General features: G+C 30.1%; 50 protein-coding genes and 1 riboswitch (2 of these 51 only partly in view). Of the genes, 22 read left to right on the forward strand and 28 right to left on the reverse strand.

The window, feature by feature from the left end:
- The 8 genes from ACIJYG_RS04775 to ACIJYG_RS04810 form a co-directional block, all read left to right on the forward strand.
- Nucleotides 1–24 carry the 3' end of a replicative DNA helicase gene (locus ACIJYG_RS04775; protein ID WP_435095712.1) on the forward strand. 1,395 nt of this gene lie to the left of the window's left edge, so 24 of the gene's 1,419 nt are visible here — the last part of the coding sequence; the start codon falls outside the window, past its left edge; it ends in the stop codon at nucleotides 22–24.
- Between the two features lie 20 nt (nucleotides 25–44).
- Nucleotides 45–2,435 carry an efflux RND transporter permease subunit gene (locus ACIJYG_RS04780; RefSeq protein ID WP_435095715.1) on the forward strand — a complete coding sequence of 797 codons (2,391 nt, stop codon included), beginning with the start codon at nucleotides 45–47 and terminating at the stop codon, nucleotides 2,433–2,435.
- A 6-nt stretch (nucleotides 2,436–2,441) separates the two neighbouring features.
- On the forward strand, nucleotides 2,442–2,987 hold the full coding sequence (locus ACIJYG_RS04785; protein WP_435095718.1) for a CvpA family protein: 546 nt from the start codon (nucleotides 2,442–2,444) through the stop codon (nucleotides 2,985–2,987).
- Nucleotides 2,941–4,422 carry an amidophosphoribosyltransferase gene (gene purF, locus ACIJYG_RS04790; protein ID WP_435095721.1) on the forward strand — a complete coding sequence of 494 codons (1,482 nt, stop codon included), beginning with the start codon at nucleotides 2,941–2,943 and terminating at the stop codon, nucleotides 4,420–4,422. Before ACIJYG_RS04785 ends, purF begins: the two co-directional genes overlap by 47 nt.
- 65 nt (nucleotides 4,423–4,487) lie before the next feature.
- A complete protein-coding gene (locus ACIJYG_RS04795) occupies nucleotides 4,488–5,783 on the forward strand; it encodes a glutamate--cysteine ligase (protein ID WP_435095724.1) in 1,296 nt (431 codons plus the stop codon).
- The gene (gene gshB / locus ACIJYG_RS04800) at nucleotides 5,773–6,699 is read left to right on the forward strand and encodes a glutathione synthase (protein WP_435095727.1); all 927 of its coding nucleotides are present in this window, start codon (nucleotides 5,773–5,775) and stop codon (nucleotides 6,697–6,699) included. The genes ACIJYG_RS04795 and gshB overlap by 11 nt, the downstream gene beginning before the upstream one ends.
- Entirely contained in the window at nucleotides 6,696–7,556 is an 861-nt protein-coding gene (locus ACIJYG_RS04805; RefSeq protein ID WP_435095730.1) for a DMT family transporter, read from the forward strand. The genes gshB and ACIJYG_RS04805 overlap by 4 nt, the downstream gene beginning before the upstream one ends.
- 57 nt (nucleotides 7,557–7,613) lie before the next feature.
- Complete coding sequence (locus ACIJYG_RS04810) at nucleotides 7,614–8,930, forward strand: MFS transporter (RefSeq protein WP_435095733.1); 1,317 nt, start codon at nucleotides 7,614–7,616, stop codon at nucleotides 8,928–8,930.
- A gap of 8 nt (nucleotides 8,931–8,938) precedes the next feature.
- Here ACIJYG_RS04810 and ACIJYG_RS04815 read toward each other — a convergent pair whose 3' ends face one another.
- Both ACIJYG_RS04815 and ACIJYG_RS04820 read right to left on the reverse strand, forming a co-directional pair.
- The gene (locus ACIJYG_RS04815) at nucleotides 8,939–9,310 is read right to left on the reverse strand and encodes a TlpA family protein disulfide reductase (RefSeq protein WP_435095736.1); all 372 of its coding nucleotides are present in this window, start codon (nucleotides 9,308–9,310) and stop codon (nucleotides 8,939–8,941) included.
- A gap of 66 nt (nucleotides 9,311–9,376) precedes the next feature.
- Complete coding sequence (locus tag ACIJYG_RS04820; protein ID WP_435095739.1) at nucleotides 9,377–10,396, reverse strand: D-2-hydroxyacid dehydrogenase; 1,020 nt, start codon at nucleotides 10,394–10,396, stop codon at nucleotides 9,377–9,379.
- Between the two features lie 72 nt (nucleotides 10,397–10,468).
- Here ACIJYG_RS04820 and ACIJYG_RS04825 point away from each other — a divergent pair, with 72 nt between their 5' ends.
- A complete protein-coding gene (locus tag ACIJYG_RS04825; RefSeq protein WP_435095742.1) occupies nucleotides 10,469–10,954 on the forward strand; it encodes a YajQ family cyclic di-GMP-binding protein in 486 nt (161 codons plus the stop codon).
- Between the two features lie 10 nt (nucleotides 10,955–10,964).
- On the forward strand, nucleotides 10,965–11,897 hold the full coding sequence (locus ACIJYG_RS04830; RefSeq protein WP_435095745.1) for an SHOCT domain-containing protein: 933 nt from the start codon (nucleotides 10,965–10,967) through the stop codon (nucleotides 11,895–11,897).
- A gap of 218 nt (nucleotides 11,898–12,115) precedes the next feature.
- Here the strand turns inward: ACIJYG_RS04830 and ACIJYG_RS04835 are convergent, their stop codons facing one another.
- From ACIJYG_RS04835 to ACIJYG_RS04855, 5 genes are all read right to left on the reverse strand, one after another.
- On the reverse strand, nucleotides 12,116–12,412 hold the full coding sequence (locus ACIJYG_RS04835) for a DUF3303 domain-containing protein (protein WP_415295683.1): 297 nt from the start codon (nucleotides 12,410–12,412) through the stop codon (nucleotides 12,116–12,118).
- A gap of 386 nt (nucleotides 12,413–12,798) precedes the next feature.
- Entirely contained in the window at nucleotides 12,799–16,272 is a 3,474-nt protein-coding gene (locus ACIJYG_RS04840) for a DEAD/DEAH box helicase family protein (protein ID WP_435095748.1), read from the reverse strand.
- A 379-nt stretch (nucleotides 16,273–16,651) separates the two neighbouring features.
- Nucleotides 16,652–17,575 (reverse strand): NADP-dependent oxidoreductase, encoded by a 924-nt coding sequence (locus ACIJYG_RS04845; RefSeq protein WP_435095751.1) that lies wholly within the window; start codon nucleotides 17,573–17,575, stop codon nucleotides 16,652–16,654.
- A 536-nt stretch (nucleotides 17,576–18,111) separates the two neighbouring features.
- Complete coding sequence (locus ACIJYG_RS04850) at nucleotides 18,112–18,606, reverse strand: hypothetical protein (protein WP_435095754.1); 495 nt, start codon at nucleotides 18,604–18,606, stop codon at nucleotides 18,112–18,114.
- A gap of 2 nt (nucleotides 18,607–18,608) precedes the next feature.
- Entirely contained in the window at nucleotides 18,609–19,835 is a 1,227-nt protein-coding gene (locus tag ACIJYG_RS04855; protein ID WP_435095757.1) for an MFS transporter, read from the reverse strand.
- 68 nt (nucleotides 19,836–19,903) lie between these two features.
- On the opposite strand from ACIJYG_RS04855, the gene ACIJYG_RS04860 reads away from it, so the two are divergent.
- Together ACIJYG_RS04860 and ACIJYG_RS04865 are read left to right on the forward strand one after the other, a co-directional pair.
- Nucleotides 19,904–26,473: an Ig-like domain-containing protein gene (locus tag ACIJYG_RS04860; protein ID WP_435095760.1), complete on the forward strand. Its 6,570-nt coding sequence runs from the start codon at nucleotides 19,904–19,906 to the stop codon at nucleotides 26,471–26,473.
- 236 nt (nucleotides 26,474–26,709) lie between these two features.
- Complete coding sequence (locus ACIJYG_RS04865) at nucleotides 26,710–26,937, forward strand: hypothetical protein (RefSeq protein ID WP_435095763.1); 228 nt, start codon at nucleotides 26,710–26,712, stop codon at nucleotides 26,935–26,937.
- Here the strand turns inward: ACIJYG_RS04865 and ACIJYG_RS04870 are convergent.
- The 6 genes from ACIJYG_RS04870 to mobA are packed head-to-tail and all read right to left on the reverse strand — an operon-like array spanning nucleotide 26,930 to nucleotide 33,125.
- On the reverse strand, nucleotides 26,930–27,982 hold the full coding sequence (locus ACIJYG_RS04870; RefSeq protein WP_435095766.1) for a threonine aldolase family protein: 1,053 nt from the start codon (nucleotides 27,980–27,982) through the stop codon (nucleotides 26,930–26,932). The genes ACIJYG_RS04865 and ACIJYG_RS04870 overlap by 8 nt on opposite strands.
- 1 nt (nucleotide 27,983) lies before the next feature.
- Nucleotides 27,984–29,099, reverse strand: coding sequence for a serine/threonine protein kinase (locus ACIJYG_RS04875; protein ID WP_435095769.1), 1,116 nt, complete (start codon nucleotides 29,097–29,099; stop codon nucleotides 27,984–27,986).
- Nucleotides 29,100–29,104: 5 nt separating this feature from the next.
- Nucleotides 29,105–30,322 carry an aminopeptidase P family protein gene (locus ACIJYG_RS04880; protein WP_435095772.1) on the reverse strand — a complete coding sequence of 406 codons (1,218 nt, stop codon included), beginning with the start codon at nucleotides 30,320–30,322 and terminating at the stop codon, nucleotides 29,105–29,107.
- Nucleotides 30,323–31,228 (reverse strand): DMT family transporter, encoded by a 906-nt coding sequence (locus ACIJYG_RS04885; protein WP_435087688.1) that lies wholly within the window; start codon nucleotides 31,226–31,228, stop codon nucleotides 30,323–30,325.
- A gap of 51 nt (nucleotides 31,229–31,279) precedes the next feature.
- Nucleotides 31,280–32,524 carry a molybdopterin molybdotransferase MoeA gene (locus ACIJYG_RS04890; RefSeq protein ID WP_435087690.1) on the reverse strand — a complete coding sequence of 415 codons (1,245 nt, stop codon included), beginning with the start codon at nucleotides 32,522–32,524 and terminating at the stop codon, nucleotides 31,280–31,282.
- Nucleotides 32,517–33,125: a molybdenum cofactor guanylyltransferase gene (mobA, locus tag ACIJYG_RS04895; RefSeq protein ID WP_435095775.1), complete on the reverse strand. Its 609-nt coding sequence runs from the start codon at nucleotides 33,123–33,125 to the stop codon at nucleotides 32,517–32,519. The genes ACIJYG_RS04890 and mobA overlap by 8 nt, the downstream gene beginning before the upstream one ends.
- Nucleotides 33,126–33,168: 43 nt before the next feature.
- Between mobA and ACIJYG_RS04900 the strand changes: the two genes are divergently transcribed.
- The 6 genes from ACIJYG_RS04900 to ACIJYG_RS04925 are packed head-to-tail and all read left to right on the forward strand — an operon-like array spanning nucleotide 33,169 to nucleotide 40,774.
- Entirely contained in the window at nucleotides 33,169–33,567 is a 399-nt protein-coding gene (locus ACIJYG_RS04900) for an iron-sulfur cluster assembly scaffold protein (protein WP_435087693.1), read from the forward strand.
- Complete coding sequence (locus ACIJYG_RS04905) at nucleotides 33,568–34,044, forward strand: HPP family protein (RefSeq protein WP_435087694.1); 477 nt, start codon at nucleotides 33,568–33,570, stop codon at nucleotides 34,042–34,044. It begins immediately after the preceding gene.
- A gap of 3 nt (nucleotides 34,045–34,047) precedes the next feature.
- A complete protein-coding gene (gene fdhD / locus ACIJYG_RS04910; RefSeq protein WP_435095778.1) occupies nucleotides 34,048–34,887 on the forward strand; it encodes a formate dehydrogenase accessory sulfurtransferase FdhD in 840 nt (279 codons plus the stop codon).
- Between the two features lie 15 nt (nucleotides 34,888–34,902).
- Complete coding sequence (locus tag ACIJYG_RS04915; protein WP_435095781.1) at nucleotides 34,903–36,558, forward strand: NADH-ubiquinone oxidoreductase-F iron-sulfur binding region domain-containing protein; 1,656 nt, start codon at nucleotides 34,903–34,905, stop codon at nucleotides 36,556–36,558.
- Nucleotides 36,558–39,326 (forward strand): formate dehydrogenase subunit alpha, encoded by a 2,769-nt coding sequence (fdhF, locus tag ACIJYG_RS04920; RefSeq protein ID WP_435095784.1) that lies wholly within the window; start codon nucleotides 36,558–36,560, stop codon nucleotides 39,324–39,326. The genes ACIJYG_RS04915 and fdhF overlap by 1 nt, the downstream gene beginning before the upstream one ends.
- Before the next feature lie 5 nt (nucleotides 39,327–39,331).
- The gene (locus tag ACIJYG_RS04925; protein ID WP_435095787.1) at nucleotides 39,332–40,774 is read left to right on the forward strand and encodes a protein adenylyltransferase SelO; all 1,443 of its coding nucleotides are present in this window, start codon (nucleotides 39,332–39,334) and stop codon (nucleotides 40,772–40,774) included.
- Between the two features lies 1 nt (nucleotide 40,775).
- Here the strand turns inward: ACIJYG_RS04925 and ACIJYG_RS04930 are convergent, their stop codons facing one another.
- Nucleotides 40,776–41,879, reverse strand: coding sequence for an NAD(P)/FAD-dependent oxidoreductase (locus tag ACIJYG_RS04930; protein ID WP_435095790.1), 1,104 nt, complete (start codon nucleotides 41,877–41,879; stop codon nucleotides 40,776–40,778).
- 2 nt (nucleotides 41,880–41,881) lie between these two features.
- A complete protein-coding gene (locus ACIJYG_RS04935; protein ID WP_435087702.1) occupies nucleotides 41,882–42,349 on the reverse strand; it encodes a TspO/MBR family protein in 468 nt (155 codons plus the stop codon).
- Between the two features lie 21 nt (nucleotides 42,350–42,370).
- On the opposite strand from ACIJYG_RS04935, the gene ACIJYG_RS04940 reads away from it, so the two are divergent.
- Complete coding sequence (locus ACIJYG_RS04940) at nucleotides 42,371–43,132, forward strand: SDR family NAD(P)-dependent oxidoreductase (protein ID WP_435095793.1); 762 nt, start codon at nucleotides 42,371–42,373, stop codon at nucleotides 43,130–43,132.
- On the opposite strand, the gene ACIJYG_RS04945 is transcribed toward ACIJYG_RS04940, so the two are convergent.
- From ACIJYG_RS04945 to ACIJYG_RS04990, 10 genes are all read right to left on the reverse strand, one after another.
- Nucleotides 43,129–43,677 (reverse strand): DUF3833 domain-containing protein, encoded by a 549-nt coding sequence (locus tag ACIJYG_RS04945; RefSeq protein WP_435087706.1) that lies wholly within the window; start codon nucleotides 43,675–43,677, stop codon nucleotides 43,129–43,131. The two genes, ACIJYG_RS04940 and ACIJYG_RS04945, sit on opposite strands and share 4 nt — an antisense overlap.
- An 18-nt stretch (nucleotides 43,678–43,695) precedes the next feature.
- Nucleotides 43,696–44,874 (reverse strand): class I SAM-dependent methyltransferase, encoded by a 1,179-nt coding sequence (locus ACIJYG_RS04950; protein WP_435095796.1) that lies wholly within the window; start codon nucleotides 44,872–44,874, stop codon nucleotides 43,696–43,698.
- Nucleotides 44,874–45,638 (reverse strand): DUF1365 domain-containing protein, encoded by a 765-nt coding sequence (locus tag ACIJYG_RS04955; RefSeq protein WP_435087709.1) that lies wholly within the window; start codon nucleotides 45,636–45,638, stop codon nucleotides 44,874–44,876. The genes ACIJYG_RS04950 and ACIJYG_RS04955 overlap by 1 nt, the downstream gene beginning before the upstream one ends.
- Nucleotides 45,631–46,878 (reverse strand): NAD(P)/FAD-dependent oxidoreductase, encoded by a 1,248-nt coding sequence (locus ACIJYG_RS04960; RefSeq protein ID WP_435095799.1) that lies wholly within the window; start codon nucleotides 46,876–46,878, stop codon nucleotides 45,631–45,633. Before ACIJYG_RS04960 ends, ACIJYG_RS04955 begins: the two co-directional genes overlap by 8 nt.
- Before the next feature lie 9 nt (nucleotides 46,879–46,887).
- Entirely contained in the window at nucleotides 46,888–49,746 is a 2,859-nt protein-coding gene (gene gcvP, locus ACIJYG_RS04965; RefSeq protein ID WP_435095802.1) for an aminomethyl-transferring glycine dehydrogenase, read from the reverse strand.
- Nucleotides 49,747–50,127: a glycine cleavage system protein GcvH gene (gcvH, locus tag ACIJYG_RS04970; protein WP_435087714.1), complete on the reverse strand. Its 381-nt coding sequence runs from the start codon at nucleotides 50,125–50,127 to the stop codon at nucleotides 49,747–49,749.
- Nucleotides 50,124–51,230, reverse strand: a complete 1,107-nt coding sequence (gcvT, locus tag ACIJYG_RS04975; RefSeq protein ID WP_435095805.1) for a glycine cleavage system aminomethyltransferase GcvT — start codon at nucleotides 51,228–51,230, stop codon at nucleotides 50,124–50,126. Before gcvT ends, gcvH begins: the two co-directional genes overlap by 4 nt.
- 77 nt (nucleotides 51,231–51,307) lie before the next feature.
- Nucleotides 51,308–51,397, reverse strand: a riboswitch (glycine riboswitch).
- 23 nt (nucleotides 51,398–51,420) lie between these two features.
- The gene (locus tag ACIJYG_RS04980; protein ID WP_435095808.1) at nucleotides 51,421–52,299 is read right to left on the reverse strand and encodes a DMT family transporter; all 879 of its coding nucleotides are present in this window, start codon (nucleotides 52,297–52,299) and stop codon (nucleotides 51,421–51,423) included.
- On the reverse strand, nucleotides 52,299–53,243 hold the full coding sequence (locus ACIJYG_RS04985) for a biotin-dependent carboxyltransferase family protein (RefSeq protein ID WP_435095811.1): 945 nt from the start codon (nucleotides 53,241–53,243) through the stop codon (nucleotides 52,299–52,301). The genes ACIJYG_RS04980 and ACIJYG_RS04985 overlap by 1 nt, the downstream gene beginning before the upstream one ends.
- Complete coding sequence (locus ACIJYG_RS04990; RefSeq protein ID WP_435095814.1) at nucleotides 53,236–53,910, reverse strand: 5-oxoprolinase subunit B family protein; 675 nt, start codon at nucleotides 53,908–53,910, stop codon at nucleotides 53,236–53,238. The genes ACIJYG_RS04985 and ACIJYG_RS04990 overlap by 8 nt, the downstream gene beginning before the upstream one ends.
- Nucleotides 53,911–53,938: 28 nt before the next feature.
- Here ACIJYG_RS04990 and ACIJYG_RS04995 point away from each other — a divergent pair, with 28 nt between their 5' ends.
- From ACIJYG_RS04995 to ACIJYG_RS05005, 3 genes are read left to right on the forward strand one after another with little or no spacing between them, the layout of a single operon-like run.
- Nucleotides 53,939–54,712 (forward strand): 5-oxoprolinase subunit PxpA, encoded by a 774-nt coding sequence (locus tag ACIJYG_RS04995; protein WP_435095817.1) that lies wholly within the window; start codon nucleotides 53,939–53,941, stop codon nucleotides 54,710–54,712.
- Nucleotides 54,712–55,200, forward strand: coding sequence for a tetratricopeptide repeat protein (locus tag ACIJYG_RS05000; RefSeq protein WP_435095820.1), 489 nt, complete (start codon nucleotides 54,712–54,714; stop codon nucleotides 55,198–55,200). The genes ACIJYG_RS04995 and ACIJYG_RS05000 overlap by 1 nt, the downstream gene beginning before the upstream one ends.
- Nucleotides 55,201–55,205: 5 nt before the next feature.
- Entirely contained in the window at nucleotides 55,206–55,991 is a 786-nt protein-coding gene (locus tag ACIJYG_RS05005; RefSeq protein ID WP_435095823.1) for a putative hydro-lyase, read from the forward strand.
- Here ACIJYG_RS05005 and ACIJYG_RS05010 read toward each other — a convergent pair whose 3' ends face one another.
- The 3 genes in view from ACIJYG_RS05010 to ACIJYG_RS05020 are tightly spaced (each overlapping or abutting the next) and all read right to left on the reverse strand, a layout consistent with a single transcriptional unit that may run on beyond the window.
- The gene (locus ACIJYG_RS05010; RefSeq protein ID WP_435095826.1) at nucleotides 55,992–56,699 is read right to left on the reverse strand and encodes an ABC transporter ATP-binding protein; all 708 of its coding nucleotides are present in this window, start codon (nucleotides 56,697–56,699) and stop codon (nucleotides 55,992–55,994) included.
- A complete protein-coding gene (locus ACIJYG_RS05015) occupies nucleotides 56,689–57,411 on the reverse strand; it encodes an ABC transporter ATP-binding protein (RefSeq protein ID WP_435087727.1) in 723 nt (240 codons plus the stop codon). The genes ACIJYG_RS05010 and ACIJYG_RS05015 overlap by 11 nt, the downstream gene beginning before the upstream one ends.
- Nucleotides 57,408–57,671 carry the 3' portion of a branched-chain amino acid ABC transporter permease gene (locus tag ACIJYG_RS05020; protein ID WP_435095829.1) on the reverse strand. Its footprint extends 750 nt past the window's final position, so only the last 264 of its 1,014 coding nucleotides appear in the window; its start codon lies beyond the right edge, outside the window — the gene reads right to left on this strand; the stop codon is at nucleotides 57,408–57,410. The genes ACIJYG_RS05015 and ACIJYG_RS05020 overlap by 4 nt, the downstream gene beginning before the upstream one ends.

The following is a 57,671-nucleotide window of genomic DNA, read 5'->3' on the forward strand; positions in this document are numbered from 1 at the left end:
TTTAAAGATACTCAAATTAATTAAATTCCAATATAAAAGAGCTAATGTTTGCTCAATTGTATCATAATAGAGTTCTGAAAAACCCAAAATCAGTATTTATTATACTTATTATTGCAATATTAAGCTTTGGGTATTATTCCAAAGATTTCAGATTAGATGCATCTTCTGAAACACTATTGTTAGAGGGTGATCCTGATTTAACCTATCTTCAAGAAGTAACTGAAAGATATGGTTCAAAAAAATTTTTAATTCTTACTTATACTCCAAATGAAGGAATGGTAACTGACAGCTCAATTAATAATCTTTTAAGTTTAAAATATAAAATTCAAAGTCTTAATTGGGTTCATAGCGTCATCACTCTTTTAGATATACCTCTTTTAAGTAATTCAGACTCTCCTCTACAAGAAAGACTTCAAAGTTTTAAAACATTAAAAGATGAGGGAGTAGATAAAAATCGTGGGTTTAAAGAAATTTTAAACAGTCCTGTGTTTAGAAATTATGTTATTAGTGAAGATGGTAATACGAGCGGTATTATAGTTAACATCAAAGAAAATAAAAAATTAGAAAATATTAAAGATTTATCAAAAGACGAAGTAGAAATTTACAAGGATAAGATTAAAAAACAAAATCATGAAAATATATTAGAGATTAGACAAGTTATTCAAAGTTATGGAGATGTAGGTAAGATTTATCTTGGAGGAATTCCAATGATAGCTGATGACATGATGACTTTCATTAAAAGTGATATTGTAGTTTTTGGTATAGGAGTTCTTTTATTTATTATTACAACTTTATGGTTTGTCTTTAGACAGTTAATTTGGATTATTGTTCCAATTTGTAGTTGCTTATTCTCAGTTGTAATTATGATGGGCTTACTAGGAATTCTAGGTTGGAAGGTAACAGTTATTTCTTCTAACTTTATTGCATTAATGCTTATTTTAACAATGGCGATGAATATTCATATGAGTACTCGCTTTCTTCAGCTAAAAAAAGATTACCCTGCTAAAAATAATTTAGAAATTATATCTCTTACAACAAATAAAATGTTTTGGCCTATTTTGTATACAGTCTTTACCACTGTCTTTGCCTTTTTATCTCTTATCTTTAGTGGAATTAAACCAATTATTGATTTTGGGTGGATGATGACTTTTGGATTAATCACATCATTTATTATTACCTTCACCCTTCTTCCAACTCTTTTAAATTTTACACCAACAAAAAATACAACTCTTAAAAAAGAACAAGATTCAAAAATTACAAATTATTTAGGTCTTCTTTCAATAAATAATAAAAATACAATTTTTGGATTAACTGGAATTATTATTATTTTGAGCATAATTGGAATTAGCAAGCTCGAAGTAGAGAATAGCTTTATTAATTACTTTAATAAAAATACTGAAATTTATAAGGGAATGAAACTTATAGACGAAGAATTAGGTGGTACTACTCCACTTGAGGTAATTCTAAAATTTCCTGTAGTTAAAAATAAAGATTTATCGACTGAAGATGATGAGTTTGAAGATTGGGATGATGAAGAGGATAAGAATGATGAAAAATATTGGTTTACTAAAGATAAAGTTGATAAAATAGCATCAGTTCACAATTATCTAGATAGCCTACCAGAAGTTGGAAAAGTTTTATCTTTTTCATCTATCATTGATGTTGCAACACAACTGAACAACAACAAGCCTCTTGGTACTTTGGAAATGGGCGTTTTGTATTCTAAAATTCCAGAAAGTATAAAAACAGAAATTATTGATCCCTATTTATCTATTGAAAACAATGAAGCTAGAATAAGTTTAAGAATAATTGACTCCCAAAAAGACTTAAGAAGAAATGATTTAATAAATAAAATAAATTTTGATCTTAAAGATAAAATAGGATTAGAGGAAAGTGAATTTAAATTAGCTGGAGTTTTAATTTTATTTAATAATTTATTACAAAGTTTATTTAAATCACAAATTCTTACTTTAGGGTTGGTAATGATTGGAATTTTTTCAATGTTCGTAATTTTATTTAGAAATATTAAATTGTCTTTAATTGGAGTAGTTCCTAATTTTATTGCAGCATTTTTTATTTTAGGAATTATTGGTCTTCTTGGCATCCCATTAGATATGATGACCATTACTATAGCGGCAATAACTATCGGCATAGCTGTAGACAATAGTATTCACTATATTTATAGATTTAAAGAAGAATTTGATAAGATTAAAGATTACAATAAAACTTTAAAAAGATGTCATTCAACAGTTGGTATTGCAATATTGAATACATCCATCACTATTGTTTTTGGTTTTTCAATTTTAGTTTTATCAAAATTTATTCCTACAATTTATTTTGGTGTGTTTACAGGACTTGCAATGTTACTTGCAATGATCTCTGTTTTAACTTTGTTACCCGCTTTGATCTTAACTATTAAACCTTTTGGAAGATAGTTGGTAATGATTGATAGTTTAAAAGATTTTTATAATTTAATATCTGTAATTGATCTAATCTACATAATTATTACCTTCTTATCACTTGTTACTTGTTACAAAAAAGGATTTGTCTTAAGTATTTTATCAATGGCTAAATGGTTACTTGCCTACATCATTACTCTAATTTTATTTCCAAGAATAAAACCATACATTGAGGATATTATTGATAACGAGTATGTCTTAGATGTTGGGTTGGGAATTGCTATTTTTATATTGGTTATTTTTTTAGTATTACTTGTGAATAAAGGAATTAGTAAAGCAGTAAGTTACACTGGTATCGGAGGATTAGATTCTACCTTTGGATTCTTTTTTGGGTTTATTCGAGCATATATAATTTCAGTTTGTATTTTCTCTGGCTTTCATATTGTCTACAATTACGATAAATGGCCTATAAATATAGAGCAATCATACATCTTTCCTTACCTTGAAAAAGGTAGTAATTATCTCATAAAAGAATTTCCTAATGAAAAAACATATCAAGATTCTAAAGAAAAAATTGAAGAACTTTGATCCTAAATTAAAAGAAGAATGTGGTGTATTTGGCATAAGTAATTCAAAAGATGCCTCTGCTTTAACAGCTCTTGGTCTTCATGCTCTTCAACACCGTGGTCAAGAAGGCTGTGGAATAGTTTCTTTTGACGGTGAAAAGTATTACTCCGAAAAAAGATTTGGCTTAGTTGGAGACAACTTTAATAAAGAAAAAGTTCTTAAAAATCTTAAAGGAAACCATGCTATTGGTCATAACAGGTACAGCACAACTGGTGAAAATACATTAAGAAATATCCAGCCTTTTTTTGCAGATACTAATGCAGGTGGAATTGGAGTTGCTCATAATGGAAACTTAACAAACTCTATTGCACTTAGAAATAAATTGGTTGAAGATGGAGCTATTTTTTACTCAACATCTGATACAGAAACTATTGTTCAATTAATTGCTAAATCTAAACGACCCAAAACAATTGATAAAGTCGTAGATGCAGTGTTCCAAATTCAAGGAGGTTATGCCTTAGTGATGTTAACACAAAATTCATTGATTGGTGTTAGAGATCCATTTGGGATTAGACCACTTGTTATTGGAAAATTAGGTAACAGCTATGTACTTGCATCAGAAACTTGTGCATTGGATATTATTGGTGCTAAATTTGTGAGAGATGTTGAAAATGGTGAGATTGTTTTAATTGAAAATGATAAATTAGAAAGTATCAAACCCTACCCTCCAAAAAAAGTAAGGCCTTGTGTTTTTGAATATATTTATTTTGCAAGACCTGACAGTATTCTTGATGGTAAAACTGCTTATGAGCATAGAAAAAATATTGGAATTGAGCTTGCTAAAGAAAATAATATTGAGGCAGATATAGTAGTTCCTGTTCCAGACAGTGGCAATGCAGCTGCTCTTGGCTTTGCCCAATATTTAAAAATAAATTATGAACATGGTTTAATTAGAAATCACTATGTGGGAAGAACATTTATTGAACCAAGTCAAAAAATTAGAAGCTTAGGAGTTAAGCTAAAATTAAATGCAAATCAAACAACTATTAAAGATAAACGAATTATTTTAATTGATGACTCGCTTGTAAGAGGAACTACCTCTCATAAAATTGTTAAAATGTTATATGATGCAGGGGCTAAAGAAGTGCATGTTAAAATTGCATGTCCTGAAATCAGATATCCAGATTTTTATGGAGTTGATACTCCAACCAAAAAGGAATTGTTAGCTGCTAATAAGACAAATGAGGAAATTTGTGAGTATATTGGAGCTAAATCTCTAAAATTTTTATCTCTTGAAGGATTATATAAAGCAATTGGTTTTGACAAAAGAAATGATACTTACCCACAGCTTACGGATCATTATTTTACAGGGGACTATCCTGTAAAACCTATTGATCAATTAGGAGACAATAAAGTAACTCAATTATCCTTATTAAGCACTGGTTCTAACAATTAAATAGAAAAAATTTATTTTTTAATAATTATCTTTAAATTCTAAATTTAAATATTATCTAGATATATATGATCAAATCTAAAGAACAAATAATAGATTATTTTAAATCAGGAATTAAACAGACAAAAGATTTTAGGATTGGGATTGAGCATGAAAAATTTTTGTTCAGTAACATTGATAATAAAAGAATTAATTATTCAAAAATTAAAGAGATGTTTGCTGCTCTTTTAGAATTTGGCTGGAATCCAATTTTAGAGAAAAAAAATATTATAGGGCTAAACAAAGGTGGCAAAAATATTACTCTTGAACCTGGAAACCAAATAGAATTATCAGGTGATAAACTTAATCATATTCATGAAGCTTGTGCAGAGTCTCAGGATTATCTATTTGAATTAAGACAAGTTACTCAAAAATTAGGTATTAATATTGTAAGTGCTGGATTTGATCCTATTTCAAAATTAGATGAAATTCCAAATAACCCCAAACAACGATATGAGTTAATGACTAAGGACATGCCACTTGGGGGAGAACTAAGTTTAGATATGATGTATCGAACTTGTGGTACACAATTAAATATCGATTATAATTCTGAAGAAGATTTTAAAAAAAAATTTAAAGTTGTTAATTCCATAGTCCCAATTTCAATTGCTTTATTTGCAAACTCAGCAATTGTTGAAAAGAAAAAAAGTAATTATTTATCATATAGATCCAAAGTTTGGCAAAGCACCTCGAGGGGAGGACTTCCTAAATTATTTTTTGAAGAATTAGATTTTGAAAAATATGCAGAGTTTTCAATAAATTTTCCAATTTTATTTATTCAACATGAAGGGTCATATATTTCTGGAAGAAAATATACATTTAAAGATTTTATGGAGGGTAAAATTAATGAGATTGGAAACAGACTACCGACCGAAAATGATTTAACTACTCACTTAAGTACAATTTTTACAGAAAATAGATTAAAGAAATATATTGAACTTAGATCAATGGATACTTGTGGTTGGGATTGTCTATGTTCAGGACCCGCTTTCAATGTTGGGATGCTATATGGAAATTTAAATGAAGTTTATGAGTTAATTTCGACTTGGGATAAAGATAGAATTATTAATGCATATCTAGAAGCTCCCAAAAAAGGATTTAATACTCAACTTATGGGTAAAGATCTACTTTATTGGGCAGGTACATTATTAGATTTATCTAAAAAAGGATTAGAGGACAGAGATATTTTGAATAAACACGGAAAAAATGAGACATTATTTTTAAATCATTTGCAAAAAGTAATTGATAATAAAACTACTAATGCAGATCATATGATTAGTAAATTTTCTAAAACTGAAGATTTAAGTGAATTATATGACAAATAAAATCGTTGCTATTCAAGGAAATCACCCCTCAAAATTAAACTCTGAAACAGACACAAGTGTTTTTCTTGCTCATGAGATTCAAAGCAAAAACTACAGGATATTTTATTATGACCCAAAAGATTTGTCAGTAATTAATTCAAAAGTAATTGCCTCAGGATTTTTTATAAAGTTTAATTATAAAGATAAAAAATTTTTTAAAATCTTAAAAAAACAAAAACTAAATCTTACAAAATGTAAATTTATTCTAATTCGTCAAGATCCTCCTTTTAATCTTGAATATATTTCGGCAACATACATTCTTGATACAATTAAAGATAAAGTTAAAATTTTAAACAACCCTACTTCAATTAGAAACGTATCTGAAAAACTATATTCTGCAAGATACCAAAAATTTATGCCAAGTACTATTTTTACTCAAAATATAAGTGAAATTAAAAACTTTTTTAAGATACATAAAAAAGTAATTATAAAACCTATCCATAGTTACGGTGGGAATGATATTCATCTTTTAAACAAATTTAATCCTAAACTAATTTATCAATTTATCAAAAAGCATGATCACATAATGTGTCAAAAATTTTTACCTAAGATTAGCAAAGGTGATAAAAGAGTTTTTTTATTAAATGGTCAAGTATGTGGTGCAATATCTAGAGTTCCTAAACATGGTTCTTTTTTAAGTAACATGAGCAAAGGTGCAAAACCAATTAATGTCCAATTAACCAAAACAGAGCATAAAATTTCAAAATTAATTGCTAAAGATCTTAAAAAAGAAAATATTTTTTTTGCTGGAATAGATTTTATAGATCAAAAATTAAATGGTGATATCAATGTTACATCACCTACTGGATTAAAAACATTATACGATTTATCAGGAGTTAATCTTGCAAAAATATTCTGGGAAAAATTAAAAGCATGACAAATTTATCTGACCAACAAAAAGGATCTTTTTTAGCATTTGTTGCGGTAATGTTTATTACACCTGATAGTTTATTTATTAGATTATCGAATGTGGATACTTGGGGTTTAGTATTTTATCGTGGAATGATTCCGTTTTTTACTGTCTTGATTGGAATGTTAATCGTTTATAAATCCAATTTTTTTAAGATGTTATTTAATAGTGGTTACCATGGTTTAATTTTTATAACTACTTTCTCTATTACTAATATTACTTTTGTAGTCTCTATCCAAAACACTAATGTAGCTAATACTTTAGTCATGATTGCAATGGCACCTATGTTGTCTGCAATTTTAGGTGCTATTTTCTTAAAAGAGATACCTGATCAAAAAACTTGGGTTGCAATTGCAGTAACATTTTTAGCTGCAGTTTATATTTTCTACGACTCGCTTCAATTAGGGAATGTTTATGGGGATATTTTAGGTTTTATCACAGGTCTTGGACTTGCAATTAATGCTGTGACTATTAGATCGGCTAAGAAAAAAAACTTACTACCTGCAGCAGTTGTCGGGAAATTGTGTGTTGCAATATTCGCTATGTTTTTTATTGAAACCTACACTTTAGTTGACCGAGATTTATTTATTGTACCATTAATGAGTATTATGTGTGTTGCTATTCCTTTTGTGCTTGTAACGATTGCTCCTAGATTTATCCCTGCTGAAGAGGTGAATTTATTCTTCCTATTAGAGACTATTATTGGTCCATTCTGGGTTTGGATGGTAATTAAAGAACAGCCTAGTATTGAGACCATTCAAGGCGGATTAGTCATAATTTTAACAATTGCGATTCACTCATTCCTAAAGCTTAGAAAATCATAAACCTCTAAATACATTTAACTTGATTTGGCCACAAATCAGAAATAGATACCGATTCAGATGGAAAAAGTATTAAAAAATTCATGGGCATTATTTTTAGGTATGGGGGCACTTATGCTTGCTTATGGATTTCAAGGATCCTTGCTTGGAGTTAGAGCTGTAAAAGAAGAATTTAGTTTAACAGCAACAGGGTTTATGATGTCTGGTTACTTTGTTGGTTACTTTATTGGTGCTAAAACTATTCCACAAATAATTTCTCGTGTAGGACATATCAGAGTGTTTGCAGCTTTTGCTTCTGTTGCTTCATTAGTAGTTTTAATTCATGCTATATACGTTAGCCCTTTTGTATGGTTTCTATTAAGGGTGCTTACAGGTATAAGTATGGTTTCTATTTATACTGTTGCTGAAAGTTGGTTGAATGATAGAGCAAGTAATAAAAATAGAGGCAGTGTCTTGTCCGTCTATATGGTCATCTTATATGGTGCTATGGGGCTTGGAATGTTTTTACTTAACTTTAGTGATCCATTAAACTTTGAACCCTTTATATTAATTTCAGTCATAACTTCAGCTGCACTAATTCCAATATTACTTACAAAAAGAAAAGCTCCAACGTTTAAAAAGATATCAACTATGTCTTTACAGGAAGCATTTATCTCATCTCCATTTGGGATGGTCAGTGCATTTTTTTATGGAACTATTCAATCTGCATTATTCACACTGCTAGCAGTATATGCAGCAACAATGAATTTTTCTATTTTTCAAATTTCATTAGTTACCTTTATGCTTGCGGTATCAGGTGCAATTTCTCAATGGCCTATTGGAAAATTGTCCGATATGTTTGATAGAAGAAGAGTAATTATTATAGTGACTTTTGCATCAGCATTCTTTGCTTTTTGTGCAATTTTATCTTCAAGACAAATGTATTTACCAGGTGAGTTAGCAACCAGTAAATTTTGGTTTTATGTTTTTTTAATTTTATTTTCTTTTTGTAGTCTTCCAATGTTCTCTTTAATTTTAGCACATACCAATGATTTTATCCCTAAAGAAAAATTTGTTGCAGCAGGTGCTAGTTTACAGTTTACATTTGGTATGGGTGCTATGGGTGGCCCTTTTTTGTGTTCAGTATTTATGGGTTTCGTTGGACCTAATGGTTTTTTTATATTCTTAATATTTTTTCATTCTTTAATTGGAATTTATGGACTTTATAGATCAAAAGTTAGACCTGTTGTTGAAAATCCAGATTCTCAATTCGTTGCAATGCCACAATCAATTACGCCAGCTGGTATTGAATTAAACCCTTCAACTGAACCTATTGAAGAACCGGTTAAACCATCTTTAGAACCTGTAATTGAAGAAAACAAACCTAATAGTTTTTAGTATTTTAATTATTCTAAAGATTTGATCTGAGAGTAAATCTTATCTTTATTTGTTTGACCAATGGTTCGTGATAATTCTTTGCTATCTTTATAAACAACAATTGTTGTCCAATAATTAATACCTAAAGATTTTGCGATTTTTTTATCTTTCGTTTGTTCAAAGCTTAAAAATATTACATCTTTGAAATCTTGTTTGGCTTTGTCTAATACTTTTATTTGTTTAGCACAAGTTGTGCAGGTCTTGTTCCATGAATGGATTACAACAGTTTTTCCCTCTAATTGTGATTTTTCAAAAATCTCATTAGTAAAAGTAGTTTCTTTACTTACAGCAACTGAATTAAGGCCAAATATTAAAAGTATAAAGATTAGAATATTTTTCATAATTAGAAGTAATCTACACCCAACTAGTATTTCTGTAATTAAACAAATTGTCTCTATGACCTTACTTTAATAACCTAACTTTCTATCAATTTGATTAATAAGTTCCTTTTTTTCTAAAAAAAGTTTGAGATTTTTAAAGAATATCTTTAACACCATCTCAATATAGTTGCCTTGACTATCTGATGAAATATGTGGTGTGATTATTAAATTTGGCGTATCCCAAAGATTAGAGTCTTTTGGTATGGGTTCGTGAGAAAATACATCTAAAATGGCACCCGCTATTTCATTTTTTTCTAATTTAATTCTTAAAGCCTCATAATCTAACACTGAGTGCCTACCAATGTTAACAATACCACACGTCGATTTAAGACTATCTAGTCTAGTCTTATTAATTAATCCTTTTGTTTCTTCTGTTTCAGGAACTGCGAGATATAAAAAATCAGCACTTGGCAATACTTCATCTATTTTATCAAAGGTAATTACTTTTGAGCAACCCTCAACACTTTTTCCTTTTCGATTAACCCCAATAACTTCAGCTCCAAGTTTACTTATATGCTTTATCATTGAGCCACCTAAAGATCCGGTTCCAACTACAACAACTTTAAAACCTTCAATAGGTTTACTTAGTAAAGTAACAAACTCTTTATTTTTTTGATTTGTAACAATTTTAGTCATTTGATTTTGAAGCATTAAGATGCTCATTAAACCAAATTCTCCTGCTTTTTTAGCATGCACGCCACTACTGTTTGTTAAAACTAAATCTTCTTTCATCCAATCAAAGGGAGATAGATGGTTAACTCCGGCAGAACTTACGTGTATCCATTTAAGCTTTGGAGCTATAGCTTTAATATTTTCTGTTGGGAATTGCCAACCAAGCAAAATATCTGCTTCTTTCATAGAAGTTAGATAATTATCATCATCCCAATCTATTAAATAATCTATCTTTTCTCTAATTCCTCGAAATTGACTTAGTCCTTTTTCAAATTCTTCTTTAGTTATTGTACTATGCTTTTCACCTTCTGGATCACAAGGTAAAAAACCTTCTTTCCAGTGGTTATTTCTTATATGAATTTTAATTTTATTCATTTGTTAATTATTATCTTATCTTTAATTTCTTTTAATAAAAAATATATTATCATATAGATTAATAAAAATATTATGCCTTCATTTGATGTAATCAGTAAAATTAATTATCAAGAATTTGATAATGCCTTAGCTAATTGTTTAAGAGAGATTAGTAATCGATATGATTTTAAAGGACTAAATATTTCAATTGAACGAAAAGATAAAAATATCACTACACTTGCATCAGATGAGTTAAAGCTAAAACAAGTCAATGAACTGTTAGAAACTCATCTTGTAAGAAGAAAAGTGGATCCAAGAGTACTAAGTGTTAAAAATTCAGAAGGTGCATCAGGTGGAACCATTCGACAGGTTAGTGAATTAAAAGAAGGAATAAGCCAAGAAAATGCAAAAAAGATCATTGGGGACATAAAGAAACTTAAGCTTAAAATACAGATTAAAATCCAAGGAGAAGAATTAAGAGTAGATGGAAAAAAAAGAGATGATCTCCAGGATGCGATAGCTGCAATCAAAACTATCGACATTGGTTTACCAATTGAATTTATAAATTTTAGGGATTAATCTTAAATAAATGAAAAAAATATTATTTCTACTTTTTGTATCCATAATCTTTTTATCTACAATTAATTCAAAAGTTTACGCAAAAAATTATAAAATTGGTGATATCATAGAAGATATTTTTATTATTAATAATAAATTTAAAATAAATTTACCTAAGGGTAAATGGATTTTAGCTGAAAAAAATGCTTATGATTATTACATTACAAATAAAGTTTTAACCCTACTAAGAATTGAAAATAATAAGGTTAAAGAAGCAATTTCAATTTCTGAATGGAAAACTGCAGGAGTTCATGAAGATATTGTAAATAATGCACTTTTAGAAATACTGTTTAAAAATAAATACGATGGTTGTTATGAAAAACCAGAATATATCGTATTAGAATTATACAAAAAAGGATCATCACATAATTGTTTTTGGGTAGGTCACCATGATTTAATTAAACACATTTACAATCCAGATAATCCAGAATTAAGAACTGCTAATACTCAGTTAAAAATGTGGTTAAAACAAAACAATGTTTCATTACCTAAGGTTGCTCTCTATAGCGAACATTCATATTTCTCAAGGTTAAAATTGGGAAAGTGGTTTTATGTTGTTTATATTGTAGATCCAAAAATTTTGAATGCTCCAGATAATAAATTTATCGAAGAAAATATGTCAGAATATCACAAACATAATATTGATAATTATCCTGAACATAAAAAAATAATGGAAAAATGGATTTCAATTTCAGCTCAAAGACATATTGATTTTGAAAATTCAATAGGAGTATTAAATAGACATAAGTTAAGTTTAATCAAACTTTCTCCATCTAGCAAAATAATCAGTAAAAACTCCTCAAATGATATTGTAAATCAAATAAAAAAACTAAACGAACTTTATAAGGCGGGAATTATAACTATTGATGAGTTTGAAAAAGCTAAGAAAAAACTCTTAAATTAGTAATTTACAGGATAAGCTAGTGTCTAGACTAAAGACTTTTGAGATGTTTCAATGTCTTGAAATAAATCGCTTAAAGACTAATCAATTTAAGTAACAAACTAGTAACAAGACATTAATTCAAAAAATTGATAAATTGAAACTATGAAAAAACTTTTAGGGATCATGGTTCTGGGTTTGTTTAGTTACCCTCTTGAATAAGGGTAACTAAATTTTTTTGATTAACCTTTTTGATTAGCCATCATAGCTTTAATAGCTTTTCTTGCATTAGCATCATCTAATACTGGTTTAACGATAGGAAAAGTGCATGCTCCAGACCAACCCATGATCCATGCTGTTAGCGATTCTTGATTATCTGTATCAACTATTATTAAGCCACTTCCATTAGCTGCATCATGCCAACGACCAATTTGTTTTACATCAGCAGGGTATTCTCCAGCAATTTGTTCATCAGTCATATTTGCAAAAAAGGCTTGCGTCTCTGCTTGCTTGTCTCGATCTAATTGATATGTACACATGAAAATCATTTTATTATCCTTGGTTAAGTTGTTATTTGTATTTATCTACTTTTAACCTAACAGCAATTATAGGAGATGGCCACGCCTCAGTCTTATTGAATTTAGATATAGGATTTTATAGGATAATTTGAAACAAAAGAGATAAATCAATAAATGGAACAGTGTGAATAAAAAAAACGCAAGTAAACTGTGGAAAATGATACAGGAAGCTGGCGATTATTTGGGGAGTTAGCGGTACAACCTAATCCACATTAAGCTGCATTAAACTACAGTACTTATGCGCACACTAGAAAGTTTGAATAAAATAAATCGCTTAAAGACTCATTAATTTAAGTAACAAACTAGTCCCCAAACTAGAACATTTTGAGATAAATAAATTATAATAATTAGATATTAATCAAACTTTTAAACTGATTTTTATTTAATTTGTAATAAGGAGTTCGTGGTTTACTAGAGTTTGAAGGTCCATAACCAAACATATCTATATTCAATTTTTTAATTTTTTTCTTAACAGTATTAGATGAAAAAGAAGTTTTATAACTAGACTTAATTTTTGTCACAATTCCTGAAATAGTTAAAATATCTTTTGAAATTACTAAAAAATCATAGTTTAGCTTTTTACAGATAGTTTTTTCATCTAAAAATTCATAATAATCTGATAGGCCACGATTTGTAATTGTTTTACCATTTGGCTTGATCTTTAATAGTTTGAATATCTTATGGAGTAAATTTCCTGAAATTTTTAATTTTTTTCTATAATCATTGAATATATAATGGTTAGTAGGCACCTCTATTTTAGCGCCTATTTTTTTTTCAAAATCTTCTCTTGTAAAAGAAGCATCATAATAATCACCAATATTGTCTTTACCTTGAGGGCTATGAGTTAGACCTTTAACTAAAGGTTTTAACAATTTTGTTTTTACTAAATATTTTCTAAAAGTTGTTCTATCAACATTAATTTTTTTTGCTAAACCTGAAATAGTTAAATACTTATTGGTATCAATAAATGCTAATGGTTTCGCGATTTCAATCAAATCATCAATCTTATATTTTTTAAAGATATCTACCCTTCCACTTTGTTTCATAATTTGTCCAACTGGTTTTATTTTACCGTTTTCAATTAATTTTTTTAATAATACCTTTGACGTCTTACAATTTAGTTCTTTATTTACAAATTTAGTCATTGAAGAAAGGGTAAAATATTCATCTATAATATTCTCTGATACTTCGTAGAAATCACACAATTGCTTTCTAGTTACTAAAGGGTAAACTAAATTTCCAATTTTTTTATCTTTTTTACTGCCTCCAGTAGCAACGCCCCTACCAAGACTTTTTATTTTTTTTTTATCAAAATAATTTAATATTTGACTTAAATTAAAGCCTGTAAGTTTTGTAAGTTTTGAAATAGTGTAAATATTATCTTCTTTATAAAAATCTATTCCAGCCAAATCTTTGAGTTGCTGAAAAGTTATTTCTTTAAATAAATCTACTACTTTTCCTGATTTTTTCATTTTACCTAAGCCCACTGACTTAAGTATGTTTTTGTCTGCCAATCTTCTAAGAAATGACTCATTTACATTAATTTTCTTTGATAATTGGTCAAGATTTAATAAATTTTTATTATCAAAAATTGTTATTCTTGGATCAACAAAATCAAATCCAATTTCTCTTAATTCATTTAACTGATGAATAAATAGTTCATTTCTGCTTATCCTTCTTCGTACATTATTTATCCAATGATATAGTTGTAGATTTTGTTCAGATTTTACAAAAAAATTGCCATTTATTTCTTTATACTTTTTTAACTCTATGATCATTTCATCCCATTTTGTGTTAAGAGATGAAAAAGACTTATTGATAATAGAATTTATTAATAAATTTTTTGATATTATTCCGCTTGTTCCTTCAATTAATTCCTGTACTTTTTTTATTCTACTTTTGAAACCTTTGCTTTTTTTATTTATAACTGCTTCAGTTATGATTTGTGCAACTTCAGTGTCATGTTCTTTCATCGCTTTTAATATTTGAGCTATATTATCAAAATTAGTTCTTTCCAACGCATCTGATATTTTTTCACCTTTATTTTGCTCTACGAATATTGGAATTAGAATATAACCATATTTTTTATTGATCCCTCTATTTCTCAGTGCTCTACCTGCTGCTTGAACAATATCAATTTCACTATTCTTATTATCTAGAAAAGCAACCATTTCCACAGAAGGCACATCCACACCTTCAACCAAACATCTTGCATTAGAGAGTATTGCCTTTTTAGAAAATTTAAAATTTTCCATAGCATTTTCTCTTTTGTATAATTTCATTTTTCCATCAATACTATTTGTATAGTAATCTGGTAAATGTTCCTTAATGCCCTCATCAGATAATGAACAAAAAGACTTGGCTCTTTCAACAGTATTATGAAAAGTAAATATTTTTTTTATTTTATACTTCTTAACTGCTTTTTCTAAAGCAATTTGATTTGCCACTTGATCAGTTTTAATCTCCTTATTATTTACAATAGTAGCTGATTTATTTCTAAGTTTATTTTCAACTTCTTTTTTTGTTACAAAAGAAGCTATTATTTTGAATTTTGCTATACATCCTAATCTAGCAGCTTCTCTAAACGATAAAAAGTGACAAATTTTTCCGTACAGATTTTCATTTTCCATACTTAAACTTATCTCTGGATCACCTGTATTATAAATTTTACTTGGATTAGAAATTCTTCTAGTTGCAGTTACAAATAGTCTTTTTTTAATTTTAATATGTTTGTCATAAAGTGGTAAATTGAATCCTGTTAATTCTTGATTTTTTCTTTTTGTTATTCTTGCAGTTCTATGAGCCTCATCAAAAACAGCAAAATCAATTGGACGTCCTTTAGCTCCCTCTGATAAAACTTTTGAAGATTGGTATGTGCTAAAAATAATTTTATACTTATTATTTTTTTTTCTAATAAAATTTTTAATTACTTTAGAATTTGTTGTAATTTCAAAATCTACATCATCTTTGTTTAATTGTAATTCATCTTCTCTTGCGGAACTTTCTTTAAAAGAACAAATTTGTAAAGTTTGAATATTTTTAATATTGGTTTGTTCGAGCCAATCAGCTCTTATTTGTTTAATTAAAGCGATAGAAGGAACAAATACAATTGATATTTTTGGATGTAATTTCTCATATGTCCAAAGTGCAATATTGGTTTTACCTGTTCCACAGGCAAGTATAGCTGTAGCTCTATCTGCTTTTTTTAATTCAGATAGAATATTATTAATTGCCTCTTCTTGATATTTTTCTGGATTATGTCGTTTTATTATTTCTTTTTTTTCATAAAGCCAATTTTCAATTTCTTTAAATTCAATTTGCTTTAATTTGATTAAATCTTTTCTCGAAGTTATTAAAATTCTATTTTTATTTAGAAATTCATTGCTAATTTTATCAATATTTGTAAATAAATGTCTATAATTAGCTTTTTCACTTACACCAACAAAAGTAGATAGTTCTCTCCATGTTAATGTATTTTTTTTATTACCTCTATATTTTACCTGATAAGTAGAAATTTTTTTGTCAGACAAATACACACCATCAAACCCCATTTCTGATTTCTTTAAACTTAATTTTAAATCATCTTTTATTTTAATTGGTGTTTTAAAAGATGGATAAACTTTATCTTTTATATATTTTTTATTTACACTAAGTAACGCTTCTACAAAAATTTCAAAAATATCACCTTTTGTATTTTCAATCCCTCTACCACCAATTGATTTAGTATTTTCAATTCTTTTTTCAAAATCATAAAAAGAATTAATACTTTTAAAAATATTTGTTTTTAATATATTGTTTGAAAAAGGGTTTAATGAACTCATAAGTTTTAGAATTTTGTTATAGTATAATATTTTAAAACTAGTCCCCAAACTAGATCATTTGGAGATAAAACAAGAAATGGGACACTGTGAATAAAGAAAACGCAAGTAAACTGTGGAAAATCATACAGGAAGCTGGCGATTATTTGGGGGAATAGAGGTTCAACTTATCCTACACTCAACTACACTCACCTACACTATTCTACAGTACTTATGTGGATATTAAAAAGTTAGCTTGAAATAAATCGCTTAAAGACTCATCAAATTAAGTTGGAAACTAGACCACAGACTAGACCATTTAGAGATAAATCAAATGGCTATTTTTAAAGCAAATAGACTCATGGTTCAGGATTTAAACTTAAATAGCTTGATTATCTAAACTCTATTTAATTGTAAGAACAATTTTACCTTTGGTTCGACCTTCTGCTAGTTTTCCAAAAGCTTCAGAAGCCTTTTCCATTGGATACGTACTATCAATGATAGTCTTAATGGTACCCTGACTAATTAATGTTACAAGTTCTGTTAGCATTGCTCCATCAGGTGACATGAAAAACCATTCAAAGTTTACACCATATTTTTTAGCAAGGTTTTCAGTATCTTGACCCTTAATAGAAATCAGAGTACCTCCTTTTTTTAAAACCTTGAAAGACTTAGCAAGTACATCACCACCGATCATATCAAAGATTAAATCATAATCAGACAATTCATCTTCAAATGACTGAGTGCTATAATCAATTATTAGATCAGCTCCCAAACTTTTAACTAGTTCAGTATTTTTAGAACTTGTAGTCGTTGCAACTGTTGCCCCAAAATGTTTTGCAATTTGGATGGCAAGCGTTCCAACACCACCTGAACCAGCGTGAATCAACACTTTGTCACCTTGCTTAATATTACCTTTCGTAACTAATGCCTGCCATGCTGTCAAACCCGCTAGTGGGACAGATGCCGCGTCTATATGGCTTAGATTTTCTGGTTTAATAGCAAGTTCATTTTCTTGGATACGAGCGAATTCAGCAATAGAGCCAGCGTCTTCTTGATTGGGACGAGCAAACACTTCATCACCAACTTTGACATTAAGTACATCTTTACCAACCTCGACTACTTTGCCTGAAACATCGTAGCCCATAACGTGGGGAAAGCTAAGCTCTAGCATTTCTTTTAGATAACCTGCATGTAGAATATTATCGATCGGATTAATGCTAGCAGCATGCACTTCTACTAGGACAGACTTATCTTGAAGTTTTGGCTTTTCAATATCAATAATTTCAATATTGGCAGTATAATCTTTATAAACGACAGCTTTCATTGTGTATCCTTTTTAATTAAATAATTTTTTAAAATATATCAAAACATAAAGAAAGCTATGTAGTATATATTTTATTAAATAACAATCATTCCATCACCTAGACACCTGATTAGAGGTTTGGTAGGTTTTTGAATTATGAAAAAACTTTTAGGGATTATAGTTCTGGGTTTGTCATGATTGAATATAGAAGAAAAGAGAACTTATGAATGTATTTATAATTTTATCAGTGCTTATAATTGTTATTGGAGTTCTCTTATTAGTAACCACTCCATCAGTATTATTTACATTGAATTGGAAAGAAAAAACGGGAAAAGAAAAAATCCTAATGTTTATATTTTATAGTATTTTGGTTTATATAATAAATATCATTTATTGGATTATAAAATGAAAAAACTTTTAGGGATCGTGGTTCTGGGTTTGTTGTTGATTGAGATGCTTATGCCGAGAATGAAAATTTCATAAAAAAGTATTTATTAAGTAATTCCCTATATAAACAAAACCCTAAGACAGACTTTTTTTGGAAAACTCAAAATAAATTAAATTTTTAAATCAAGAAATTTTCTGACTATATCTTTTTTATCCCATCGTTGAATTAAACGAGCTAAATCAAGAGTAGTACCTGATGCAAAATCAGGAAAAATTTTAGTATAATTTTCACCCATTTGAATTGTTTTGTTAGGATTAATTGTTACAAAATTTTTATTTTGTAATAATAAAACCTTTCTTTTAACTGTTTCTCTAGGCATATTTAAAGAGGACGAAATACTTGTCACGGTTAACTTTGGGTCATTTAAGAACTCTGCATTAGAAGATTTTTCAAATTCAAAAGATAATGACTCTAAGGATAATTTTTTATTTTTATTTATTAAATATACATCATAGCTAACTACTACTTGCAATATTATAAAACTTTCAAAATCTAGGCCTAGTCTTTTATTAATTCGCTGATAAAAATTAATTAAAAAAATTGCCCAATCATAAAAACCTGATGAAAAATTTTCATTTTCTTTTATTTTATTTTTAGAGTTCATAATTATTTGTTTTTAATTTTTAACATGAAATAAAAACCTAATACAAAAAGTAGAGTGTTGGAAAAAAGACCAATTCTCTGAGAAAAGTAATAAGTCATTGTCCCAACTAATAAAGGGCCAGCAAATGAAGTAATTCGACCAGAAAATGCAAATAAACCAAAGCTTCTACCTGCTTGCTCTTCATTAATCAGTGATGTCATCATTACACGACTAGCACTTTGTATTATTCCAATAAATATAGAAATGACCATTACAACTGCAAAAAAATTCGATTTACTTACAGCCAGTAATGAAGCATAAATTATACACAATGTTAATGCTGCTATGCTTATTAAGATTAAATTTTTTGATGAATATTTGTCATTTAAATGTCCTCCAACTATTACACTTAAAAAAGCAATAATATTTGAAAAAATAGCCATTTTTATAATTTCATCAAAGCTAAAACCAAATACACCACTTGCATAAACACCTCCTCCACTTATCAGAACAATAAGCGCATCGGCATATAACATTCTTGCTATTAAAAACTTTCCTGCTTCAGTTAATTTATTTTGCCAAATTATTTGAGTCAAAGATTTAAAATTTAAATGATTTTTTTTTATATCTTTAGAAGTTTTATCCCTAAAAAAGAAAAGCATAGGAATGGCGAATATAAAAAACCACAAAGCAACAATAAGTGCAGTGAATCGAATATTTTCAAATTCTTGTTTATTAAGATCAAATAAAACTGTGTCTGATAAAACAAAGAAATAAAGCACAATCAATAATACTGGAATTGTTCCTAAATACCCTAACCCAAAACCTAAGCCTGATGTTGTGCCAAGTTTATTTTTTTCAGATGCTTGTTGTAACAGTGAATTATAAAAAATTTGCGCAATTTCATAACAATAATTTGAACATAAAAAAATTATTAATGTGTAAAAAATAAAACTAGTTTCTGGTTTTGAAAACCAAAATAAACACGTTATGAGAATACATAGGATTGTAAATATGCGTAAAAAATTTATTAAACCATTTTTTCTTTTATCTGCTAGGATGCCAAAATAAGGACCTGTTATAGCAATTAATAAACCACAAACTCCCGTCGTCCATTGCCAGTAGGCAGCACCTAATTGCGCATCACCAACAATTTGCCTTGCAAAATAGGTAGAAAATATAAACGTAATGATGATGGCTGAAAAAGAAGAATTAGCAAAATCATACATTCCGTAGTTTAATTTTTTCACACTATGAACATCACTATTTTAGTGACATTTGCAACCCATAATGAGCACTTTTGGAGATAAAAAACAATGTGTTCAAAAATTTAAAAATAAACATTCTATTTGTTATTTTATTTTCTCTTACAAGTTTTGAGTTATTAGCTGATGATAAGTTCTGGGTGGCTGCAGATTGTAGTGTTACTAACGATTTTAGCAATAATGCGAACTGGTCAAGCACAAAAGATGGCCCAGGAGGAGCAAGAAGACCAAATAAAAATGATGTTGCAATTTTTGGTGCGACTGCTGATAGTAGTGATTGTAATGCAGAACTTACATCAAGAAACGTTATTCAAAAACTAATCCTGAAAAATAACTACGATGGTACTGTTAGTGTAGCCAATAATCAAATACTTACATTAAGACAAAATTTTAGCATTAATGGGGGTACATTATTTCTTGGTACTGATGCAACTTTAAATGCAAGTAAAAGCATGTCTCATATTCAGGACGGAGGAACTCTCTCATCAGCAAATGCACTTTTAGTTAAAATTTTTCCCAGCTTAAACATTCATGAAGGCGGGACTTTTATTGCACCTGCAAAAAACACATTATTTCTAGGTGGTTTTATCAATAATGGAACTTTCACGCACAGTAATGGTACGGTAACATTTTCTCCAAGGGATTCTAGTTATCAGGTTTTAACAAATGGTACAGGCACAGGTAAGGATTTTTATAACGTAATAAAAAATAATAAAAATACAACTCTGAGAATGAATGGGGATATGCAAGTTAATAACATAACCTTAAATAGAGGTATATTGAATGTAGACGGGAATGATCTGTATGTTAAAGGAAATTATATTGCAAATAGTAGTAATCGACGAGAGGTTACCAATACAAGCGCTTCAACATCAGTGATATTTAATGGAACCGGTAATCAAAATGTTATAGCTCATAATAGCGGTGCTTGGCCCAGTTTTGAAAATTTAACAATAACCAATACAACTGGCGTTGTTTCATTTTCTACAAAGAATGTAGGTATAGATAAAACTCTTACTATTAATTCTGGGGCAATTCTTGATATCAGTGGACTAAACATGACAGCGACTACTTTAGTTAATAATGGTACGCTTCAATTAGAAGGGGATGAAACAGTAACTATTACTAACAAAGATACAAACTCTGGAACAATCACTTATGATGGTTCAGGTACCTACAATGATCTAGAATACGGTGATAATTATTATAATCTAACTTTTAATGGTACTGGAACTTACACCCTTGATGCTAATTTAAATGTTGATGGAGCACTAACAATTACAGATGGAACACTCGATGTTTCCTCAGATGATAGAAGTATTAATGTTGCAGGAAATTGGACAAATAGTGATATTTTTAAATCTAGATCAGGTACAGTCACTTTTGATGGAACGTCAACTATTACCTCGGGTGGTATCACCGATCAAGCACAAGATTTTTACAATGTTATTTTAAGTGGTAGCGCAGGTACACAATCTACAAACCACGTAGATGTTGATAATGATTTTACAATTAGCTCCTCTGGAACCTGGAACACAAGTGGGCTTTGTCTTTTTGTGGCAGGCACTACAACCACAGGTAGTGGTACATTAACGAATACGACTCTTCCAACTGTTACTTTTGATCCTGCCAACTCTGATAATGATGTTCAACCTACAGAAAACATTACATTAACTTTTAATCATGCCATGCGTAACACAGATGATAGCGCTTTAACAAACACTAACGTTGATAGTCTTATCACTTTAAAAGTGAATAATTCAAGCGGTGCAGATATTGCTTTTGATGCTACGATTGATTCTGATAAAAAAGTTATTACTATTAATCCTGACAGCAATCTTACAGGCCAACAAAATGTGTATGTAGCAATAGGTGCTACAGTTGAAGATCAAACTTGTGGACAAGCAATTACTGCAGCCAATGCAACTTTTACTGTTGTTGATACTGATGTTCCAACACTAACATCATCTACTCCTACTGATGGCGCAACAGAGGTAGGTGTTAATGATAATATTGTTTTCAATTTTAGTAAAGCTGTTGACGCTGAGAGTGGTAATATTGTTATTTATAAGGCTTCTGATGATTCTGAAGTTGAATCAATTCCTGTCGGCAATGCTAAGGTATCTGGATCAGGATCAACTCAAATTACTATTAACCCAGCTTCAACTTTAGACAGTTCAACAGCCTACTATGTTCAAATTGCTGCAACTGCTTTTGATGATAGTTCTAGTAATTCTTATGCTGGGATTAATGATAAGACATCGCTTAACTTTACAACGGCTGACGTTAATGCGCCAACCTTATCGTCATCTACACCAGCTGATGGCGCTACAGGTATTGCTATAGATGCAAATATTGTTTTAACATTCAATGAAGCTGTTGATGCTGAAAGTGGAAATATAATTATCTATAAATCTTCTGATGACTCCCAAGTAGAGTCTATACCAGTTGGAGATGCCAAAGTATCTGGATCAGGCTCTACAACAATAACAATAAATCCTTCGACAACATTAGATGGATCAACGGCTTATTATATACAAGTAGCTGCTACTGCGTTTGATGATAGCTCGAGTAATTCGTATGCAGGTATTAGTGATGCCACAACCCTTAATTTTACAACAGCAGATATAGGTGCACCAACCCTATCATCATCTACTCCAGCTGATGGCGCTACAGGTATTGCTGTAGATGCAAATATTGTTTTAACATTCAATGAAGCTGTTGATGCTGAAAGTGGAAATATTATTATCTATAAAACATCTGATGACTCTGAAGTAGAATCAATTCCAATTGGTAATGCTAAAGTTTCAGGTTCAGGATCAACAGAAATTACCGTTAATCCAGCAACTACCCTAGACAGTTTTACAAGTTATTATGTAAAAATTGAAGCAACAGCATTTGATGATAGTTCTAGTAATTCATATGTGGGAATAACAGATACAACTACACTTAATTTTACTACTGCAGACGTTGAAGCACCAACTCTAACTTTTAGTCCTTTAGATGGTACAACTGGTATTGCAGATAACACCAATATTACAATTACCTTTGATGAAGCAATAAGAAATACAGATAATTCAGAACTAACAGACTCTAATATCGATTCTCTAATTACACTTAAAGAAGATAACTCTAGTGGCTCAAATATTGATTTTGATGCTACCATCGACTCCGATAAAAAAATTATTACAATAAATCCAGATAGTGATTTTTCAAGTGAACAAGTTGTGTATGTTGCAATTGGGGCTACTGTTGAAGACTCCTCAAATAACGCGATAAGTGCATCAAATATAAGCTTTACTGTTGCTGCTCCTACTTCACCACCATCTTTAACATTTAACCCTTCAGATAACAGTACAGGTAACGCTGTTGACACTAATATTACAATTACTTTTGATAAAGCTATTAGACATATTGATGATACAGATATTGCTGATACAGATATTGATAGTTTAATTACATTAAGAAAAACAAACTCTTCAGGAAATAGAATACCTTTTAATGCTACTATAGATAATACTAAAAAAGTTATAACGATCAACCCCTCAAGTAACTTTTCTAGCAGTCAAGTAGTCTATGTAGAAATAGGTGCAACCGTTGAAGATTATTATAATAATGCAATATCAAACTCGTCTATAACATTTACAGTTGCTGATACTGTAGCCCCAACTATTACTTTTAGTCCAACTAACGGTGAAACTGATGTAACCGTTAGTTCCAATATCACTCTTACTTTTAATGAAGCAATACGAAATACAAATAATACAGTTTTAACCGACACTAATGTCGATAGCTTGATAACATTAAAAAATTCAGATGAAGATGGAGATAATATTAGTTTTAACGCTACAATTAACTCAGATAAAAAAATTATTACTATTAACCCTGATAGTAATTTTTCTAGTGAACAAGTTGTTTATGTGGCAATTGGAACAACAGTTGAAGACTCATCAGATAATGCAATAACAGCTCAATCCATTACTTTTACAGCCGCTGACTCAACACCACCAACAGTAACTTTTAGTCCAGCTGACTCAGAGACTGGTATTGCCGTTAATTCTGATATAACAATTGCTTTTGATGAAGTAGTTCGAAATATTGATAATACATCTTTAACAGATGCCAACGTTGACAGTCTAATTACTTTAAAAGAAACTAATACTAATGGATCTGATATTAGTTTTACGGCATTAATAGATTCCACAAAACAATTAATTACCATAACGCCAGATAATAGTTTTTCGAGTGAACAAGTTGTGTATGTGGCAATTGGTGCTACTGTAGAAGACTCTTCAGACAATGCTATAAGTGCAAGTTCTATAACATTTACGGCAGCTGATGCCACTGCACCAGAGGTCACTTTTGATCCAGCAGATACATCAACAGGTGTGCCTATTACTGCAAATGTTACACTAACATTTGATGAAGCAGTAAGAAATCCTGATGACTCTGAGTTAACAAATTCAAATGTTGGAAATTTAATTACACTTGAGTATGTATCAGATAACGCATCTATTGATTTCACAGCAACTATTGATTCAGACAAGAAAATTATAACCATTAACCCTGATGCAAATTTTATAAGTGGTAGGTTTGTGCGTGTAGAAATACAAGCACTTGAAGATTCATCAAATAATACAATGTCAGCAACATCAGGCACTTTTAGTGTTACGGATTCAACGGCTCCAGTTGTTACTATTGATCCAGCAGATGGATCAACATTAGTTGCACTTGATACTGATGTAATTATTACCTTTAATGAAGAAGTAAGATTACTTGATAACTCTGCTATTAATAATACAAATGTTGATAGCTTAATAACTCTAAAGGACAGCAATTCAACTGGAACAGATATTGCTTTTGATGCCACTATAAATTCTGACAAGACAATTATAACTATTGATTTATTAAGTGATATTTCAAGTGAGCAAACAGTTTATGTGGCAGTTGGAGCTACAGTTGAAGACTCTTATGGTAATGCAATAATCGCAACATCATCTACTTTTACGGCAGCAGATAAACTGCCACCTAGTGTAGAAATTGAAGCTGTTATTACAGCATCTATTGCCGTTAATTCAGATATTACTTTTACTTTTAGTGAGGCAATTCGAAATTTAAATAACACAGCTTTAATAAATTCTGATGTTGCAAGTTTAATGACATTAAAAGATACAGATGAAAATGGAGCTGATATTCCATTTGTTGCAACAATTAATTCTGCAAAAACTATTATTACAATTGATCCTGTCAGCAATTTTACAAGTGCACAAAAAATATATGCAGCAATTGGTGCAACGGTAGAAGATTTTGCGGATAATGTTATTCCAGCTTCAAGTAAAACATTTACTGCAGAGTTTTTAAAAGAGGATTTAGAAAATCCATTTAATGAAAAGGATGTTATTGCTTTAATAGATGCTCAAAGAGAAACTTCTAAACGTTTTATAGAACAATCATCTTATGCTGTATTGAATAGAATGGAGTGGTTAAGAAGAAACAGAGATGTTAATAATTTATCAGATCAAGGAATCAAAATTAAATTTAGTGATGAAGAATATACAGAAATTGCCACTGCGTTAAATTTTGATAAATATATAAATCGTACCAAAGATTTATTTAACAATAATTGGGCTTTTTGGAGCGAAGGTACCGTTACATTGGGTGAAATAGACAATACCTCGCTTGCTTCACTGCAAGAAATTCAAACAACAGGTATTACAATTGGTGTTGATAAAAAAGTAAGCGATAGAAGAATGTATGGTTTTGCACTTAGAGTTGGTCTTGATGATGTAGATATAGGTACATCTGACACTAACCTAAAAACAGACATGTTTAGCTTATCTTCTTATGCAACCTTTCCATTTAATAATAAAACTTTTATTGATACGAATATAGGTATTAGCAGTTTAAAAATTGACTCAAGACGAAAACATGAAGCAGGATTTTTAAATGGCAACAGAAATGGTAATCAAATTTTTGGATCAATTGTCTATGGAGGTGAATTTATAAAAAAAGATTTAAATATATCTCCTTATGGAAGAATTGATCTAGGATATACTATTTTAGATGAATATTTAGAAAGTGGTAAAATTTCAGCTCTAAAATACAATGAAATGAAAATTGAAAATAGTAAATCATCATTGGGTTTTCTAATTAATAATTCGTATGAAATTAACAATTTAAAATTTAAACCATTTAGTCGTTTTGAATATGGAAGAGGAAGTACCGACTCAAATGATACAATAGTTTCGTATCATAAAGCATATCCAAATACTAATTATACTAATAAGGGTGTAAATGAATCATCAGATAATTATAGAGTCACCCTTGGAACAGATTTAGATATTGGAAAAAATATGTTCTATACTGCAAGTTTTGAGAGAAATGAAGAAATTGATTCAGGTTATACTAATACTATGAATTTTGCAGGATCTTACTTAATAAAACCAAATGCAGAACTAAGTTTTCATTCCAATTTAACAAATGAAAACACTTCACAATTTTCAATACAATATGATCAGCAATCCAAGTCTGGGTGGGATTTAAATTACAATATTGAATTACAAAATAGTTTTAATGTTAATTCTGAAAGTAATGTTGGTATTAATGTTAAAAAAATTTTTTAAAAGTTTAATTAAGTAGAAGACTAATGAATAAAATCCTTTCAATTTTAGCCACACCTCAGGCTTCTTTAATCCTGTTTACTATTAGCTAATTAACTCAACTTGAGAAATTTTTAAATATTCTGTAATCTTGGATTATGAAAAAACTTTTAGGGATCGTGGTTCTTAGTTATAGGATTTTATAGGATGACTAGACCGCAGACTAGACCATTTCGAGATGTTTCAAGGTTTAGTGGGTTATGAACAAACAAAACGCAAGTAAACTGTGGAAAATGATACAGGAAGCTGGCGATTATTTGGTGGGGCAGCTGCCCGAACATCCAAATCATCCCAAAGGAAGAAACCCCTACGCTCATGTTGCTATATGTGTAAAAGATCATTTCGATGCAAGCTACAAAGATATTCCAGATGAGAAATTTGATGAAGTGGTAAAGTATATTGAATTTTTAAAACAAAACCCTAGTTAGAGTTTTTTAAAATTTCTAACAATTGATCGACATCAGTATCTTGTGTATTCCAAGCAGTAACTAATCTTGTTGATTTTCCATCCAACTCATCTTCATTCATTTTGTAACCTTCTGAATTTAAATGTTCGATCATGTTTCTTGGAAACTTTGCAAAAACTTCATTAGCTTCTGTTGGGTATGAAAGTTTAATATCTGAATGATTAGATAATCCTTCACTTAATTTTTTTCCCATTTTATTTGCATGTTTTGCATTTCTCAACCAGACATCATCTGAAATATAGGCATCTAATTGAGCTGAAACAAAACGCATTTTTGATAATAAGTGCCCTGCTCTTTTCATTAAAAATGCAATATTACCAACTAAGTCTTTCTTAAAGAAGATTATTGCTTCTGCTGCAAGACAACCATTTTTGGTTGCTCCAAATGACAATACATCAATACCTGCTTTCCAAGTCATCTCAGCAGGCGTTACATCAAGAGAAACTAAAGCATTAGCAAATCTTGCTCCATCCATATGCATGTTTAGATTATGATTATGAGCAACGTCTGAAATCTTTTTAATTTCATCAATTTGATATACTTCTCCAGTTTCACAAACTTGGGTAATGCTCACAGATGAAGGTTGTGTGTGATGCACTATTCCTTTGCCTCCAATAGATTGGTCTAATTCATCAGCTGTAATTTTTCCATCAATACCTTGTAAGGCAATTAGTTTTCCTCCCCCTGTATAAAATTCAGGGGCACCACATTCGTCTGTATTTATATGGGATAATTTATGACAATAAATATTTCCAAATGATGGCGTCATTGTAGATAAAGCTAATGCATTAGCAGCAGTTCCTGAGGCAGTTGGAAAAACAATTACCTCTTTTTCAAATATCTCTGAAAACTTGTCCTGTAATTCAGTTGATATTTCATCATTACCATAAGGAGTGCTGTCTCCATCATTGGCTTTTAAAACTGCATCCAAAACTTCTGGACAAGCGCCAGCAACATTGTCTGAAGCAAATTTAACTCGCTCCCTTTTTGTTTTAATTTTAGCCATATTATTGTTTTGGAAAATAATCCTTTAGAGTACCTTCTCTATATACATCTGCTGTGCAACAATGAAGTCCTCCACCAAATGCATAAGCGTCTCTAAGCTCAACTGGTATGACTTCCATTCCAAGTTTATCTAGTTGTTCTGCTTGATAAACTTCACTTTTTTCAACACATACTGTTTTAGGATCAAGCACCAATACATTCATCGATAACCAGGTTGATGAATAACATAAAGGTGGAGGTTCATTATGAGCAGGTTGTGCGCTATCAACAATTTCCCAACCATTGTCTTCAAATAATTTTCTTTGTTCTGTTGGCAGTCTTCTTTGAGGATTATTAATAATTAAACCTTCTTTAATTGGAGTAAAAGTAGCGTCTATATGAATTGGATAAGGATCCCCTGGAAAATTAACCGCATGAACTCTATGATCTTTGTAATGTCTTTTTAACCAATCAATTCCTTTTAAATTTGTTGTAAAACCATGTTGTACAACTAAATCTTTTCCAAATCTTAAAACGTCAGCTGCATCGAATAGCGGTTCCTCTTCTGTGGTTACAAAAAATTTATCTTCCGTCCATTCTAATCTTTTTTGAATACCAATTTTATCTGATAGGTAATCTTTTCGATAATCTTTATCTGTTAACCTTGGTTTTGGAGCAGACTCATGCCTCATATTAGGATCTTGATTATAATATTCTTGAAGTAAAGGTCGGTAACAAAGATATTCAAACCATCTACAACGATAACTCATCGTTGCTTCTAAAATTTCATTACCAACAGTAAGCAAAACATCTCTTGGCGGCATACAGCCAAACATCGTTTCTGCTTCCCAATCAGGCGTTGAAGTTTTTTTATTAAAATCAATTGGAGTTGGTCTATCTACTTTAACTCCTTTTTTAATTAACATATTTGAAAAATCATCTAAGAGTTGATTAGCTTTATCAACAGTATCTTTGGTTCTTGGGCCAAACTGACCTCTCATGTCACTATCCTCTGGAACTTTAGCATCAAGTGCTGGCTCTGGAGCTGGTATACAAGTTCCATCAGCTCTTCCTACGATCACATGTTTTAATGGATCCCACTCATTCCAACTATTAACAATAGTTTTGTTATCACTCATAATTTTTAATTTTTTATAATATTATGTTCAGGCCCGAAAGGAAATTTTGTGATGTTTTCTGCGCCATCTTTACCGATTACCAATATATCATGTTCTCTATAACCACCTGCTCCTGGATTTCCTTCAGGGATCATTATCATCGGCTCCATTGAGATAACCATGTTTTCTTCAAGCACAGTATCAATATCTTCTCTAAGCTCTAATCCTGCTTCTCTTCCGTAAAAATGAGAAAGAACCCCAAAAGAATGTCCGTATCCAAAAGTTCGGTAATGCAGATATCCTAGTTCTGCAAACAATTCATTTAACTCGTGACAAATATCAGAGCATTTAACACCTGGCTTAATAAGCTCTAAACCTCTTTTGTGAACTTTAACATTTGCTTCCCAAGCTTTTAATGATGCATCATCTGCATGATCTAAAAATAATGTTCTCTCAAGAGCCGTATAATATCCTGAAATCATTGGAAAAGTATTTAAAGATAAAATATCGCCATTAATTAGTTTTTTATTTGTCTTTGGATTGTGTGCTCCATCAGTATTAATACCTGACTGAAACCAAACCCAGGTATCCATATATTCCGCATCTGGATATGATTTTACAATTTCACGTTCCATTCGATCACGACCTGCAATTGCTATCTCAATTTCTGTATTACCCTCTTTGATATTTTTAACAATTTCTTCTCCACCTAAATCAGCAATTCTTGCTCCATTTTTAATAATTTCAATCTCTTCATTAGATTTAATCATTCTTAGTTGCATCAAATCTTTTGAAATATCGCTAAAAACTGAAAATGTAAAAATTGACCCTATTTTTTCTTTCATATCTAAAGTGACATGATCATTCTCTAAACCAATATTTTTTGGAGGATCATCTCTTCCAATGATAGATACTATAGCTCGTAAAAAATTATCTCTTTTCCAATCTGTATAAATTACATTATCACAATGTGACCTTCTCCAGGGCTGGCTGGCATCAATGTTTGCTGAGATTGTCGAAATTTTATTTTTTGTGACTACACAACCATAAGGTCGGCCAAAAGAACAATAAATAAATCCTGTGTAATATGCAATGTTATGCATTGATGTTAAAATAACCATATCAAGATTATTTTTATCCATTACTTTTCTTAAGTTATTAACTCTTCTATCGTATTCAGTATTTGAAAAAGGAAGATTAACTTTCTCTCCATTTTTTAATGTAAAAAAATCAGGTCTTTCCATTTAATTTAATCCTATGTATCTTTTATTCCATCTCATCACTAGACTATAATAAGTAAGTGAAATAAAAAGAAAGAATCCACCAATAATAGTATTAGTTGTTGGAATTTCATTTATGCCAAACAAAGGCAACCATACCCAAAAGATTCCTCCTATTACTTCCGTTAGAGATAATAAAGTTAATTCTGCTGCTGGAATAGCTTTAGATCCAATAGAGTATAAAATTAAACCCAAACATACTAGGGTTCCATGCAGAGAGAATAACGAGCTGTTATAGCTTGATGAAAAGAAAACTAGATCTTTATTCAAAATTACTATCGTTGCAAAAACAAAACAGAAAAAACCAGCAAATGCAGTTGTTGTAAACTTGGGTGTTTCTTTACGCCATCTTAGAGTGACTGAAAAAACTGCAAACCCTAATGAAGATGTGATACCAAAAACAAATCCTACAAAAGATGTTTGAGCATTATTTCCTACAGCCATGATGCCAATACCAACAGTTGCAATAAAGATTGACACCCAAACATTTAAAGAAATTTTTTCTTTTAAAAATAAAAAAGCAAGTAAAGCTGTAAAAAATGGCATAGCGGCAAGACATAAAAGTGTAATTGCTGCACTTGTATTTGTTATAGAAAACATAAAAGAAATCATCGCAACACCTAGACCTGATCCACCAATTAAACCAGATAAACCCATCTTAAAATAATTTTTGTAAAAATTTTTTCCTTCTTCAAAAAATAAATAAAGATTTAATAAAATAAATATTGTTAGGCCTCTGCCAAAAATATACTGCCAAGGTATTAAATGCGGATCATTCATATATCGTACTACCAGTGGTCCAAAAGACCAGACAAGACCTGCAAATAAAACAACGGGAGCTGCAACTTTAGGATTTCTAAGCTCAAACATATTCAGATATTTAATTCTAAATAGATTTAACTACAACAAAAATGACAATACCTAAATTAAGGTTGAATTTGAGTTGTTAGGCAAAAAACAATCAACAATTTCTCCTTTTTTAAACCTAGTCTTGCCTGCTGGCAATAATGTCCAAATATTTGATTTTACAAATGATTTAATTCTAAACGACTCTTGTCCTTTAAGAATTTCAACTTCCATTTTTCCATTTTTAGTTGTGTTTAATTTACTTTTAGCAAACCTCGTAAAGTTTTTCTTCTTTAAGAAACTATTTTTAAGAATAGCTTTGAAAGGCTTTTCGCTATTAAGACCCAAAATATTCTCTATGTAAGGATATACAAAAAATCTAAAGCAAGCAGCGGAAGACATTGGGTTACCAGGTAATCCAAAAATTGTTTTTTGTTTACCTTTGATCCTAGCAAATAAAATAGGTTTTCCAGGTCTGATTGCTACACCTTTAAAAAAATGATCTAATTTAAAGGACTTTATCACATCAGGAATAAAATCAAACTTTCCAGCAGAAACTGCACCTGAGGTAATAATGATATCTATTTTGGAATTAAATGTTTGAGTAATTTTTGATTTAAAAATATTTTGATGATTATCTTTTAAAATTCCACCATCAATAAAATTAAACAAAAAATTTTCATTTAAGCTTTTGATATAATGGCTATTAGAATTTCTGACTTTCCAGTCAGGGATATCATCTTTATTTGATATTTCATTTCCTGTAGAGAAAAATAATATATTTATCTTTTTTTTAACTTTAATATTTTTAATACCCAGTGTTTTAAAAGCTAAAATATGATTAGCTTGAATAATTGTATTTTTTTTTATGACTAATTCATTTTTTTTATAATCAGAACCTGCAAACCTGACATGATTATATTTTCTAATCTTTTTGTTAATCAAAATATGTTTTTTATCTGTACTAAAAATAATTTTTTCAATTGGAATGATAGTATCAAAACCTATTGGCATTATTCCACCAGTCATAATCTCGATAGCTTCAAATTTATTGATCTTTTTTTTAAAAGGTTTTGTGCCTGCAGCAATAGAGCCTATAATTTTGAAATTTATTGATAATTTTTTTTTAATTTTTTTTGTATCATTAGAATTTATTGCATAACCATCAAAAGCTGCATTATCTCCTGACGGATAATTAATATTAGAATAAATATCTTTTGACAAAACTCTGTTTAAAGAGTTTGTACTCTTAATGTCTTCATCTTTAATTTTGATGATTGCTTTCTTCAAAATTTTTTTTGAGTCTTGATAACTAATCATTTTTTAAAATTTCTTCAGCTTTTGCCAATTCTTCTTTGGTATTAATGTTAAAAAAAGGATCTTTATTTTCAAAATGCATATCAATTGATTTAACTCCTATGCTATTTGCCCAAATTTCAACCTTTCTCTCTCCTTTGTCTAAATCTTCTTCTAATTTATCTAATAGATCAATAGACCAAAGTCCAAATATATTGTGTCGTGTATTATTTGATTTAATGAAGAAAAGTTTGTTCTCATCAAAATTTATGGCTTGTAAAAACTTTTTTAATATATGCGTTTTAAAAAATGGAGTATCGGCAGGAAAAGTTGATATCCACTGATAATTTTTATTATTTTCTTTGACCCATTTCATAGCCGTCAAAACTCCTCCTAGTGGTCCTAAGTTTTTCTTAAAATCGCTTATTAATGTAATATTTTTAGATTTCTTAAAATTGATTGAGTTATTGGCTACTAATAATATCTCTTCAAATTCATCAGTAATTTCCGATAAAATGTAATCAATCAATAATCTATCACCTAATTTAACTTGGCATTTATCTTCACCAAACCTTTGTGACTTTCCACCTGCTAGTACTACTCCTAAAATATTGTTATGATCCATTTATCAAAATATAAAACATTAAAACTTGAATTAAAGAAATATAATGAACCTTAGAATTTTAGAAATAGCTTCTTATACTGAACATAATAAAATTATTGAAAACTTTACCCATAAATCAAAAAATAAAAATCCATTATGTGGAGATGAAATGGAAATAAGCTTAGTAGTTAAAAATGATGTGATTAAGGATATGGGTTATCAATGCAAATCATGCATTTATTGTCAAGCATCAGTTAGTTTACTCTCCAGAAAAGTAAAAGATAAAAGCGTAGAAGAAATTAAGGATTTTATAGCTAACGGTGAAAAATTATTTGATGATGTTAAGGTTAATATTGAAAAACACTGGAATGATTTTAAAGAAATATTAGATAAAAAAAATCTCTCAAGAAAAGAGTGTTTGTTACTTCCTTTAAAAACTGTTTTAAAAGCTTTGAAGACTTAAATGATAAAGATTACAAAACCAATTTTACAAAAAGCATTAATAGCAGGTTTTTTTTCTGCATTCACTATTGGTGTATTAACTGTGCTTACTTATAAAAGCACATTGGGATATTTTTTAGCAGGGTCATTTGGTTCTTCAATGGTTTTGTTGTATGGTTTTCCTGAAAGTCCTTTTGCACAACCTAAAAATGTTTTTTTTGGTCATCTTATAACTGCCTTGGTAGGTATAATTTTTGTTAATTATATTCCACTTCCAATTTATATTAACATTGCTTTAGCTGTTGGAGCTGGAATTTTTTTTATGATCTTGCTAAATGTAGTTCATCCTCCTGCTGGTGGTAACCCCATTATAGTTATAATTGGAAGTGTATCTTATGAATATCTAATTAGTCCAATAATTTTTGGATGTATTTTAATTTTGCTATTAGCAATTTTAATTAATAAATTTATTCTAAAAAGAAATTATCCTTTAAAATAATTCATGAGCTCAAAATATAAAATTTTAAAATTTAATTCAGGAAAATTTGAACAAGTTGAAGATTTAGTTTCAATTGAAGAACCATTAGAAATTTCTTTAAAATTTAAAAAACAAAACGATTGGATTACGCAAAATTTATCTATAACTATGAGAACTCCTGGTAACGATGAAGATTTAGTCAGGGGGTTTTTATTTAATGAACAAATAATTAAAAAGATTGAAGATATTAACTCAGTAGAAAGTTATGGAGAAAAAGTAGGACAATATAATATTCAAAATAAAATTTTGGCAACTCTTAATAATTCTGAGAACGTGAATATTTCTAAAATTAAAAGAGATTTTTTAACTAATTCTTCCTGTGGTGTTTGTGGTAAATCATCTTTAGATACGCTTGAGATAATTAAAAAAGATAAAACAAACTCATCTGAACCTCAAATTTCAGAGGAAGTCGTCATACAATCACCAAACACGTTAAGGGATAATCAGTCTGAGTTTAGCAAAACGGGTGGTATACATGCTAGTGGTCTTTTTACTTCTAATGGTGATTTAGTTGAATTAAGAGAAGATGTTGGAAGACACAATGCTCTAGATAAACTCGTAGGAAGTGTATTAGTTAATCAACAGTTAGATCCAAAGTCACAATTTATAACATGTTCAGGTCGACTTAATTTTGAATTGGTTCAAAAGGTTTTAATGACCAATATTGGTATAATGATTGGGGTTGGTGCGCCAACTAGTCTTGCTATTGATTTAGCGAATAAATTTGACATGACCCTCATAGGTTTCGTAAAGAGGGACAGTTTTAATATTTACACAAATAACAAAAAAGTTATTGTGGGTTAAAAAAAAAGGGTATTTGTGTCAAAAAATATAAGCAATTTATCAGGAAGAATAGGTTTAAAAGATAACCTGTTCAAACAGATTTCGGAGAATACACTAAGTGACTCTCCTAAAGATATTAAAGAAATTGCTAAAGAGCATAATTTAGGTGTTTCAACACTTCATGGTGCAGAATCTTTTTATGAATTTTTAAGACCTTCTCATAGAGAGAAAAAAGCATTCGTTTGTAATGGAAGCGCATGTATGTGTGCTGGGACTCAAGACAAGTTAAAGGATACTTTAAAAGAAAAACTTGGAAATGATAAAGTAGGTGAAATGTTTTGCTTGGGTCATTGCTATGAAAATAATGCCTTTCATTATGATGGTGAAAATTATGCAGGAAAAGATATTGAAAAAATTGATCAAATCTTGAAAGGTGAAGATGTTAAACAAGAAAAATTCTTCTCAAAAAGTTTCGCTACAACAAGTTTTTTAATGGACGATAAACTTTCATCAGCAGATCAATTTAAAGATCAGTTAAATAAGTTTTTAAAAACAGATAAAAAAGAAATAGTTAAATCTTTGTTAAACTCTAACTTAACTGGAAGAGGCGGTGCAGGCTTCCCTACAGGAATGAAATGGGATTTTTGCAGTAAAGCAAAAGGAGAAAAAAAATATGTTATCTGTAATGCAGATGAAGGAGACTCTGGAGCATTCTCAGATAGATACTTGCTAGAAGATCAGCCTCTCAAAGTTATTTTTGGTATGGTTATCTGTGGACTAGTTATTGGAAGTGATGAAGGAGTTTTGTATATTAGGGGTGAATATCCAAAATCAATAGAAGCTATTAATGGAAGTATAAATGAACTTAAAAAATTAGGTCTACTTGGTGAAAATATCTTGGGAACAGATTTTTCTTTTGATTTGGGAATTTGTATTGGGCAAGGTGCTTATATTTGCGGAGAGGAAACTGCTTTGATTGCATCAATAGAAGGAAGACGTGCCGAGGTAGATGTTAGACCACCCTTCCCAGTAACAGAGGGTTTATACAAAAAACCTACCGTGGTAAACAATGTTGAGTCATTAGCAGCCGCAACTGGAATTTTGATAAATGGATCTGAAAAATTTTCAGCAATAGGAAATAAAAAATCTGCTGGAACAAAATTAGTTTGTCTTGATAGTTTTTTTAATAATCCAGGTGTTTATGAAATTGATATGGGAACTCCTATGAGTAAAATATTTAATGAAATTGGTGGTGGATACAAAGAACCAATTAAAGCGTTTCAAGTTGGTGGCCCTCTTGGTGGTGTTGTTCCAATAAGTGAGATAGATAATTTAAATTTAGATTTTCAAGAATTTACTGCTAAGGGTTTTATGCTAGGACATGCAAGTGTAGTTAGTATTCCAAAAGATTTCTCAATGTCAGAATACATTCATCATTTATTTGAGTTTTCTGCAGAAGAGTCGTGTGGAAAATGTTTTCCAGGTAGACTTGGATCATACAGAGGTAAAGAGATGTTTGATCAAGCAAAGAAAAAAACGGCTAAAATACCCCTTAAATTACTTAATGAATTGCTTGTTACTATGCAGAAGGGTTGCTTATGTGCACTTTGTGGAGCTATCCCTACTCCAATAATGAACATCCTTAAGTACTTTGGGGACGAAATGAAAAATGATATGGTTAAGGATAATTAATGAGTTCTGAAAAAAGAAAAATTGCATATATTGATGGAAAACCATACGAAATTGGTGCCAATCATACGTCTATTCTTAAATTCGTCAAAAGCTATGTTGGAGAAAAAAAAGTTCCTACACTTTGTGATGATCCTAATTTAGCTCCTTACGGTGCTTGCCGTGTTTGTTCTGTAGAAGTTGCTTTAGAGAAAGATGGTCCAACAAAAATTGTTGCATCATGTCATACTCCTGTTGCTGAAAATCAACACATCTTTACATCCAATGATGCTTTAACAAGTCTTAGAAAAAATATTGTTGAATTAGTTTTAACTGATCATCCTATGGAATGTGACAGTTGTGAGGTTAATAATAATTGTGAACTACAAACTGTTGCAAATGATTTAGGCATTTCTGATCACAGATATAACAGTCCAAAACAGCATAAAGGAATTCCAAGAGACACTTCTCATGATTATATGAGAATGAACTTAGATAATTGTATTAATTGTGGAAGATGTGTACGTGCTTGTGATGAAATTCAAGGATCATTTGTTTTAACAATGAGTGGTAGGGGTTTTGAGTCTAGAATCACTACAGACAATGATATGATGTTCGGAGACTCTTCTTGTGTGTCTTGTGGCGCTTGTGCTCACACTTGCCCAACAGATGCCATCTCTGATGTTTTCAAATCAAAATCAGCAGATGTAGATAAAAAAGTTAGAACGACTTGTTCTTATTGTGGTGTAGGCTGTAATCTAGAAGCTTCCATCAAAGATAATAAGGTTGTTGCAATTGACACTCCTAAAGAAACAGAAGTTAACGCAGGTCACACTTGTATTAAAGGAAGATACGCATTTAGTTTTTATGATCATCCTGACAGATTAAAAACACCTTTGATTAAAAGAAATGGAAAATTTGAAGAAGCAAGTTGGGATGAAGCTTATGATTTTATAAAAAAAGAAATGAATAGAATTGTAAAAGATAGTGGCCCTGATGCTTTTGCTGGTATTTCTTCTGCAAGATGTACTAACGAAGAAAACTATGTTTTTCAAAAAATGATAAGAGCTGCTGTTGGAACTAACAGTGTTGATTGTTGTGCAAGAATTTGTCACTCACCTACTGCATGGGGAATGCAACAAACATTTGGAACAGGCGCTGCAACTAATTCTACTGATGACATTTATTATGCAGATTTATTTTTAGTAATTGGAGCAAACCCAACTAATGCTCACCCTGTTACCGGTGCTAAAATTAAACAACAAGCAATGAAGGGTAAAAAATTAATTGTATTAGATCCAATTACTACTGAACTTGCTAAACTTGCTGATTACCATATTAAACTAAGACCAGGTACCAATGTTGCTGTTCTTAATATGATGCTACATTTCATTATTAAATCTAAATTATATAACGTTGATTTTGTAAGAGACCGAACTGAAGGGTTTGATAATTTTATTAGAGAAATTGAAAAGCAAGATGTAGATCAGTTGGCTAAAGTCGCTGGTGTTGATAAACAAATGGTCAAAGAAGCTGCAATTGCATACGCAACAGCACAAAACTCAATGGAATTTCATGGTTTAGGGGTAACAGAGCATGAGCAAGGTTCAAAAACAGTAATGTTAATCGCCGATCTTGCAATGATTACAGGAAATATTGGAAGAAGAGGTGTGGGTGTAAATCCACTAAGAGGACAAAATAATGTTCAAGGTGCAGCGGATATGGGGTGTCAACCTCATCAAGGTGCAGGATACTTTGAAGTGGCTGATGAAAAAAACCAAAAATTTTATACTGAAAAATATGGCGTAACACACCCAACAAAACCAGGTCTTAAAATTCCACAAATGTTTGAAGCAGCAATTGATAAAGAATTAAAAGGCTTATGGATTATTGGTGAAGATATAGTTCAAACTGATCCTAATAGTGCACATGTAGTTGAAGCAATGAACTCACTAGAATTATTAGTTGTGCAGGAAATTTTTATGAGTGAAACAGCGAAACTTGCAACTGTAGTTTTGCCTGGAACAACATTCTTAGAAAAAGATGGAACTTTCACAAATACAGAGAGAAGAATTCAAAGAGTTAATAGAGCAGTTGAACCTCTGCCAGGAACAAAACCTGATGGAGTTATTGTAACTGATATGATGCAAAAATTAGGTTTTGATCAACCAACATATGATGCTGATCAAGTTTTATCTGAAATTGCTGATGTAGTACCATTCTTTAAAGGTGTTACAAGAGAAAGACTTGGAAAATTAGGATTACAATGGCCTGTTCAAGAAGATGGAACAGATACCCAAATACTACACACGGAGACATTTAAAATAGGAAAAGGGCAACTTAAGAATTTTGATTGGAAAGAGTCCACAGAAATTGAAACTAATAAAAAAGATTATCCATTAATCTTAACAACCAGTCGAGTGTTACAGCATTACAATGCTGCAACTATGACTAGACGAACAAGCAATATAAATATTGTTAAAGAGGACGTTTTATTAGTTCATCCTAAAGATGCTGTAGAAAGAGATTTGAATACAGGTGATATTGGAAGATTATATTCAGGTAGAGGTGAAGTTGCTTTGAAAGTAGAAGTTACAGACAAAGTTAAACAAGGTATCGTGTTTACAACTTTCCACTTTCCAGAACATATGGTTAACATGGTTACCGGACATGGAAAAGATGAAGAAACAATGTGTGCTGAATATAAAGTTTCATCAGTGCAAGTTCAGAAGATTTCAAATCAATTTAAAACTGAAGTACAACCAAAAGAAAATCAGGCTGAAGTAAAATAAATAAAATGACCATTGGTTGGCATTTTGATAACACCTATTCAAGACTATCAAATACTTTTAAAGAAGAAATTAAACCAACACCTGTTCATAATCCTGAGCTTGTAATCATAAATGATAATTTAGCTAATAATTTAGATTTAAATTTTTCAAAAATTTCTAAAAAAGATCTATCTGAAATGTTTTCTGGAAACAAAATACCAAAAGATATCAAAACTATTGCGCAAGCTTATGCTGGCCATCAATTTGGTCACTTTACTATGCTTGGAGATGGAAGAGCTGTTCTTTTAGGTGAACATATTACAAGTAATAACAAGCGTTTTGATGTTCAATTCAAAGGTTCTGGCCGAACATCCTTTTCAAGGACTGGAGATGGTCGTGCTGTTTTAGGTCCTATGTTAAGAGAGTATATAATTAGTGAAGCAATTCACGCATTAAAAATCCCAACGACTAGAAGTCTTGCAGTAGTAAAAACTGGTGAAAAGGTTGTAAGAGAAAATTTATTACCAGGGGCAATCCTAACCAGAATTGCATCAAGTCATATTCGTGTTGGTACTTTTCAATACATTTCAGCAAAACAAAATTTGGATGATTTAAATACCTTAGTTAATTACACAATAGAAAGACATTACCCAGAAATTAAATCATCAAATAATAGGGCTTTAGATTTACTTAATCTTGTAATGGAAAAACAATGTAAGTTAGTTGTTGATTGGATGCGTGTAGGTTTTGTTCATGGGGTAATGAACACAGATAATATGACAATCTCAGGTGAAACGATTGATTATGGTCCTTGTGCATTTATGAATCAATATGATCCTAAAACAGTTTTTAGCTCTATTGATAAATTTGGTAGGTATTCATTCTCAAATCAACCTCCTATTACCAAATGGAATTTAGCAAGATTTGCTGAATGTCTAATACCACTAATCAATAAAGATGAGGATACCGCTATTACTTTAGCAACTGAGACTATTGATAACTTTCAAAATATATATGAACAAAAATGGTTAAATATGATGAGAGATAAACTTGGCTTATATGGAAATGATACAAATGATAAAAAGCTAATTAATAATTTATTAAATTGGATGGAAAAAAATAAAGCCGATTATACAAATACATTTTGTTATCTAATGAATGTCAAAATTAATGACCAAATATATAAAGATGAGTATTTTATAAAGTGGTGCAAAGAATGGCAAAACAGAATTTTTAAAGATGATGGTTCAAAAGAAAAATCTTTAGAACTTATGAAAAATTCTAACCCTGTTATTATTCCAAGAAATCATAAAGTCGAAGAAGCCTTAACAGCTGCTAATGAAGATAATTTAGAGGTAATGAATAAATTATTATCAAAATTGAGTAATCCTTATAATGAACAAATTGATATTGAAGATTATAAGTCACCATCAAATGATAAAAATTATCAGACTTTTTGTGGAACTTAATTTATAATACGTATGGCTCTGGTCTTGCGCTATTTCCAAGAACTCTTTCAACAGCAAAATCACTAATATCAATTGTTTGATATGAGCCTGTGGTAATTAATTCTGTTAAAGCTCTTCCAATTCCAGGTGCTTGCATTAAACCTCTACCCGTAAATCCAGATGCCATATATACATTTTCATATTTTGGATGTTTGCCAACTACAGCATTGTTATCTAACTTATTACAATCATAGTAACCTGCCCAACCACCAGTTAGTTTTAATTCTTCAAATGCAGGTATTCTTTTAGCTAAGGCAGGCCAAACTAACTCTTCAAAATCATTCCATGCTGGCTCCAAATCTTCTGCATCAAATACTGAATTAGGTGAACCAGCAAGATACTCGCCACCCTCTGGTCTCCAATAAACGCCTGTTGTTAAATCGCCTGTTAAAGGCATTTCTTTAATATATTTTGGACACTTTACCCTAAAAACAGTATGTTTTTGTGGGACAACAGGGATATCATCAAGTAATTTTTTAGTCCAACATCCAGCAGCTGATATTATGGTGTTAGCTTTAATTTCAGAGATACTTTTTACTTCTCCTTTTATAAATTCAGCTCCTAATTCTATAGCTTTGCTTTTTAACGCTCCATGAAACATAAATGGATCAATCCATCCTTCACTTTGATTGTCTGTATAAGTAGCTGTTTCTATCCCTTCACTATTTATATAGGGAAATACTTTTGATAACTCAGAACCTTTAATATTTTTAGTTCCAGCTTCACAAACCTTATGATTTTCGAGAGCTCTATATTGTTCTTCTGCATGCTCAGGGCCAAACATTAATAAATAGCCATTGGTTACCATGCTAGCAGTTGGATTGGGATTCTTTTCAGTTTTTAAAAGATCTGGAATTTGATAAATAAATTCTCTTGCAAATTTACCAAGTAAAATATTTTCTTTCTGATAAAATTGTCTTCTAAAACCACCTAATGATAATGGAAACGAAGCTGTTTTATAAGTTGGATCTCTTTCTATTACTTTTACTTTTCTACCTTCTTTAGATAAAAAATAAGCACTTGCAGCCCCTATTATACCACCGCCAATTATTACAACATCATCCATATTCAATTTAATATTATTAAACTAAAATTTAAAATCAAAGCAAAACTGCACCAAAGTATATAAGGAATCATTAAATAGGAACTTGCTATGTTGACACGATTAAATCTAATAATAAGAATAACGATTAGGCTAATTAGTATTATCAGCACAAATAAAGCTAATAACATGTTATGAAATACAAAAAAAACTATACTCCAAGTTGTATTAAAAACCAGATGGATGAAATAAATATAAACAGTATTCATATCTCGGTTTTTATTGTGCCAAAAAACCCATATTGCAATTGTCATCATCAAATATAGTGTTGTCCAAACAGGTGCAAATATCCAATCTGGAGGATTGAACACTGGTTTATTTAACAATGAGTACCATGGTTCTTTAAAGCTAATTGTCGCTAAGCCTCCAATGAAAGAAGCTGAAAATGTAACTAAACTAAAAAGTAAGAATGATATGAATTTGTTTTTTAACACATATCTATTATACAATAAATTATGGAAGAAAAAAAAGTTATTTGGATAACTGGTGCAAGCAGTGGAATAGGTAAAGCTGTTGCAATTGAATTTGCAAAAAATGGGTGGATAGTTGCCGTATCTGCAAGACGAGAAAATTTGTTAAATGAACTTAGAGAAATTAATGAAAATATTTATCCCTTTCCGTTAGATGTTACAGATATTGATAAATGTAAAACAGTTGCAACAAACATAATTAATCAATTTAAAAATATTGATATTTGTTTATTTGGCACTGGAATGCATGATCCAAAATCAGAAAAAAAGTTTAATTTAGACAAGATAAGACAAATTATGGAAGTAAATTATTTTGGAACAATGAATTCTATAAACTCTATCTATGATTATTTTTCTGAAAAAAAAAATGGTCAAATATCAATAATTTCTTCTGTAGCTGGCTATCGAGGTTTACCTGCTGCTGGAGCATATTGTGCTTCCAAAGCTGCACTTACTAGTTTTGCAGAAAGTTTAAATTTTGATATGCAAATGAAAAATGTGCGAGTTTCACTTGTTAGCCCTGGTTTTATTAAAACCCCAATGACAGATCAAAATGATTTTCCAATGCCAATGATTAAATCACCAGAATTTGCAGCGAATGAAATATATAAAGGGTTAACTGTGAAAAAAAGTTTTGAAATACACTTTCCAAAAGCTTTTACGTATTTTTTGAAATTTTTACAATTACTACCTAGTAGTTTGTATTTTAAACTTGTTTCAAAAGGTATGAAAAAAATAGATTACTAATCTTTTACAAATACTACAGTTAACTCAGCCACTTTAAATCCAAACTTTGTCATTGTTGCTCTGTTAATTGCAACTCTGTCATCTTGTTTAAAAATCCAATCATCAAATGTGATCTTCATTTCTTTGCCTTTGACAGGTACTAATAAAACATATTCAAATTTAAATGCAGGTCCATAAGAGTATCCTATTGCTTTACCAACAACATCTCCTGCAGTACCTTCATAATTATTTTCATCTATCTTGTTGATAGTCCATTCTCTATTTTGCACTTCTCCATCATCCCAATTAAATTTTTCTTTTAAAATTAATTGCTTACCATCCCAAGTTCCATCTAGGTCAGCAGAGAATTGTCTTGTTACTTTACCAGATCTATTCTGGAGAACACCCCAGGCTTTTACATTTCCTGTTAAATATTCTTCGATTATTAATCTTGGTTCTTTATTTTTAAAATCTTCTGGTTTCATTGCGCTATTATTTGAACAACTTGTAATTAAGAATAATGAAATTATCAATGAAATTGATCTAATAATATTTAAATGACGCATTTGTATCTCCCCTATGTATTATTTATTTTGAAGTGAAAATTGAATTAAATCAATATTTTTTGATTTAAAACCGGCTTCACAATACGAAAGGTAAAACTCCCACATTCGTTTAAAAGTTAAATCAAAACCTTGGTTTTTAATCAAATCCCATTTTTTATTAAATTCATCTCTCCATAAAGCTAATGTATCTGCATAATGATCCGCATAAGAAACATACGAGCTCACAGTTAATCCATTATTAGACACAAGTTTATTAATAGTATTTTTATTAGGTAAAAACCCTCCTGGAAAAATATATTTTTGAATGAAATCTTGTTTATTTTTATACCTATCAAACAAACTATCATCTATGGTAATAGCTTGTATAGCAGCCATGCCTCCATCCGAGAGATTATGTTTGATTGTTTTGAAATAGCTCTCTAAGTAATTTTGACCCACAGCTTCAATCATTTCAATTGATGCTATGGAGTCATATTTTCCTTTTAAGTCTCGATAATCTTTAATTTCTATATTAACCTTTTCATTCAAACCACAATTATGAATTCTTTCTTTTGCATATTCAAATTGTCTCTTTGAGATAGTAATACAATCCAATTTAACATCATAATTTTTACCTAGATACTCTGCAAAACCACCCCAACCACAACCAATTTCTAAAACTTTATCCCCATTGCTGGGCTGAATTAAATTAATTAACTTTTGGTACTTGTTATTTTGCGCATCAGACAAATTTTTATTTTGATCATCAAATATTGCACTTGAATATGTGAGAGTTTTGTCTAGCCAAAGAGAGAAAAAATCGTTTCCAAGATCATAATGTTTAGCAATATTTTCCTTACTTCTATTTTTTGTATTTTTAATAAATCTGTTTTTAATAAAATTTAAAAATTTTAAATCTAATAAACCAGCAAATTTATGTACAATATTAATATTTCTTGCAGTTAATTCAATTAAATCAGATAAATTATCAGTTTCAAATTCATCTCTCATATAGCATTCAGCAAATCCAATACTTCCTCCTTTGATTAAATTATAATTTAATGCAGGAGTTTTAATTTTTAAATTAGCCTTTAGTTTGTCATTTGGATTGCCAAATTTTATTACTTCACCAGAAAAAGTTGAGATTTCTAAAGATCCAACATTTATTCTTTTAAGAATACTAAAAACTATTTTATCTGCAACGCTGTAAAGTAACATTAATTTTCAATTGTTATATTATTGTTAGTTTTAATTTTTTTTTTTATGAACTTAATTCCTTTTGTCCATAATTTAAACGCTTCATAATGTATCGCTAGGATGATCTTAAAAGTCATCATTGGATGTTTTAAATATGATTTAATTAAACATTTTGTATTAAAATCTGACCTAATTCCATCTTGTGAGGCATACAAAATTTTATCTTGAGCGTCATACTGATCAATTATAACTGATATTTTATTCCCTGGTTTTAATAGTCTAAAAAAATAATTACAATTCATTTCAATAAATGGAGATACATGAAATTTTTTAGAGCAATTATTTTGTATTAAATTAGCATCCTTTTCTACTCGAAATATATAAGTATGTTGTTCGCCAAATGTATTTTTAACTTCATATAAAATTGAAATTAATTGATCTTTTAAATCATAAACATAAAAAACACTTAAAGGATTAAAAACAAAACCAAAAATTCTTGGATAACATAAAATCTTAATTTTTATATTGTCAGTAGAAATATTATTTTTTTTTAAATTATTATGTACCCATTCTACCAATGAAGATCCATTTCTTTCACCATGATCTTTGTCATAAAAGCTGATTAAATTAATCTTATTATATGAAAAAAAATTAACTTTATTATGTAGTGTTTCTAATTCAGAAAGATCTATTAATAATGAAAAAACATTATATTTAAAATAATGAATCTTTGGTTTAAACCTTTTGTGTATTACCTGCCCGTTATATATAGATGAATTAATCATTTAAGGTTTTAAGCATTTCAATTGAAGATTTTATGCCATCTTCATGAAATCCATAACCAAAATAACTTCCTACAAATAAAGTATTGTTAACATTCTGAATAGAATTTAATTTTGACTGATTTTTTAATGCATTTTCATCATAATATGGATGAGTAAAATCTATCTCATTATAAATCTTATTAGGGTCAATTTTAAAAAAAGGATTTATTGTTAAAAAAATATTTTGATTAATCTTTAAATTTTGTAATTGATTTAACCAATAAGTAACTGATGAATTCTCTTTATTATTTGGATCTAATGATGAATTCCATGAACACCATGCTTTTTTATTATTTGGCATTGAGCTTTCATCAGAGTGAATTATTGCAATATTTTTTCTATATTTAAAATTATTTAATATTTGTTTTTCTTGATCGGAAGCATCCGAGATAATCTTTAAACTCTCATCAGCATGAGAAGCTAGTACAACTTTGTCATAAGTAAAAAATTCATGTTCTGATCCATAATAAACCTTTACCCTATTGTCACCTCTTACGATTTTATCAATTTCATAATTTTTATAATATTCTCCACTTATATTTGATAAAATTTTATTAACATAAGTTTTACTCCTATTAGATACTGTGAACCACTGAGGTCTGTTTTTAAGTTTAAACAATCCATGATTTTTAAAAAAATTTAAAAAGAATGATAATGGCATTTGCGATGCCTCATATGGTGGCATTGACCATATCGCTGAAACCATTGGTATTATGTGATAATCTATGAAGAAATTAGTTTTTTTGATTTTTTGCAAATATTCTCCAAGTGTAATGTTATTTTCAAGTGTATTAGGATCTAATTTTTCACACCTTTTGTAAAAATTAATTATTTCAAAAAACATTTTTACAAATTTATAATTAAATAAATTTAATTTGTTCGAAAAAATACCATTTAAACCTTTGCCACAATATTCGATATTGGTTTCTTTAACATTGACTGAAAATGACATGTCACTTTCTTCAATTTCAATCTCATTTTCTTTAAAAAAATTAATTAAATTTGGGTATGTGATTTTATTAAAAACCATAAAACCAATATCAACGGCAACTTTTTCTTTATCATTGTATTTAACATCCAATGTATAAGAATGACCACCAAAACGATCCTGCTTTTCAAACAAATCAACTTTATGTTTTTTTGATAAATAGTAAGCTGAGCTTAGTCCTGATATTCCCGAACCTACTACTGCAATTTTCATTTAATAATTTTATGCAGCAGTATCTTCATACTCATCCATTGATGGACATGTACAAAATAGGTTTTTATCTCCATAAACATTATCTACTCTTCCAACTGGTGGCCAATATTTGGCTGTCTTTAAAAATTCAGATGGATAAGCTGCTTCCTCTCTCTCATATTTATGTTCCCACTTGTTGGAAGCTAATTCAAGATGAGTATGTGGCGCATTCTTTACTGGATTGTCCAATTTATCATATTCACCTGAATGTATTTTATCGATTTCTTGTTTAATTTTTTGAAGAGTTGAGCAAAATCTATTTATCTCACTTAAACTTTCACTTTCAGTTGGTTCAATCATCATAGTTCCAGCAACAGGCCACGACATTGTGGGCGCATGGTAACCAAAATCTATTAAACGCTTAGCTATATCTTCCTCTGTAACACCTGTATCAGCTTTTATTTTTCTAATATCAATAATACATTCATGGGCAACATTCCCACTTTTGCCTTTGTACAAAATTGGAAATGAATCTTTTAGTTTGTGAGCAATATAATTTGCATTTAATATAGCAACTTGTGATGCTTTCTTTAAACCTTCAGAACCCATCATTTTTATATACATCCATGAGATTGATAAAATGCTTGAGCTTCCCCAAGGGGCAGCTGAAACAGCACCAATTCCTGTTGTAGGTCCACAATCTTTAATCACTGAGTGTTTTGGTAAGAAGGTTTCTAAATGTTTTTTGCAAGCTATTGGTCCCATACCTGGTCCTCCTCCGCCATGTGGAATACAGAATGTTTTATGTAAATTTATATGACAAACATCTGGGCCAAATTTTCCTGGTTTTGCAATACCTACTAATGCATTTAGATTTGCTCCATCCATATAAACTTGTCCACCATTTTCATGAATAAGTTTACAAATATCAGTTATTTTCTCCTCAAAAACTCCATGCGTTGAAGGATATGTAACCATTAATGCTGCTAAATTATCTTTATGTTCTTCAGCTTTTTTCTTTAAATCTTCAAAGTCTACGTTTCCATGATCGTCACATTTAACCACAACGACTTTCATCCCAACCATTTGCGCACTCGCAGGATTAGTGCCATGAGCAGAGCTTGGAATTAAACAAACATTACGATTAGCTTCATTATTTTTTTCATGAAATTTACGAATTACCATTAATCCAGCAAATTCGCCTTGGGCTCCAGCGTTTGGCTGCAGTGATACACCTGAAAAACCAGTAATTGATCTAAGCCAATTTTTTAAATCAGTAAAAAGTTCTCTATAACCATCCATTTGTTCTACTGGAGAAAAAGGGTGTGGTTGTGAAAACTCTTTCCAAGTTACTGGTATCATCTCAGATACTGCATTCAACTTCATTGTGCATGAACCTAAAGCTATCATTGATCTATTTAAAGCAATGTCTGCATCTTCTAGTTTTTTTAAATATCTAAGCATTTCAGTTTCTGAATGATAGCTATTAAAAACTGGATGATCTAGGTAAGTTGAACTTCTTAATAAATTTTTAGGAATATTAGATAAGCTCTCATTCATAGATTCTTTAATTGTTTCAGAACAATTAAAAATTTTCAGCAATTGATTAGCTCTGTATAGATTTTTTCTTTCATCAAAAGAAACTGCAAGCATCTCTGAATTTACTTTTCTGATGTTAACACCTTCATCTAAAGCATTTTTATAAATCTTATCAGTCTTATCTAAAGTTTTTACAGTTACAGTGTCAAAAAAATGATCTGAATAAAGTTCATATCCAGATTGTTTCAGCTTATCAGCAAAATTTTTTGTTAACTGAGAAACACTTTCTGAAATTTTTTTAATTCCTTTAGGGCCATGATAAACTGCATAAGCTGCAGAAACAATTGCCAATAAAGCTTGAGCAGTACAAATATTACTTGTAGCTTTATCTCTTCTAATATGTTGCTCTCTGGTTTGAAGAGCTAATCTATAAGCTTTTTTACCATGTCTATCTACTGAAACTCCAACTATTCTACCTGGCATCGATCTTTTGTATTCATCTTTTGTAGCAAAAAATGCTGCGTGTGGACCACCATAACCCATTGGAATGCCAAATCTTTGTGAACTTCCTACAGCAATATCTGCTCCTAATTCTGCAGGTGTTTTTAATTTTGCAAGAGCTAGCAAATCACAAACTAAAACTGCTTTACCATTTTTTTTATGTATTTTACTTATTGCTTCACTAGGATCTTTAATATCTCCTAATGTACCAGGATAACTAATTATACCGCAGATAATCTCATCTTTGATATCAGTCTCCTCATCACCAATAATTATTTCTACCCCCAAAGGTTCGGCTCTAGTTTTAATGACTTCAATTGTTTGTGGGTGACAATTTTTTGATACAAAAACTTTATTTGAGTCTGTCTTAGATACTCTATAGCTTAAACCCATAGCCTCTGCTGCGGCTGTTCCTTCATCTAAAAGTGAAGCATTAGCTATATCCATACCTGTAAAATCAATAATCATCTGTTGAAAATTCATTAACATCTCAAGTCTACCTTGAGCAACTTCAGGCTGATATGGTGTGTAAGAAGTATACCACCCTGGATTTTCTAAAATATTTCTCAATATAACGTAAGGAGTGTAGGTTCCGTAATATCCCATTCCTATAAAGCTAGAATAAACTTTATTTTTTTTTGAAATATTCTTTAATTTTCTGAGTGCTTTATATTCAGAATTTGGATCTCCTATCTCTAAATCATCTTTTAATAAAATGTTTTCTGGTACAGTATTTTTTATTAACTCATCTAGATTTTTATACCCTAACTCTTTAAGCATAATATTTTGCTCTTCAGTAGAGGGGCCGATGTGTCTTTGAATAAAATCTTTTTGAGCATTTTTTAACATTTAACTACCACTTTCTTTTGCAAATTTGTCATATTCATCTTTGTTCATTAAACTATCTAGTTCATTTTTATCTTTAATTTTTAATTTGAAAAACCAAGCTTCATTTTCTGGATCTGAATTAATTTTACCAGGATCGTCAACTATTGATTGATTATTTTCCATTACTTCACCTGATATAGGTGTGTAAACATCGCTTGCAGCTTTAGTTGATTCTACTACTCCGGCATTTCCATCTTTTTCAACAGAAGTACCTACGTCAGGTAATTCTACAAATACAATATCTCCCAACATTTCAGTTGCATGTTGGGTAATACCTATTGTGCCAACATCACCTTCTATTTTTATCCACTCATGTTCTTTAGAATATTTAACTTCACTCATTTAGCTGCTCCTTTCACATAACTTTTTTTATAAAATGGTAATCCACAAATATTTGCTGGATATTTTTTTCCTCTTACCTCAAGAAAAACTTTTGTATCTTTTTGAGAAAATTCTTTTTCAACATAACCCATTGCAACTGGTCCATTCAAGCTTGGTCCAAAGGTACCACTAGTTACCTCACCAACAACCAGCTCATCTTCATTGAAAATTTTTGTTTTCTCCCTCGCAATTAATCTTCCTTCTGGTTTAATGCCAACTCTAATTTGCGGAGTACCCTCATTAATTTGATTTATAATTTTATCTGAACCTATAAACCCACCATTTGTTATTCTTTCTTTAGATATTGCCCATTTAAGATTGGCTTCGATTGGAGTTTTATCCAAACCTAATTCATGACCATATAAACACAGTCCAGCCTCTAATCTCAATGTATCTCTAGCGCCAAGTCCTATAAGCTGAGCTCCATTTTCAAGTAATTTTTTTGTAAACTCTTCGGCAAAATCATTGGGGATAGATACTTCAAAGCCATCTTCACCAGTATAACCTGATCTAGTTACAAATAATTTTTGATCTTTGTAATAAAACCAATTTCCTGTCATAAAATTTAGGTCTTTTGCTCCATTAAGAATTAAATCTAAAATCTCTACAGACTTAGGTCCTTGTATTGCTATTAAAGATCTATTTTCTTCTAAATTCATCCTATATTTATCGTTAAGTAATTTAGATATAATTTTAAAGTCATTATCCTTGCAAGCAGCATTTAATATTATTAAATAACCACCATCTATTTTTGTAATAATCAAATCATCATAAATTCCAGCATTTTCATTCATTAAAAAACTATATTTTGATGAATTTACTTTTAAGTCTTTTAAATTAAGCGGAAAAATTTTTTCTAGATCCGCGGTTAGACTATCATCACCATAAATAAACAATTGCCCCATATGCGAAACATCAAAAATGCCTGAGTGTGTTCTTGTAAATTTATGCTCTTCAACAATACCTTTGCTGTATTGTATTGGCATTTCATAGCCTGCAAATTCTACAAACTTAGCTTTGTTGTCTTGATGAAGTTTGTTTAAAGATGTTTTTTTTATTTCCATACTAACTCGTTTTACCCATCTGTATATTTGCCTGAGAGTTTTGCTCCTTCGGCGAGAATTTAATCTCTTTCCAGAGTTAATATGTTACGGTCCTTTATACCTGAGAGTTTCCTGGGTGGTTGCTCCTTCGGTGTTACAAAATTTGTAATCTCTCCCGTTAATGATCAACTTATCAACTATTTACAGATGGTCAATGAGAAATACTTTTTTTACGCGCACTTAATAGTGAGTAAAATTGAACCAATACAGCAAAAATAATTATAGCTCCTCCTATCAACCCAAACATAGATGGTCTTTCACTAACAAATATAAAGGCCCAAATTGGTCCCAAAACAGACTCAGATAACATTATTATTCCGACCATGGCTGAAGGTGTAGTTCTTGCTCCAGTTGTAATAAATATAAATCCTAATCCAACTTGAAAACAGCCACCTAGAAAACCAAGAAAAATATCATGCGGTGAAATCATTATTTTTGTTGAAAGTAAAAAACCAATAAAGCATGAACATATACCTGCTATAAATTGTGCTGGCACCATATCAACTGTTGGAAATTTTCTCACAATAATAATTAAAACTGCAAAGGTGATAGGCATTGTAAATGCTGCAAGATTTCCTGAAAGCTCACCTGGTGTTAATGAATTTCCCACCATCAACAAAACGCCTGATATTGCTAAAATAATTGATGTTAACGTAATTGCAGAAATTTTTTCCTTGAGAAAAAAATAACCAAATATTGCGAGAAATAAAATTTGAAGAGATATAATGAAATTCGTATTAGCAACCGTCGTGTTATACATTGCAAATACATATCCACAGAAACCAAAAGATAAAATAATTCCACCAATAAACCCTGGTAAACCAGAATCTTTAAATGCTTTAAAAGTTTTCTTCTTATAACTGATTATTAAAAAAGCTAGAACTGTCAGAGAAAAAAATAAGGATCTCCAGAATAAAATTTGCCATAAAGTTGAACCTTCAAATGACTTAACTATAAGTCCACCAAAACTTAAACAGCAAGCACCTAAAAATACTAATAAAGGTCCTGGTAATTTTGTAATTATATTCATTAGATTTGTGAAATTAAATTTTGAGTTTCCATTTCATACAACTTAAACAAAGTTTCTGCATCAGATAATTCTATTTCTTTAAATTTTATTTTTGACCCAGGCGATATTTGAACCAATCTGTCATAATCAACACTAGCAACAACTCCTATTTTTGGATAACCCCCTATCGTTCCATGGTCTGATAGCATTATAATTGGATTACCATCTGCTGGAACTTGTATTACCCCCTTCAACAAACCTTCAGATTTAATATTTGTATTAACAATGTTTTCTATTTCAGGGCCATTTAATCTCATACCCATTCGATCAGATAATTTTGAAACTGTAAATTCTTTTTCAAAAAAATTTTTTTTTCCTTCTTCAGAAAAATAATCGAAATTAGTTCCTTTTATAACTCTTATATTTTCTACTTTTGAGTTTAAATAATTAGTTTTATTTTTTTGTTGATTTGTACTTATCTTTGAAATGATTAATTTTTGATTATTCTCTAATTTTTTACCCTCGTTAGAACCAATGTTGGCTTTTGTATTTATTGAGCAGCTACCCCATTGTAATTTTAAATCAAACTCCCCACTAACAGCCAAATAGCCATAAACAGATTTGTTGGTTGATAGAATATCAATCTCATCTCCATTTTCTATTAGATAATTTTCATAACAATTAGCCTCTATTTCGTTATCCTTTTTTCTTATTTTAAAAATTACATCTCCAGCCACAGCTATGGTAATATTGTCTCCGCTATACTTTAATAAAGGACCTTGATATGCAAACTCGATAACTGGTAAGTCTAATTTATTACCAACTAGTCTATTAGCTAATAGATAATTTCTATTATCCATGGCTCCACTGAAAGGAATACCAATATGGTATAAATTATTTCTTCCCATGTCTTGAAATGTTGTGTTTATACCAGCTCTTATTATTTCAAAATAATTGCTACTCATTATAATTTTTATATTCTTCAAATGTTATTTGTTTAAATTTAACAGTGTCACCTGGGTTAATTAAATTAGGATCTTTTTCTTTTGAACTATCAAATACTTCTAACGGAGTATTTCCGATGATGTTCCACCCACCAGGACTTTCAAATGTATAAATATCAGCAAATTGTTCTGTTATTCCAACAGATCCTTTTGGTACTTTTACTCTTGGAGTTTCCAACCGTTGAACTCTCATATTTTCATCTAAATCACCTAAAAAAGGCATGCCTGCTATAAATCCTGTCATATAACAAAAAAATTCTTTATTAAAAAAATTCTCTAGAATTTTTTCTTTAGTTAAATTTAATTTATTTTCTAATCTTTCCATGTCTAAAGAAAATGAAGCATCACAGCAAACTGGTACTTCTAAATTTTTGTTATTTATCTTTAAAGTTTCTTCAACATTAAGTTTTTCAATTTTATCTTTGATTTCTCTAAAATTTGTTACACGAAGATCATAAGAAATAATCAATTTATTATAAGAAGGTGTAAGATTATTAATTCCTTTAATTTTTTTTTCTTTAATTGTATTAAAATACTTAATTACATCAGAGTTAATTTGTTTATTAACCTCAGTTCCAAAATCACAGTAAAGAGCTGCGTCACCAAGATTTGATATATTTTTTATCATGTCATGTTATACTTCAACATTTAAGACTATGGAAATTAATATAAATTGTGATTTAGGTGAAAAATCTAAACATCATTCTAATAAGTATGATCCTGATTTACTAGAGATAGTAAATTCTGCTAATGTTGCCTGTGGTTTTCATGCTGGAGACGATGAGTCTATGAACCAAGTTATTAAAATATCCAAGGAGAATGGAGTAAGCATTGGTGCACATCCATCATTTAATGACCCTGAAAATTTTGGCAGACAAAGAATGAATCTTTCTTCAGGTGAAATTACAAAATTAATAATTGATCAATATGATATTTTACAAACAATTGCAGACAATTATAAAGAAAATGTTACACACATTAAGCCTCATGGTGCACTTAACAATATGGCCTGTGAAGATATAGAATTAGCAACTACTTTAGCTAAAACTATAAAAGGAATTAATAAAGATTTAATTTACCTTGTTCCAACTGGTTCGAAAATGGAGGAAGCTGCAAAAAAATTCAACATGAAAATTGCATGTGAAATTTTTGCGGATAGAAACTATGAGGACGATGGAAATCTAGTTTCTAGAAAAAAATCTCACGCATTAATAACTGACCCAGAGCAAGCAAAAAAACATGTGCTAAATATGGTTAAAAATCAGGCACTTAATTGTCACAGTGGAAAACAGATACCTTGTGAAATAGACTCTGTATGCATACATGGTGATAACGATAGTTCATTAGCTACAGCAAAATCAATCAAAAATAATTTGATTGATAATGGACTTAAACTTAAACCTTTAAACTTAATGGAGAAATTTATTTAATGTTAAAAAAATATTTAATTGTATCTTTTTTTATAACTTTATTTTCAATTAGTTCACAAGCTGCTGGAACAGATGATAGTTCAGCAAAAGTTAAATCTAATTACGACAAAGCTGTTTCACTTATTAAACAAGCAAAGAAATATGAAAAAAAAGGCAAAACTGAAAAAGCTAATAAAAGATATGAGAAAGCTCAAAAATTACTTTTAAAATCTAATAAAAAAAAACCACTTCAAGCTGATACTTTAAATTATCTGGGTTTTACAACTAGAAAACTAGGTGATTATGAAAATGGAGAGAAATATTATTTACTTGGTTTAGAAATTGATCCAAATCATAAAGGAATTAATGAATACTTGGGCGAACTTTACGTTGTAACCAATAGAATTGATCTTGCAAAAGAAAGATTAAATGTATTGGAAAATTGTAATTGTGAAGAGTATGGTGAATTAAAAGAAATAATTGATGGAACAAAAACATCAAAATATTAATTCATATGCTTGACATACAAAATCCAAAAGAAGCAAGAAAAGTTATCAGAAATAACGAATATACTGAGCAAACAGCTGGATCAGCAAACAAATATGTACAAGGAAATATTTGTATCTTACCAAGTAAATACGCAATGGATTTTGCTTCATTTTGTCAAAAAAATCCAAAGCCTTGTCCTCTGATAGGCTTTGGCACTAAGGGAGATCCATCTTTAAAAGATTTGGGAGATATCGATATCAGAACAGATGTACCTCAATATAGAGTATGGGAAAAAGGAAAAATTATTGATGAGCCTTATGATATAAAAAAATATTGGAATGAAGATTTAACAACATTTGTTTTGGGATGCTCGATGTCTTTTGAGTTACCTTTAATTGAAGCAGGAATACCTATTCAGCATATAGAGAATAATACTATTGTACCAATGTATCGAACTTCAATAGATTGTGAACCAGCTGGGCAGTTTTCAGGAAAGCTTGTAGTATCTATGCGGCCATTGAATTCAAAAGATACAATTAGATCAATTCAAATTAGTTCAAGATTTCCAGCTGTTCATGGTGCACCTGTACACTTGGGTGACCCTTCAGAAATTGGTATAAAAGACATAATGAATCCAGAATATGGTGATCCACCAAAAGCATTTAAAAATAATGAGATTCCAGTTTTTTGGGCTTGTGGAGTAACACCTCAATCAGTTTTACAAGATTCAAAACCAGATTTTTGTATAACACACAGTCCTGGGAAAATGCTTATAACTGATAAGCTTAATAATGATTTAGCAGCCTTATAATTAATTTCCTAAAAAAACTTTTGTAACTTTGTCATTATCAATTAGATCCTCTGATTTTCCATCAATAACTAATCTTCCACTTTCAAGCACATAACCTCTATCAGCCATACTAAGAGCCAATCTAACATTTTGTTCAACAAACAAAATTGATATTCCTTCGTTAACAATATTTTTAAAAATTTTAATTAAATCTTTCATTACCATAGGTGATAAACCTAAAAAAGGTTCATCAACCATTAAAAGTTTTGGAAGTCCCATCATACCTCTAGCTATTGCCAACATTTGTTGTTCACCGCCAGACATTGTCCTCGCTAATTGGCTAGATCTAGCTTCAAGTTTTGGAAAGATCTTATAAATTTTATTTAGCGAATTATCTAATTCCTTTTTAGCTGCAGGGTGCCAAGCGCCAAGTAAAAGATTTTGCATTACAGTCAAATGAGGAAAAACTCTTCTTCTTTCAAGAACATGAGATATGCCTAGTGCAGTTCTTTTATGCGTAGGTTCTTTGGAGATTAAATTATTATCAAAATGTATACTTCCATTCTTATGATGTACTAAATTACTTATTGTGTTTAAAATTGTACTTTTTCCAGAACCGTTTGGCCCTAAAAGAGCAACCATTTCTGCTTTCTTAACATTTATAGATACGTCCCAAATTACTTGAAAGTCATCGTATAAAACATCAATATTTTTAATATCAAGCAGCATCGAATGTTCCTAAATAAGAGTCCACAACCTGTTTATTATTTTGAATTTCTTTTGGAGAGCCATAGGCTATTCTTTCTCCTTGATCTAGAGCTAAGATATTATCTGAAATCTCCATAATGATATTAATATTATGTTCAATCGTAACAATTGTAACTCCTGACTTTTTAAGTTTTTTGATAAGCTCCACAAGACCAGGTATAGTTTTCTGGTCAACGCCACCAGTTACTTCGTCCATTAGTAATAATTTTGGCTCTATTGCCATAGCCCTTGCCATCTCAAGTCTTTTTCTTTGTCCTGTAGAAAGCTCTTTTGCAAAATGATGTCTTTTCTCAATCAAGTCAACAAAATCAATTATTTCTAAAGCTTTATCTCTAGCTTTTTTAATATTTTTTTCTTTAACAAACGAACCTATCATTACATTTTCAAGCAATGTTTGATCTGCAAATGGTTTTAATTTTTGAAATGTTCTTCCAATACCTAGTTTGCTTATTTTGTCAGGAGTTAATCCAAAAATATTTTTTTCAAAAAATTTAACTTCGCCAGTATCAGCTTTTGTATAACCTGTGATTAAGTCGAATAAAGTAGATTTTCCTGCACCATTTGGGCCAATTACACCAAGTATAGAGCCCTCTTCAACGTCAAAAGAAATATTATTGTTTGCTTTAATTCCACCAAAAGCTCTACTTAAATTTTCTACAGATAAAATTTTCATCTTTGTTTTTTTCTCTCTAAAATATTTTTTGGAACAAAAGATATAAGTCCATCTGGTCTAAAGACACAAATTAACATTAATATTAGTCCATAAAGGATTAGATCTACCGCACCACCTGTACCACCTAAATATATTCTTGAATATTCTGAAATTGGAATCAAGATTGCTGCTCCAAGTAATGGCCCCCAAACATTGCCTATTCCACCAAGGACAGTTATCAACAAAACAATAATTGATATTTCAATATTAAAAACTCTATC

It is taken from the genome of Candidatus Pelagibacter bacterium nBUS_27 (assembly GCF_051200985.1).
GTDB lineage: Bacteria > Pseudomonadota > Alphaproteobacteria > Pelagibacterales > Pelagibacteraceae > Pelagibacter.

What these genes read in the sequence shown, in the direction of transcription:
- ACIJYG_RS04780 (WP_435095715.1), top strand. Translation starts at nt 45, where the DNA reads ATGTTTGCTCAATTGTATCATAATAGAGTTCTGAAAAACCCAAAATCA.
- ACIJYG_RS04785 (WP_435095718.1), top strand. Translation starts at nt 2,442, where the DNA reads ATGATTGATAGTTTAAAAGATTTTTATAATTTAATATCTGTAATTGAT.
- purF (WP_435095721.1), top strand. Translation starts at nt 2,941, where the DNA reads ATGAAAAAACATATCAAGATTCTAAAGAAAAAATTGAAGAACTTTGAT.
- ACIJYG_RS04795 (WP_435095724.1), top strand. Translation starts at nt 4,488, where the DNA reads ATGATCAAATCTAAAGAACAAATAATAGATTATTTTAAATCAGGAATT.
- gshB (WP_435095727.1), top strand. Translation starts at nt 5,773, where the DNA reads ATGACAAATAAAATCGTTGCTATTCAAGGAAATCACCCCTCAAAATTA.
- ACIJYG_RS04805 (WP_435095730.1), top strand. Translation starts at nt 6,696, where the DNA reads ATGACAAATTTATCTGACCAACAAAAAGGATCTTTTTTAGCATTTGTT.
- ACIJYG_RS04810 (WP_435095733.1), top strand. Translation starts at nt 7,614, where the DNA reads ATGGAAAAAGTATTAAAAAATTCATGGGCATTATTTTTAGGTATGGGG.
- ACIJYG_RS04815 (WP_435095736.1), bottom strand. Translation starts at nt 9,310, where the DNA reads ATGAAAAATATTCTAATCTTTATACTTTTAATATTTGGCCTTAATTCA.
- ACIJYG_RS04820 (WP_435095739.1), bottom strand. Translation starts at nt 10,396, where the DNA reads ATGAATAAAATTAAAATTCATATAAGAAATAACCACTGGAAAGAAGGT.
- ACIJYG_RS04825 (WP_435095742.1), top strand. Translation starts at nt 10,469, where the DNA reads ATGCCTTCATTTGATGTAATCAGTAAAATTAATTATCAAGAATTTGAT.
- ACIJYG_RS04830 (WP_435095745.1), top strand. Translation starts at nt 10,965, where the DNA reads ATGAAAAAAATATTATTTCTACTTTTTGTATCCATAATCTTTTTATCT.
- ACIJYG_RS04835 (WP_415295683.1), bottom strand. Translation starts at nt 12,412, where the DNA reads ATGTGTACATATCAATTAGATCGAGACAAGCAAGCAGAGACGCAAGCC.
- ACIJYG_RS04840 (WP_435095748.1), bottom strand. Translation starts at nt 16,272, where the DNA reads ATGAGTTCATTAAACCCTTTTTCAAACAATATATTAAAAACAAATATT.
- ACIJYG_RS04845 (WP_435095751.1), bottom strand. Translation starts at nt 17,575, where the DNA reads ATGAAAGCTGTCGTTTATAAAGATTATACTGCCAATATTGAAATTATT.
- ACIJYG_RS04850 (WP_435095754.1), bottom strand. Translation starts at nt 18,606, where the DNA reads ATGAACTCTAAAAATAAAATAAAAGAAAATGAAAATTTTTCATCAGGT.
- ACIJYG_RS04865 (WP_435095763.1), top strand. Translation starts at nt 26,710, where the DNA reads ATGAACAAACAAAACGCAAGTAAACTGTGGAAAATGATACAGGAAGCT.
- ACIJYG_RS04870 (WP_435095766.1), bottom strand. Translation starts at nt 27,982, where the DNA reads ATGGCTAAAATTAAAACAAAAAGGGAGCGAGTTAAATTTGCTTCAGAC.
- ACIJYG_RS04875 (WP_435095769.1), bottom strand. Translation starts at nt 29,099, where the DNA reads ATGAGTGATAACAAAACTATTGTTAATAGTTGGAATGAGTGGGATCCA.
- ACIJYG_RS04880 (WP_435095772.1), bottom strand. Translation starts at nt 30,322, where the DNA reads ATGGAAAGACCTGATTTTTTTACATTAAAAAATGGAGAGAAAGTTAAT.
- ACIJYG_RS04885 (WP_435087688.1), bottom strand. Translation starts at nt 31,228, where the DNA reads ATGTTTGAGCTTAGAAATCCTAAAGTTGCAGCTCCCGTTGTTTTATTT.
- ACIJYG_RS04890 (WP_435087690.1), bottom strand. Translation starts at nt 32,524, where the DNA reads ATGATTAGTTATCAAGACTCAAAAAAAATTTTGAAGAAAGCAATCATC.
- mobA (WP_435095775.1), bottom strand. Translation starts at nt 33,125, where the DNA reads ATGGATCATAACAATATTTTAGGAGTAGTACTAGCAGGTGGAAAGTCA.
- ACIJYG_RS04900 (WP_435087693.1), top strand. Translation starts at nt 33,169, where the DNA reads ATGAACCTTAGAATTTTAGAAATAGCTTCTTATACTGAACATAATAAA.
- ACIJYG_RS04905 (WP_435087694.1), top strand. Translation starts at nt 33,568, where the DNA reads ATGATAAAGATTACAAAACCAATTTTACAAAAAGCATTAATAGCAGGT.
- fdhD (WP_435095778.1), top strand. Translation starts at nt 34,048, where the DNA reads ATGAGCTCAAAATATAAAATTTTAAAATTTAATTCAGGAAAATTTGAA.
- fdhF (WP_435095784.1), top strand. Translation starts at nt 36,558, where the DNA reads ATGAGTTCTGAAAAAAGAAAAATTGCATATATTGATGGAAAACCATAC.
- ACIJYG_RS04925 (WP_435095787.1), top strand. Translation starts at nt 39,332, where the DNA reads ATGACCATTGGTTGGCATTTTGATAACACCTATTCAAGACTATCAAAT.
- ACIJYG_RS04930 (WP_435095790.1), bottom strand. Translation starts at nt 41,879, where the DNA reads ATGGATGATGTTGTAATAATTGGCGGTGGTATAATAGGGGCTGCAAGT.
- ACIJYG_RS04940 (WP_435095793.1), top strand. Translation starts at nt 42,371, where the DNA reads ATGGAAGAAAAAAAAGTTATTTGGATAACTGGTGCAAGCAGTGGAATA.
- ACIJYG_RS04945 (WP_435087706.1), bottom strand. Translation starts at nt 43,677, where the DNA reads ATGCGTCATTTAAATATTATTAGATCAATTTCATTGATAATTTCATTA.
- ACIJYG_RS04950 (WP_435095796.1), bottom strand. Translation starts at nt 44,874, where the DNA reads ATGTTACTTTACAGCGTTGCAGATAAAATAGTTTTTAGTATTCTTAAA.
- ACIJYG_RS04955 (WP_435087709.1), bottom strand. Translation starts at nt 45,638, where the DNA reads ATGATTAATTCATCTATATATAACGGGCAGGTAATACACAAAAGGTTT.
- ACIJYG_RS04960 (WP_435095799.1), bottom strand. Translation starts at nt 46,878, where the DNA reads ATGAAAATTGCAGTAGTAGGTTCGGGAATATCAGGACTAAGCTCAGCT.
- gcvP (WP_435095802.1), bottom strand. Translation starts at nt 49,746, where the DNA reads ATGTTAAAAAATGCTCAAAAAGATTTTATTCAAAGACACATCGGCCCC.
- gcvH (WP_435087714.1), bottom strand. Translation starts at nt 50,127, where the DNA reads ATGAGTGAAGTTAAATATTCTAAAGAACATGAGTGGATAAAAATAGAA.
- gcvT (WP_435095805.1), bottom strand. Translation starts at nt 51,230, where the DNA reads ATGGAAATAAAAAAAACATCTTTAAACAAACTTCATCAAGACAACAAA.
- ACIJYG_RS04980 (WP_435095808.1), bottom strand. Translation starts at nt 52,299, where the DNA reads ATGAATATAATTACAAAATTACCAGGACCTTTATTAGTATTTTTAGGT.
- ACIJYG_RS04985 (WP_435095811.1), bottom strand. Translation starts at nt 53,243, where the DNA reads ATGAGTAGCAATTATTTTGAAATAATAAGAGCTGGTATAAACACAACA.
- ACIJYG_RS04990 (WP_435095814.1), bottom strand. Translation starts at nt 53,910, where the DNA reads ATGATAAAAAATATATCAAATCTTGGTGACGCAGCTCTTTACTGTGAT.
- ACIJYG_RS04995 (WP_435095817.1), top strand. Translation starts at nt 53,939, where the DNA reads ATGGAAATTAATATAAATTGTGATTTAGGTGAAAAATCTAAACATCAT.
- ACIJYG_RS05000 (WP_435095820.1), top strand. Translation starts at nt 54,712, where the DNA reads ATGTTAAAAAAATATTTAATTGTATCTTTTTTTATAACTTTATTTTCA.
- ACIJYG_RS05005 (WP_435095823.1), top strand. Translation starts at nt 55,206, where the DNA reads ATGCTTGACATACAAAATCCAAAAGAAGCAAGAAAAGTTATCAGAAAT.
- ACIJYG_RS05010 (WP_435095826.1), bottom strand. Translation starts at nt 56,699, where the DNA reads ATGCTGCTTGATATTAAAAATATTGATGTTTTATACGATGACTTTCAA.
- ACIJYG_RS05015 (WP_435087727.1), bottom strand. Translation starts at nt 57,411, where the DNA reads ATGAAAATTTTATCTGTAGAAAATTTAAGTAGAGCTTTTGGTGGAATT.